General features: G+C 62.4%; 33 protein-coding genes and 6 pseudogenes. 26 read left to right on the top strand and 13 right to left on the bottom strand.

Going from position 1 to position 41832, the window contains the following annotated elements; genetic code table 11:
- From ACPUER_RS25870 to tnpC, 5 genes and pseudogenes are all read left to right on the top strand, one after another.
- A partial coding sequence (locus ACPUER_RS25870) for a transposase domain-containing protein (protein ID WP_425132492.1) occupies positions 1-109 on the top strand: 109 nt, incomplete at its 5' end.
- Between the two features lie 49 nt (positions 110-158).
- Positions 159-1136 (top strand): annotated as a pseudogene (locus ACPUER_RS25865) (IS30 family transposase); the annotation flags it as partial.
- A 56-nt stretch (positions 1137-1192) separates the two neighbouring features.
- Complete coding sequence (locus tag ACPUER_RS25860) at positions 1193-2428, top strand: IS256 family transposase (protein ID WP_425132491.1); 1236 nt, start codon at positions 1193-1195, stop codon at positions 2426-2428.
- A 40-nt stretch (positions 2429-2468) separates the two neighbouring features.
- A pseudogene (locus tag ACPUER_RS25855) lies at positions 2469-2654 on the top strand (transposase domain-containing protein); the annotation flags it as partial.
- A gap of 27 nt (positions 2655-2681) precedes the next feature.
- Positions 2682-3392 (top strand): annotated as a pseudogene (tnpC, locus tag ACPUER_RS25850) (IS66 family transposase); the annotation flags it as partial.
- 121 nt (positions 3393-3513) lie between these two features.
- On the opposite strand, the gene ACPUER_RS25845 reads toward tnpC, so the two are convergent.
- Positions 3514-4140: a hypothetical protein gene (locus ACPUER_RS25845; RefSeq protein WP_425132490.1), complete on the bottom strand. Its 627-nt coding sequence runs from the start codon at positions 4138-4140 to the stop codon at positions 3514-3516.
- Between ACPUER_RS25845 and ACPUER_RS25840 the strand changes: the two genes are divergently transcribed.
- Together ACPUER_RS25840 and ACPUER_RS25835 are read left to right on the top strand one after the other, a co-directional pair.
- A complete protein-coding gene (locus ACPUER_RS25840; protein WP_425132489.1) occupies positions 4139-5359 on the top strand; it encodes an MFS transporter in 1221 nt (406 codons plus the stop codon). The two genes, ACPUER_RS25845 and ACPUER_RS25840, sit on opposite strands and share 2 nt — an antisense overlap.
- A gap of 82 nt (positions 5360-5441) precedes the next feature.
- The gene (locus tag ACPUER_RS25835) at positions 5442-6425 is read left to right on the top strand and encodes an aKG-HExxH-type peptide beta-hydroxylase (protein ID WP_425132488.1); all 984 of its coding nucleotides are present in this window, start codon (positions 5442-5444) and stop codon (positions 6423-6425) included.
- A gap of 928 nt (positions 6426-7353) precedes the next feature.
- Here the strand turns inward: ACPUER_RS25835 and ACPUER_RS25830 are convergent.
- The gene (locus ACPUER_RS25830; RefSeq protein ID WP_244096983.1) at positions 7354-8178 is read right to left on the bottom strand and encodes an AraC family transcriptional regulator; all 825 of its coding nucleotides are present in this window, start codon (positions 8176-8178) and stop codon (positions 7354-7356) included.
- 294 nt (positions 8179-8472) lie between these two features.
- Here ACPUER_RS25830 and ACPUER_RS25825 point away from each other — a divergent pair, with 294 nt between their 5' ends.
- From ACPUER_RS25825 to ACPUER_RS25790, 8 genes and pseudogenes are all read left to right on the top strand, one after another.
- Entirely contained in the window at positions 8473-9411 is a 939-nt protein-coding gene (locus ACPUER_RS25825) for a PhzF family phenazine biosynthesis protein (RefSeq protein WP_083534107.1), read from the top strand.
- A complete protein-coding gene (locus tag ACPUER_RS25820) occupies positions 9408-10322 on the top strand; it encodes an ornithine cyclodeaminase family protein (protein WP_072439539.1) in 915 nt (304 codons plus the stop codon). Before ACPUER_RS25825 ends, ACPUER_RS25820 begins: the two co-directional genes overlap by 4 nt.
- A 46-nt stretch (positions 10323-10368) precedes the next feature.
- Positions 10369-11682, top strand: a complete 1314-nt coding sequence (locus ACPUER_RS25815) for a dicarboxylate/amino acid:cation symporter (protein WP_425132487.1) — start codon at positions 10369-10371, stop codon at positions 11680-11682.
- Positions 11683-11841: 159 nt separating this feature from the next.
- Positions 11842-12216: pseudogene (locus tag ACPUER_RS25810) on the top strand (IS3 family transposase); the annotation flags it as partial.
- Positions 12217-12850: 634 nt separating this feature from the next.
- The gene (locus ACPUER_RS25805) at positions 12851-13804 is read left to right on the top strand and encodes a LysR family transcriptional regulator (RefSeq protein WP_310136269.1); all 954 of its coding nucleotides are present in this window, start codon (positions 12851-12853) and stop codon (positions 13802-13804) included.
- A gap of 63 nt (positions 13805-13867) precedes the next feature.
- Complete coding sequence (gene tcuA, locus ACPUER_RS25800; RefSeq protein WP_425132486.1) at positions 13868-15277, top strand: FAD-dependent tricarballylate dehydrogenase TcuA; 1410 nt, start codon at positions 13868-13870, stop codon at positions 15275-15277.
- On the top strand, positions 15264-16472 hold the full coding sequence (gene tcuB, locus ACPUER_RS25795; RefSeq protein ID WP_310136273.1) for a tricarballylate utilization 4Fe-4S protein TcuB: 1209 nt from the start codon (positions 15264-15266) through the stop codon (positions 16470-16472). Before tcuA ends, tcuB begins: the two co-directional genes overlap by 14 nt.
- A gap of 55 nt (positions 16473-16527) precedes the next feature.
- Positions 16528-17847: an MFS transporter gene (locus ACPUER_RS25790; protein WP_425132485.1), complete on the top strand. Its 1320-nt coding sequence runs from the start codon at positions 16528-16530 to the stop codon at positions 17845-17847.
- Positions 17848-17904: 57 nt separating this feature from the next.
- Here ACPUER_RS25790 and ACPUER_RS25785 read toward each other — a convergent pair.
- A pseudogene (locus ACPUER_RS25785) lies at positions 17905-17994 on the bottom strand (class II aldolase/adducin family protein); the annotation flags it as partial.
- A gap of 321 nt (positions 17995-18315) precedes the next feature.
- Positions 18316-19008 (bottom strand): formylglycine-generating enzyme family protein, encoded by a 693-nt coding sequence (locus tag ACPUER_RS25780; protein ID WP_076476802.1) that lies wholly within the window; start codon positions 19006-19008, stop codon positions 18316-18318.
- A gap of 279 nt (positions 19009-19287) precedes the next feature.
- On the opposite strand from ACPUER_RS25780, the gene ACPUER_RS25775 reads away from it, so the two are divergent.
- Positions 19288-20241, top strand: a complete 954-nt coding sequence (locus tag ACPUER_RS25775) for a DUF1176 domain-containing protein (RefSeq protein WP_425132484.1) — start codon at positions 19288-19290, stop codon at positions 20239-20241.
- 436 nt (positions 20242-20677) lie between these two features.
- On the opposite strand, the gene ACPUER_RS25770 is transcribed toward ACPUER_RS25775, so the two are convergent.
- Complete coding sequence (locus ACPUER_RS25770) at positions 20678-21601, bottom strand: recombination-associated protein RdgC (RefSeq protein ID WP_425132483.1); 924 nt, start codon at positions 21599-21601, stop codon at positions 20678-20680.
- 404 nt (positions 21602-22005) lie between these two features.
- Here ACPUER_RS25770 and ACPUER_RS25765 point away from each other — a divergent pair, with 404 nt between their 5' ends.
- The 4 genes from ACPUER_RS25765 to ACPUER_RS25750 all read left to right on the top strand — a co-directional run bounded on the left by ACPUER_RS25765 (position 22006) and on the right by ACPUER_RS25750 (position 24702).
- The gene (locus tag ACPUER_RS25765; RefSeq protein ID WP_425132482.1) at positions 22006-22887 is read left to right on the top strand and encodes an NmrA family NAD(P)-binding protein; all 882 of its coding nucleotides are present in this window, start codon (positions 22006-22008) and stop codon (positions 22885-22887) included.
- 30 nt (positions 22888-22917) lie between these two features.
- Complete coding sequence (locus ACPUER_RS25760; RefSeq protein WP_175963472.1) at positions 22918-23292, top strand: hypothetical protein; 375 nt, start codon at positions 22918-22920, stop codon at positions 23290-23292.
- A gap of 72 nt (positions 23293-23364) precedes the next feature.
- Complete coding sequence (locus tag ACPUER_RS25755; protein ID WP_425132481.1) at positions 23365-24078, top strand: SDR family oxidoreductase; 714 nt, start codon at positions 23365-23367, stop codon at positions 24076-24078.
- Positions 24079-24240: 162 nt separating this feature from the next.
- Positions 24241-24702: a MarR family winged helix-turn-helix transcriptional regulator gene (locus tag ACPUER_RS25750; RefSeq protein WP_175963474.1), complete on the top strand. Its 462-nt coding sequence runs from the start codon at positions 24241-24243 to the stop codon at positions 24700-24702.
- Between the two features lie 656 nt (positions 24703-25358).
- On the opposite strand, the gene ACPUER_RS25745 is transcribed toward ACPUER_RS25750, so the two are convergent.
- From ACPUER_RS25745 to ACPUER_RS25735, 3 genes and pseudogenes are all read right to left on the bottom strand, one after another.
- A complete protein-coding gene (locus ACPUER_RS25745; RefSeq protein WP_425132480.1) occupies positions 25359-26516 on the bottom strand; it encodes a DUF4382 domain-containing protein in 1158 nt (385 codons plus the stop codon).
- Between the two features lie 243 nt (positions 26517-26759).
- Positions 26760-27665 (bottom strand): helix-turn-helix transcriptional regulator, encoded by a 906-nt coding sequence (locus tag ACPUER_RS25740; protein ID WP_175963476.1) that lies wholly within the window; start codon positions 27663-27665, stop codon positions 26760-26762.
- Between the two features lie 89 nt (positions 27666-27754).
- Positions 27755-27967 (bottom strand): annotated as a pseudogene (locus tag ACPUER_RS25735) (aldo/keto reductase); the annotation flags it as partial.
- 354 nt (positions 27968-28321) lie between these two features.
- Here ACPUER_RS25735 and ACPUER_RS25730 point away from each other — a divergent pair.
- Positions 28322-28534, top strand: coding sequence for a DUF1059 domain-containing protein (locus tag ACPUER_RS25730; RefSeq protein WP_425132479.1), 213 nt, complete (start codon positions 28322-28324; stop codon positions 28532-28534).
- Between the two features lie 225 nt (positions 28535-28759).
- On the opposite strand, the gene ACPUER_RS25725 is transcribed toward ACPUER_RS25730, so the two are convergent.
- Positions 28760-29665, bottom strand: a complete 906-nt coding sequence (locus ACPUER_RS25725; RefSeq protein WP_310136290.1) for a LysR family transcriptional regulator — start codon at positions 29663-29665, stop codon at positions 28760-28762.
- A gap of 118 nt (positions 29666-29783) precedes the next feature.
- Between ACPUER_RS25725 and ACPUER_RS25720 the strand changes: the two genes are divergently transcribed.
- The gene (locus tag ACPUER_RS25720) at positions 29784-30374 is read left to right on the top strand and encodes a flavodoxin family protein (RefSeq protein WP_310136291.1); all 591 of its coding nucleotides are present in this window, start codon (positions 29784-29786) and stop codon (positions 30372-30374) included.
- A 72-nt stretch (positions 30375-30446) separates the two neighbouring features.
- Positions 30447-31502: an aldo/keto reductase gene (locus tag ACPUER_RS25715; RefSeq protein ID WP_425132478.1), complete on the top strand. Its 1056-nt coding sequence runs from the start codon at positions 30447-30449 to the stop codon at positions 31500-31502.
- 119 nt (positions 31503-31621) lie between these two features.
- Here ACPUER_RS25715 and ACPUER_RS25710 read toward each other — a convergent pair whose 3' ends face one another.
- On the bottom strand, positions 31622-33154 hold the full coding sequence (locus ACPUER_RS25710; RefSeq protein ID WP_425132477.1) for an FAD-dependent monooxygenase: 1533 nt from the start codon (positions 33152-33154) through the stop codon (positions 31622-31624).
- A 463-nt stretch (positions 33155-33617) separates the two neighbouring features.
- Between ACPUER_RS25710 and ACPUER_RS25705 the strand changes: the two genes are divergently transcribed.
- Both ACPUER_RS25705 and ACPUER_RS25700 read left to right on the top strand, forming a co-directional pair.
- Positions 33618-35030, top strand: coding sequence for an HD domain-containing phosphohydrolase (locus tag ACPUER_RS25705; protein ID WP_425132476.1), 1413 nt, complete (start codon positions 33618-33620; stop codon positions 35028-35030).
- 82 nt (positions 35031-35112) lie between these two features.
- A complete protein-coding gene (locus tag ACPUER_RS25700; protein ID WP_425132475.1) occupies positions 35113-36882 on the top strand; it encodes a histidine kinase in 1770 nt (589 codons plus the stop codon).
- Positions 36883-37102: 220 nt separating this feature from the next.
- Here the strand turns inward: ACPUER_RS25700 and ACPUER_RS25695 are convergent, their stop codons facing one another.
- Positions 37103-38311 carry an ATP-grasp domain-containing protein gene (locus tag ACPUER_RS25695; RefSeq protein ID WP_425132474.1) on the bottom strand — a complete coding sequence of 403 codons (1209 nt, stop codon included), beginning with the start codon at positions 38309-38311 and terminating at the stop codon, positions 37103-37105.
- 42 nt (positions 38312-38353) lie between these two features.
- The gene (locus tag ACPUER_RS25690) at positions 38354-39298 is read right to left on the bottom strand and encodes a hypothetical protein (protein ID WP_175963027.1); all 945 of its coding nucleotides are present in this window, start codon (positions 39296-39298) and stop codon (positions 38354-38356) included.
- Between the two features lie 167 nt (positions 39299-39465).
- Between ACPUER_RS25690 and ACPUER_RS25685 the strand changes: the two genes are divergently transcribed.
- Positions 39466-40341, top strand: a complete 876-nt coding sequence (locus ACPUER_RS25685) for a LysR family transcriptional regulator (protein ID WP_175963026.1) — start codon at positions 39466-39468, stop codon at positions 40339-40341.
- Positions 40342-40381: 40 nt separating this feature from the next.
- Here the strand turns inward: ACPUER_RS25685 and ACPUER_RS25680 are convergent, their stop codons facing one another.
- On the bottom strand, positions 40382-41650 hold the full coding sequence (locus tag ACPUER_RS25680; RefSeq protein WP_175963025.1) for an ATP-grasp domain-containing protein: 1269 nt from the start codon (positions 41648-41650) through the stop codon (positions 40382-40384).
- Between the last annotated feature and the right edge of the window lie 182 nt (positions 41651-41832).

The following is a 41832-nucleotide window of genomic DNA, read 5'->3' as shown; positions in this document are numbered from 1 at the left end:
GCCGTATCGCTATCTGGTCTGGCTGTTCACCAAGTTGCCGCTCGCTGCAACTGCCGACGACTATGCCGATCTCATGCCTTGGAGAATGCCTGCCGCCCTCAACCGCTGAGGGGCGTTGTTAAAAGACCGCATACGCGTAAGCAGTGGAGGTGTTGCAAATGAAGCAGCGGCGCAGGATCTACTACACTGAGACTCAAAAGGCACTGATGTGGGAGCGGTGGCGCAAAGGTGACACGCTCCATCAGATTGCCCAACTGTTCGATCGCCACCATTCCTCTATTCAGGGGATTCTTGCCAGAACTGGCGGAATACAGCCAGCGCCTCGACACCGCTCCCAGCTTGCCTTGACGCTTGCCGAGCGCGAGGAAATCTCGCGCGCAGTCGTCGCCGGCCAGTCGATCCGATCGATAGCGGCGCGATTAGGACGTGCACCATCTACGATCAGCCGCGAGGTGCAGCGAAATGGCGGAAGGCAGGACTATCGGGCGAGCCAGGCCGACGCGCTCGCCTGGGACCGCGCACGGCGCCCAAAGACATGTAAGCTGGTCAGGAATCGGACACTCGCCCAGGTTGTGGCAAGCAAGCTCCGATTGCAGTGGTCGCCGGAGCAGATTGCGGGTTGGCTCAAGCACGTGTATGCGGTCAACAAGGACTATCAGGTGTCGCACGAGACTATCTATCGGAGCCTCTATATCCAGGCCCGTGGTGCGCTGAAAAGAGAGCTGCTGGAACACCTGCGCCGTTCTCGGGCCATGCGTCGATCGCGTCAACACACACTGAAGACCGAGGATCGTACGAACATCCGCGATGCCATATCAATCAGTGAACGCCCGGGCACTGCCGAGGACCGAGCAATACCCGGGCACTGGGAAGGCGATCTGCTGTTCGGCAACGCCAACAGTCAGATTGCAACACTCGTCGAACGCCAGACCCGGTTCGTGATGTTGGTAAAGATCTCCAGCAAGGACTCTGAGGCTGTCGTCAATGCTCTGATAAGACACGCCGGCAAGCTACCACAGGAATTGTATAAATCGCTGACGTGGGATCGGGGCACGGAGATGGCTGGCCACAAGCGCTTCACTGTCGCGACGGACATCAAGGTCTACTTCTGCGATCCCCAGCATCCCTGGCAACGCGAGCCTATCCGAACCTTTGTGTGTGAGGCATAAACTGATGGCCAAGGAGCCACTTTATGCCACGCAAACGCAAGGAAGAAGTGACGATTGAGCCGGGCAAGGGCTTGAACCTGGACCCGGAACTGATCAAGCAACTGGTGCCCGGGACGCTGGACCGCGCAACGATCAACGAGCAGCTCGCTGCGCTCAAGAAGGCGATCTTCGAGCGCGCGCTGGGCTACGAGAAGGGCGAAGCCAAGCCGGTAGGGCGCACGAACCATCGCAATGGCACCAGCCGCAAGCGCATCGCGACCGACGACGACCTGCTCGACGTCGAGATTCCGCGCGACCGCGAAGGCACCTTCGATCCGGTGCTGATCGCCAAGGGCGAGCGACGCTTCACCGGCTTCGACGACAAGATCATCGCGATGTACGCACGCGGCATGAGCGTGCGGGAGATTCAGGGTTTCCTGCTGGAGATGTACGGCATCGAGGTGTCGCCGGACTTCATCAGCACGGTGACCGATGCCGTGATCGACGAAGTGCGCGAATGGCAGCAGCGGCCGCTCGAGCCGATGTACCCGGTCGTGTTCTTCGACGCCTTGCGAGTCAAGATCCGCGACGAAGGCGTTGTGCGCAACAAAGCGATCTACCTGGCACTGGGCGTGCGCCGCGACGGCACACGTGACGTGCTGGGCCTCTGGATCGAGCAGACCGAGGGGGCTAAGTTCTGGCTGCGGGTGGTGAACGACCTGAAGCTGCGCGGCGTGCAGAACATCCTGATCGCCGTGGTCGATGGCCTGAAGGGCTTCCCGGAAGCGATCAACACGGTGTTCCCGGAAACGACGGTCCAGACCTGCATCGTGCATCTGATCCGGAACTCGCTGGACTTCGCCAGCTGGAAAGACAGGAAATCGGTCGCAGCGGCGCTCAAGGAGGTCTACCGGGCACCGTCGGCCGAAGCAGCCGCCGTGGCGCTGGATGCGTTCGATACGAGCCCGTGGGGTACGAAATACCCCCCGATTGCCGCACTCTGGCGCCGGGCCTGGGATCAGGTGATTCCGTTCTATGCCTTCGCGCCCGACATCCGGAAAATTGTATATACGACCAACGCGATCGAGTCGCTGCACATGCAGCTTCGGAAGATCATCAAGGCGCGCGGCCACTTCCCGTCGGACGAGGCCGCGCTCAAACTGATCTGGCTGGCCCTGCGCAACGTCGTTGCCAAGTGGACCGGCTCCCGGCACGATTGGAAGAGCGCCATGACCCAGTTTGCGCTGCTTTACCCGGAACGATTCAACATTGGAGTCTGAATCTCAACCCGCCTCACACACGAAATTCCGGATACCTCCTGCCGACACGGTTGCCGGTGCGCAGGCCAGCGCCAATCTCTACTCGCTCGTCGAAACCTGCAAGGCGAACGGCATCGAACCGTATCGCTACCTCGTCTGGCTGTTCACGAAGCTGCCTCTCGCTGCAACCGCCGACGACTACGCGGCCCTCATGCTATGGAGCATGCCTGCCACTCCAAACCTCTGATGGGCGTCGTTAAAAGACCGCATACGCTTCACCTATACGCCCGGACGAGGTACCAAGCTCGCTGACAAACTGTTCGCCGGCATCCGCAAGGGCGCGGTCCTGATGACGGACGGCTACGAACCCTACAACGACATCGCGCAGCGTTACGAGCTCGAACACCTCGGATGCTGGGAGCACGTGAAACGCTACTTCGTCAAGGCGGAGGACAGCGTGCCGAAAGCCGCGCGCACATCGGATCTACTCGCGTCGCGCTTCATCAAGCTGATTGGCAGGCTGTTCGCCGCGGAAGCGCGCACCGAAACGTGGGAGGTCGAGCGCCGACAGCGTTTGCGACGGCGATACAGCGTCCGTGTACTCGATGCCATCCATGCGCTTGCACTCGAGCAATCGCCGGGCGTCATGCCGAAAAGCTTGCTCGGCAAGGGGCTGACCTATCTGCGTGAGCAATGGCCGAAGCTGATCCGCTACGTCGAGAACGGCAACTGGCCCATCAGCAACAATCCCTGCGAGAACTCGATTCGCCAGTTCTGCGTTGGACGCCGCTCGTGGTTGTTCGCCGACACCGTTCATGGCGTCGAGGCGAGCGCGAACCTTTACTCGTTGGTCGAGACGTGCCGCGCGAATCGCATTGATCCCTACCGCTACCTCACTTGGCTGTTCCAGCGTCTGCCGCTGGCAAAGAGCGTCGACGACTACGACGCGCTGTTGCCCTGGATGATGCCCGCCGATCTCCGCTGACCCACGTTCCTGCCACATCTCACGCGCCTCGCCATCTCACTCTGAGGGGCGTCGCTGATGGATCGCATACGATTGAATTCATCAAATTCCCGGCAATGCATCTAATATTTTTTTGCTTTACCTAAATTTGTTTACCTGCAAGCATTACTCCGCGGTTTGAGAAGAACTGCATGGATTCCGAACATTTCTTTCTGATATCCTTAATTTTCCATACATGGAGCTTCAGATGAAGATCGAAAACAAGATGATCATGAAAGGTGCACAAAGCAAAATCGTCCACGCGATTACAACTGCCCTGAAGTGACGGCAGCGTAGTGAATTGTCGACGGCGGATCCCGGGATCCGCCATATCGGACCGAGGCGACCGATGAGCCCCATCGAACAGAACGGCGACCTGCTTCAGATGTTCAATCCAGACGGCGTCCGGCTGGCCAACGAGACCGTTCGGCCGGTATTTCCCGATCTCGTCGATAAACTGGCTTCCGACATTTACGGATACGCGTATCGCTGACCCGGCCTTGATCTGAAGACACGGCACCTCGTCACGCTCGGGGTAATCAGCGCCATGGGCGGCTGCGAGAATCAGTTGCGTTTTCAACTTGGCGCCGCCCTGCACCTCGGCATACCGATCGAACAAATTCGCGAGGTATTCATTCAGGTGCAGGTTTTTGCCGGGAACGCACGGGCGTTCAACGCGGCAACCATTTTCAAATCCGTTGCCGACGAGTTTCAGAAGAGCGAATAGCATGATGCCCTCGACCCGATGGCAACTGATCGTGACTTATGTGTTCGCCGACGCGGCCGTGACGGTTTCGTCGCGCATCCTGCAGTTCTATGCCACGTGGCTTTTGCTGAAGGACATCGCAAGCCCGTCGGCGCTCACGCTGACGCTGATCGCGACGTGGGCGACGACCTTGCTGTTCCTTCCATTCGTGGGCGTTGTCGCCGAGCGAATCCGCAAGAGTACCGTGTTGCTGGGTGCATCGCTGCTCGCACTTGCATCGGTGATCCCGGTCGTCGGCGGCGCACGTACGCTTCACGCCACCCACGCGAATTGGCTTGTCGTCGTTATCGTCATCGCCAGCGTGACCTCGAGCATCGCCGTGGCGGCCCTGATGCCGCTGAGCACCCCGCTGATACCCGAGATTTCGCCCGATGCCGACGAGGTTCGCAGCGGCTTGCGCCTGAAGGCATCGGGTTTCATCCTGAACATCCTGTTCGGCCCGACGCTGGCGGGCTTCATGATCGGGGCGTTCGGAGGCGAGTCCGCGCTCTGGCTGAGTGCCGCGAGCAGTTGTCTCGGCGTCGTGGCCTCGCTCGTCTTCCACATGTCGTTCAGTGCGGTGCAGCCCGTGCGAACGCGTGCCGGGCCGGCACCGTCGTTCTTCCGGGACCTGCGCCACGGGATGCAACGGGTACTCGGCATTCGAGCCGAGCGGGCGATCGCGGCGGCGTCGCTGCTCGCCAACATGCTGTTCGTCCCGTTCGTATTCTTCCTGTTGCCAGCCAAGGTTCTCGCGGAGGGCGGCACGATGCTGAACGTGGCCTGCATCGAGCTATCATTGGGCGCGGGCGTATTGGGGGCTTCTGCCTTGCTGATCCAGCAAGCCCGGCGCATCGCTTCCGATCATGCAATTTCGAGCGTCGGCATCGGAATGATCGGCGCCTCCATTTTTGCGTTCGGTTGCACGCACCATCTCGTCACCTGGTGCGTGCTGGGTTTCGCATTGGGTGTCGGGTTGACGACGTTCAACGTTACCGTCAATTCGAAGCGGGCGATGGCGATTCCGGAAGGACACCGCACCGGCATGGAATCGAGCCTGATGTTTCTTGCACCGCTGCCGCTCCTTTCGGCATCTGGATATCGGGCGTGGCCCTCAAGACACTGTCGCCCGACGCCGTCATCATCTACGGCAGCGAACTTTTCGTGCTTGCACTCCTCTGCATCGTCTTTTCCAGGCCGTTGAGGCTCATGCTCAATTCCGGAGATAGTGGCTTGCCCCACTATCTCCAAACCAATCGAGAACTGTTCGACCTTCAATCACTGTCATGACCTATCCCTTTCTTCCGCTGGCGGGTGTGGCTTCGTCGCTGTCGACGGGGTTCAAATCCCAACTGAAGTCCGCGTACGAGGATCTGCTCGAACAGCTCACGGCCCACGCGCCGGCGCTGTTTCCCGACAGCGTCCACGCGCACTTCGCAGCCTTGCAGCCCGCCGGATTCAATGGATTTCACAGCTTCGCTTACCACTATGTGATCCGCTTGGCGGAACTGAACAAGTTGCCGGAAGCGTCGCGCCTGCTCATGGTCATGGCGCGCGACCGATACGAAACGCTGCCTCGATTCACGCCGGCGTCGCGCATCGATCGCGAGTTGCTGCGTGAGGTGCTGGACGAAATCTCGGGCGGCACCTCCTATACGGAGATTGTCTTGCGGCCTCTGCCCCGGGAAAAGGAGCAACTCGCGGAAGCGGCCATGACACACGGCGTTCGGGTGCTTGAAGCCGCTTATGCGGAACTCGCCGCGGAGATCGAGATCCTCGTCGGCTCGATCGTCTTTTTTGAATCCGCCGGTGCGACCAGCGAGCGTGCGTTATCGCTAACGGGTGACAAGCTTCAATCGATGATTCTCGTGAACGGGGAGATCGACCTGAGCTGGATCTTCCTGCTCGACAAGCTGGTTCACGAGGCGGCGCATACCTACCTATATGGCATCAATCTGCGCGAGGAACTCGTTCACAACAGCCCGGAAACAAAGTATGCGTCTCCGCTGCGTCGGGATGCCCGCGACATGCTTGCGATCTATCACGCGACGTTTGTCATACAACGCCTATTGGTTGCGTTTACGCGCATTCTTGAGCGTGCGGTGCTATCTGACGCCGATCGGGCCACGATCAAGGAGATGCTCGGGCTGTACCATGCCCGGCTCGATGCCGGCTTCTCGACGATCGAGCGTCATGGCGTTTTGTCCGACGTCGCGCGGGAATTGATTCATGAGGGGCAGGATTGTGCGAAATCGCTGGCGTCCTGCTGATTGAGGCTGCGTGCCAAAGCGCCCAAGCTGCTCGACCGCAAATCAGGGCTGTTGCGGGAAGGCAAAGACGCTACTGCAAAGTCACGGTGGATTTGCGCGCATCGGGACAGACGTGCAGTCGCCACCGCGTGCTCCGGTTGATGCGGTCGGTTAACGACCGAGGATTCAACGCTCCCCCGGTTTCGCCACTGCAAGACTAACCAGACGCAAAAACTCATCTTTCTCGGCCCTCGAATTCATCGGGAATCGCTCGAACGATTCGGTCCGGCGCAAATCGGCGTAGAGCCCGGTCGGATCTTCGTGAAAATGAAGGAATGCTTTACTGCTGCAATAAAATACTCCTCGCGACCTTTCAGTCAGTTTCGGTATCTCGCACAATCGACGCAACACACTTTCGGGTCGATCAAGCGCGTCGGGGCCAGCGTGTTGCATATCGCATCCTTTACCAGTATGCATCTGGCGCAATGATACCGATGTTCGCCATGCAGTGCGGAAACGGACATTCCGCTGGCCCAAAAGATCGCGGCCCTCTCGCTTCCCGGCCCATGCAATCACCGGTTTACAGTGTTCTTAGGCCGTTGAATCCCAGGAGTCGAACGACTGAATTCGGGCGTCGAATCGAACTTGGCGAAAGAGCAGATTGGGCGTGAGTGTGCGTTGCCGACGAGCAGTGTCGGACGGCGGCTTCCTGGCAAGCTACCTTGCATCCGCGACCGGCAGCTCCGGGTCGATTGCGGATTCAACCGGGGCCGTTATCCAAGATTGAAATGGCCCGAAGAAATAAGGCAGGTCAGGGAAATAGATGGCAAATTCTAGACTGACGATACGTCCTCCTCGCGCCCGAGTACTGAGGCTGGCACATTTCAGCCTTCAGAAGATCCGGGGATGCCGCGTCGCCATCGGCGCTTCGGGCATGTGCACTTCGAGGTTACGCCTTGAAGGATCGCGGTAGCGCCAATCCGTGCTTCCGGAACAGGCGGGCGAGATAGGACGGTGAATCGAGACCGACCGCTGCCGCCGCCATAACGACCGTCATGCCGGGTGATTGCAATAGCTGCGTGGCGTGATGCACACGCTGCCGCGATTGATAGTCGACGATGGATTCGCCAGTGACGTCGCGAAACAGGCGCGTCAACGTGCGCCGTGACAGACCGAACTCGTAGGCAATGCGATCGAGCCCCATCGATTGATCGAGTGTCGCGTCGAGAAATCCCCGAATGTCTTTCACGAGTTCACGGCGCGCGTCGATGGGTGTCAACGGCAGATGGCCCGCGATCAGTCCCGCTTCGACGCACGTGGCCGCCAACGTCTTGTTAGTCAGTTCCCGCCGATAGGCCGCGAGTTCGCCGACGTCGTGCTGACCGGTGTCGGTGGCGAGACGCACCGCGTTGAGCAGCGCCAACGGCGCGGACCGGATGGCAATCTTCGCGCACGACAGGCTTCTTTGCGCCTTGCGCTCGCAGAACGCGACGAAATCACTCGCCACATAGACGGCGACGTGTTCCTGCTCCTTCCGATAGCCGTGCGTATCGTGCAGGCGCTGCGGCGGCACCACGACAAACGACTTGGGCGCCAGGCGCAAGGGCGAGGCGTTCGATTCGACGTTCAGGATCAGTTGGCCGGTGCGCGGCAGCAAGAACATGTACTCGTCATGTTCGTGGGGCTGCGTGCGGTAATCGCCGATCGAAACCTGCCGAACATCGGCAATGCGATTTTCGGACAAGTGGGTATTGGCGGTCGGATAGTGCTTCACGAATTTACCCTTGGGCGCTCCATGCGGTGGGTAGCGACTGGCCATAGCGGGCCTTGTGGACCGCTGTATCAATGGGATGTCCCAGTATAGCGGTACAACCTTCCGTGCACGTAGCCGGGCACTCACGCAGCCAGCCAAGCCCGGTTCTCAGGGAAAACACGGGTGTGCGCGGACTCCCGCGCGGTGGGCCGGACGCCCGATTGGCCCGGTTGTGTGCTTGTCGTGGCCCAATAGGCGGCGAAACTTTGGTTCCCGTTCGGCATGCTGGCGTCACTTACACGCTGGAGCCAGTTCATGTCGGTCGAGAATGTCCCGTCCTTGTTGCCTCATTCCCCCAATGCCACATCCCGGTTACCCCCGCACGGTGGCATGCATTTCGTGCGCGTCTTTCCCGCAGGGCAGGGCGGCGGCAACCCCGCGCCCGTCGTACTGGATGCGGATTCGCTGTCGGCGGACGAGATGATGGCGATCGCCGCGCGCTACGGTCACGAAAGCGCATTCGTGTGCGCACCGCGTGATACGGGCAGCACGTATCGTCTGCGCTTCTTCGTCCCCCGGCACGAGATGGAGATGTGCGGTCATGCGACGCTCGGCGCATTGTGGCTTCTGCGGCGGCTTGGCCGCTGGACATCCCGCGTCGCGACGCTCGAGACGTTGAGCGGCATCGTCGACGCTCGCTTTGACGAAAGCACGCAATCCATCGAAGTGAGCCAGCCCAAAGGCATCGTGCAATCGATCGAAGACGCGCGGCTGCACGCCGCGATATGCGATGTGCTGCGCATCGATGCTGACGATCTGGATGCTCTCGGCATCGTCAACGCCACGACGAGCCGGACCAAGACGCTGATACCGATTCGCTCGGTGCAGCGACTTCATGCACTGACGCCGTCCTTCGAAAAGGTGCAGGCGCTATGTGACCAGCTCGAATCGACGGGCCTTTATCCGTTTGCGGTCGAGCGTACACAACCTCTCGAGGTGCACGCGCGCCAGTTTCCGCGCTCGTCCGGGTATCCGGAAGATGCGGCGACGGGTATCGCCGCGGCCGCGACCCTCTACGGTGCGTTGCACTACGGCCTGCTCGCGCACGGCGCGTCGGGCATGACCGTGCATCAAGGGTACGCGATGGGCAAGCCGTCCAGCATCCGGGTCGAAATGCGAGACCCCGACAACGCCGACGCGGGCTGCTGGATCAGCGGCGCAGTCGAAAGCATGATGCTGGAGCCGCAGCAATGAAGATCTTTACCAACGACCAGATCGCGGCAGTGCTCGACGTGCGCCTCGCATCGGACGCCATTCGCGATGCCTATCTTGACCTGCAGAACGGCACAGCGGCCGTTCAGCCTCGCGCACGCATCGGCTTGTCCGACGTGAAGTTCAGCGCAATGAGCGCAATGCTGGGCCTGGCCAAGGTCGCGGCGATAAAGATGTACACGACGATCGACGGCCAGTTCCGCTTTTACATCGCGCTGTTTTCGCTCGTCGATGGCGGGCTCCTCGCGATGCTCGAGGGCGATGCGATCACGGGCGTGCGCACGGCCGCGACCACCGCGCTTGCGGCCCGACATCTGGCGCGTCCGGGGAGCCGACGCCTCGGACTGTTCGGCAGTGGCGTGCAGGCGCGGGCTCATGCCGAGGCCTTGGCCGGACGAGCCGGATTGCGCGCAGTGATGATTCACAGCCGCGATGCCGTATCCGCGCATGCACTTGCCGACAGCCTCGGGCATCGGTTCGGTCTCAACGTATCGGTGGTCGATGCCGAAGCGTGCGCCGCGGCCGACATCGTTGTCGTCGCAACGCGTGCATCCGAACCGGTCATACGCGGCGAGTGGCTACGACCGGGGGCATTCGTCGCGAGTATCGGCGCGACGCGTCCCGATCAACGCGAACTCGACGACGCGTCGTTGCTCGCGGCCTCGCGCATCGTCGTGGACTGGATGCAGCAGACGCCGTTCGAAACGGGTGACCTGCTGCGCCCGTCGCGTGCCGTGATCGACAGCAGGACGATGGTGGACCTTTCGACCGTCATCGGCGCCGACGAGCAGCGCGCACGGGACGCCCCCGACATCGTGATCTACAAGGCAGTCGGCATCGCCCTGCAGGACGCGGCCGTCGCGCATATGGCTTACCTGCGGCTTGGCGCGTGACGCCTCTCGTCAATGTCGTTTGTCAAAGATACGCTTGGAGACACTCATGAAATTTCCTCTTGCTGCACGCATTGTTGTCGGGATGGTGCTCGGCATCGCAATCGGCGTTGCCTGTCACGCGATGCTGCCCAACGCGGATGCAGCCAACCAGGTCGGCGGCTATTTCTCGCTTCTCGCCGACGTGTTTCTGCGCCTGGTCAAGATGATCATCGCGCCGCTCGTGTTCTGCTCACTCGTCATCGGTGTGACGAAGATCGGCGATGTGCGCGCGGTGGGCCGCATCGGGATCAGGACGCTGGGCTGGTTTCTCTTCGCGTCGTTCATCTCGCTCGCGCTGGGCGCGCTGATCGCCAACTGGTTGAAGCCCGGCAGCGCGCTCAACCTGCCGTTGCCCGCGATCAACGCCTCGACCGGGTTGAGCACGAGCGGGCTGTCGCCCAAGGAATTCGTGGCGCATCTAGTGCCCAGCAGCATTGTGGGGGCGATGGCGAACAACGAAATCCTGCAGATCGTGGTGTTCGCCGCCTTCTTCAGCGTCGGGCTTACGACGCTGGGCGACAAGGCGCAACTCGTCGTTCGCATGCTCGACCAGGTCGCTCACGTCATGCTGAAAGTGACCGGCTATGTGATGGCGCTCGCGCCTTTCGCGGTGTTCGGTGCGATCGCGAACGTCGTGACGACGCGCGGCGTGTCGGTTCTCGTAACCTTTGGCCGGTTCATGGGCGAATTCTACGGAAGCCTGATCGTGCTATGGCTTCTGATGGTATTGGCCGGTGGCGTGTTGTTCGGGCGCAGGGTATTTTCGCTTGTGCGTTTCATGCGCGTGCCGATGCTGATCGGCTTCAGTACGGCCAGCAGCGAGTCCGTTTATCCGAAGATGCTGGAACAACTGGTCCGTTTCGGTGTCCCCGAACGTATCGCGAGCTTCGTTTTGCCGATCGGCTATTCGTTCAATCTCGACGGCACGATGATGTACTGCACATTTGCCACGCTGTTCATTGCGCAGGCGTATGGCGTTCATCTGTCGTTCGTGCAGCAGTTGTCGATGCTTGCCATCCTGATGCTGACCAGCAAAGGCATGGCCGGGGTGCCGCGCGCCTCCTTGGTCGTCATCGCCGCGACACTGGGCCAGTTCAATATCCCCGAGGCCGGGCTGCTCCTTATCATCGGCGTTGATCATTTCCTGGACATGGGGCGCACGGCGACCAATGTGCTGGGTAATGCGGTCGCCTCGGCCGCCGTCGCGAAATGGGAAAACGTGCTCGCGCCGTCGTCCGCGGATGTTTCGGTCGATGATGCCGGCGGACATCACAAGGACGGGACTCGCTCGGACGACGAAGGGGCTATTGCGGGAGTGTGAGGTGCTGCTCCAACCACTCTATAAGCGTAGGCTGCCGAAAAGGCTGCGTTGTGATCTGCTGTGACGCTCGCCTTCCGCAGTGGCTAGAGTGTTGATTTTCACCGAGTCTTAACCCACCGGGGATGCGGACAAAATCGTGGACTACTTTGGAGGTAGTCCATGTATTCATACCAAGAACGCGTTCGGGCGGTCGAGTTGTATCTGCAACTCGGGGGGGCGAAGCAAGGCGACCATTCGCCCGTTGGGTTATTTGACGAAGAATTCTCTGAAGGCGTGGTGTAACGAACTCGAGAAGAGCGGCGATCTGCAGCGGGGGTATGTTCGCGTAATGCCGATGTACTCCGAAGAATGAAAGTAGCACTCGGGCATTACGTCAACCACGGGCGCTGCTTCGCCTTCATCCTCAGGAGATTGGGCTATCCCTGTCGCCAGAAACTGTCGAAGTGGGTTCGCGAGCGCTATCCGGAGGCCAGGAAATGCGTGGTTGGCAAGGCCGGCCGACCAGCTGCTTCATTGGTGTCCGAGCAGGCTGCGGCGTGCCGGGAAGCCGGACAAGTGGCGGAAGCCCTGACGCATTTGATGATGGCTCCCGTCAATGCTAGTCCCGCCGACTAGAGTTGTTAGCGGAGGTGGCGTGGGAGGCCACTTCCGCTATAGTGCTCGGCCTATCTTGACGAAAATCGATCGATAGACCGCCACATCTTGGGAAGAATCAAGCCTATTAGCGAGTGCTCGTATTTCGTGTCAATTCAGCGGATTTTGCTCAACTTGTATGGCAAAATGAAGCGAGCAATCATGGCAGAATGTTCTGCAAGCCATTGATTTTATTCACATATGCCGCTCAACTTTATTGACAAACGATACACGATCAAGACGAAGCCTTTGCGATTTCAGGCGTGGTTGATAGCGCAGGATATTCGCAGGACGCCTATCTGGCCAACTCGGTCAGGCGAGCGGCGGGTGCGGCTTGGAAGCGGTCGTTGCGGTAGAGGGAGCCTGAACGGCTGTTGAGGGTGGCGGATTCAACCGGGCCGTTGGAAGGTCATTCGAGAGTCCGTTTTCACGCCGGTCGCAGACGCTATAGGGGACGCGTTGCGGCGCCTATGCCGAGGATGGTCCGACGACGTTCTGTCAAAATACCCGCTTACTCCTCCTGACTGATCGCGGAATGGAACTCAGACAACTACGCTATTTTCTCAGCGCCGTGGAACACGGAAGCATGGGCAAGGCAGCGCTGGAACTCGGCGTGGTGACCTCGGCATTGAGTCAGCAGATCAGCCGTCTCGAAGGTGAACTGTCCACACGTCTGCTGCAACGCACCTCGGGCGGCGTCGTTCCAACCGACGCAGGTTTGGCGTTCTGGCGTCAGGCGCAACTCGCGCTGCGTCATATCGACGATGCCGCGCTCGCTGCACGCTCAGCCCGTCTGTCGGGCCATGTCAGCGTCGGCATGGCGCCGAGCACGGCGAGCGTGCTAGGTGTCGCATTCATGCAGGCCATGCGCTCGCGCTATCCCGATGTGCGGCTGCACATGGTCGAAAGTCTCTCCGGCTATCTTGCATCCATGCTGAGCGCGCGTCAGATCGATCTCGCCGTGCTGTTCCGCGAGGAGTCCGCACAACGCTGGAGCGTGCTGCCGCTGCTGGACGAGCGGCTGTTCCTGATCGGCGCGGGCGATCTCGATGGCATGCCGACGAGCGCATCCGTCCGGCTGAAAAATCTCGGCAGGCTTCCGCTCGTTCTTCCCAGCGGCACGCATGGGCTGCGTTCGCTGCTGTTATCAGCGTTCAGGCGCGCCGAATACGAGCCGAACATCGTCGCCGAAGTCGACGGCCTTGCACTCCTGATGGACTTCGTCCGCACCGGCATCGGCGCGACCATACAGCCTGGCGCGGCGCTCGCAAGGCCCGAGAACGTGATACTGACGAGCGTGCCCGTCGCGGATAAATACGCCACACGGCACAACATGCTCGCCAGCATCTCCGACGACGAACTGTCTCCCGCCGGTCTCGCTGCGCGCGTGGTGCTCGCCGATGTCGCCCGTCAACTGGTGCAGGAGGGGCGCTGGCCCGGTGCGCGGCTGCGGGAGCCTCGGCCTTCACAAAAAGTGAAGACCCCTTGACGGCTGGCTGGTAGCGACGCGGGCACGAGACCTTTACGATTTGTCCAAAAGGAGACAAGTCTGATGGTCGATGTGCTCGTAATCGGAGGAGGCAATGCCGCGCTGTGTGCCGCATTGATGGCGCGCGAAGCGGGCGCCTCGGTCCTGCTTCTCGAATCCGCGCCGCGCGAATGGCGCGGCGGCAACTCGCAACACACGCGCAATCTGCGCTGCATGCACGATGCGCCGCAGGACGTTCTCGTCGATGCCTATCCGGAAGAGGAATTTTGGCAGGACCTGTTGAAAGTCACCGGCGGCATCACGAATGAGCATCTCGCGCGGCTGACGATCCGCGCGTCGTCGTCGTGCCGGCCGTGGATGCAGAAGCACGGCGTACGCTTCCAGCCGCCGCTGTCCGGCGCGCTGCACGTGGCCCGCACCAACGCGTTCTTCATGGGTGGCGGCAAGGCGCTCGTCAACGCGTATTACCGCAGCGCCGAAGCGCTCGGCGTCGATATCCGCTATGAAACACCCGTCGATTCGCTTGAACTTGACGGCAGCCTCTTCATCGCGGCGCGCAGCGGCAGCCAGCGCTTCGAGGCGCGCGCCTGCGTGCTGGCGGCAGGCGGCTTTGAATCAAATCGCGAATGGCTGCGCGAAGCGTGGGGGCAAAACGAGCGCGGCGAATGGCCCGCCGACAACTTCCTGATTCGCGGCACGCGCTTCAACAAGGGCGTGCTCATCAAGCATATGACCGACGCCGGTGCGGACATGATCGGCGACCCGTCGCAGTCACACTGCGTCGCCATCGATGCACGCGCGCCGCTGTATGACGGCGGCATCTGCACGCGCATCGACTGCGTGTCTCTGGGCGTCGTGGTGAATCGTGACGCCGAGCGCTTTTACGACGAAGGCGAGGATTTCTGGCCGAAGCGCTATGCAATCTGGGGACGGCTCGTTGCGCATCAACCGGGGCAGATCGGCTATTCGATCATCGACTCGAAAGCAATCGGCCGCTTCATGCCGCCGGTGTTTCCGGGCGAAAAGGCCGATACGCTGCCGGAACTCGCGCGCAAGCTCGGGCTGCCGGAAGCGCGCTTCATGGAAACGCTCGCGCGCTATAACGACTCATGCCGCGACGGTACCTTCGACCACACCGCGCTCGACGACTGCCACACCGAAGGTCTCGCGCCGCCCAAGACGCACTGGGCGCGCCGCATCGAGACGCCGCCGTTTTACGGTTATGCGTTGCGGCCAGGCATCACGTTCACGTATCTCGGACTAAAGACCAATGACCGTGCGCAGGTTCACTTTGGCGGCAAAGCCAGTGAGAACCTGTTCGTGGCCGGCGAAATGATGGCCGGCAACGTGCTCGGTAAGGGCTATACAGCGGGCGTCGGCATGTCGATCGGCACGGCCTTCGGGCGCATCGCCGGGACGCAGGCCGCGCGCGCCGTACTCAAAACGACGGAGGCAACCAGTGCAGCAGTCTGACCCGCTCGCGCCCGAACGCATGCGCACGGCGTTATCGGTCGATACGAAAAAAACGTCGCACGGCAGCACGGCGCGCGTGATCCCCATTGTGCCGATGAGCGCCGGCGAAACCGAAGTGGCACGACAGATGCAGATCTGCAACGCCTGCCGCTACTGCGAAGGCTTCTGCGCCGTGTTCCCGGCCATGACGCGCCGCCTGGAATTCGGCAAGTCGGACGTCAACTATCTGGCGAATCTCTGCCACAACTGCGGCGCGTGCTATCACGCGTGCCAATACGCGCCGCCGCACGAATTCGGCGTGAACGTGCCGAAAGCGATGGCCGAAGTCCGGCTCGAAACCTACACCGAATACGCGTTTCCCGCGTCGTTCGGCGCGCTGTACAAACGCAACGGCCTGACTTTGTCGGTGGCACTGGCGGCCGGACTCGCGCTGTTTCTGCTGCTCGGTACGGCATTACACGGCGGCTTGTCGGGCGATGTCGCGCCAGCGAACTTCTACGCGATCTTCCCGCACAACCTGCTCGCGGCGATGTTTGGCATCGTTTTCCTGTTCGCCATTCTCGCGCTCGGCGTGGGCGTCACGCGTTTCTGGCGCGACGTGTCGGCAGGAACGGCGAGCGCGCCAGCCGTCGCGGAAGCGGCCAAGAACGCGCTGACGCTCAAGTACCTGGACGGCGGCCACGGCGACGGCTGCAACGAAGAGAGCGATGCCTTCACACTGGCGCGGCGTCGTTTCCATCACCTGACGTTCTACGGCTTCATGCTGTGCTTTGCAGCAACCGCAGTTGCGACGCTCTATCACTATGCATTTGGTCTGGAAGCGCCGTATCCGTTTCTGAGCGTGCCGGTGCTGCTGGGAACCGCGGGCGGCATTGGGCTGATTGCGGGGGCGGCGGGACTGCTGTGGCTGAACCTGAAACGCGTTCCGGAGCGGGGCGATGCCCGTCAGCGTCCGATGGACCGCGGCTTCATCGCGCTCCTGCTTCTGACGAGCGCATCCGGTCTCACGCTGCTCGCGCTCCGCACGACCTCGGCGATGCCGTCGCTGCTCGCGATTCATCTTGGCATCGTGATGGCGCTGTTCGCCACGCTGCCTTACGGCAAGTTCGCGCACGGCATCTTCCGCTCGGCGGCGTTGCTCAAATCGTCGATAGAGAAGCGGCAACGCAACACACTGAGCCTCAGTTCGGATTAGCAGTCACTAGGGCGCCTTGGGCGCCCGTCACTATAGATAAGAAGCAGGAGACGCAATGAACCGCACAGAATCGATCGCCGCTACCTCCGGCGTTTCGCCCATGACGAGGGCCGCCGCCGTGTTGCGCGTGACCAGCGGCAATTTCATCGAACAGTTCGATTTCTTTCTGTTCGGCTTCTACGCGACATCGATCTCGAAGATCTTTTTCCCGTCCACCAGCGAGTTCGCCTCGCTGATGCTCGCCTTCGCGGTGTTCGGCGCGGGCTTTCTGATGCGTCCGCTCGGTGCGATCTTTCTCGGCGCGTATATCGACAAGGTCGGACGGCGCACCGGGCTGATCGTTACGCTGTCGATCATGGCGAGCGGCACCATTCTGATTGCCTGCGTGCCTGGGTACGCGACGATCGGCCTGCTCGCGCCGGCGCTCGTGCTGCTCGGGCGTCTGTTGCAGGGCTTCTCGGCGGGCGCGGAACTGGGCGGCGTGTCTGTCTATCTCGCGGAAATGGCGACGCCCGATAACAAGGGCTTTTACACGAGTTGGCAGTCGGCGAGCCAGCAGGTCGCCATCGTCCTGGCGGCGGCCATCGGTTACGGGCTGAACCAGTGGCTGTCCGCGCAGCAGATCGGTGCATGGGGCTGGCGCGTGCCGTTTTTCATCGGCTGCGCGATCGTGCCGTTCCAGTTCATGCTGCGCCGTTCGCTGCAGGAGACCGCAGCGTTCGAAGCGCGGCGGCATCATCCGCAGGCGCGCGAGATTTTTGCGATACTGCTCGGCAACTGGCGCACCGTCATCGGCGGCATGCTGCTGACGGCGATGACCACCACCACCTTCTATCTCATCACCGTCTATACGCCGACCTTCGGGAAGTCGGTGCTGAAGCTGTCCACCTCCGACAGCCTGATGGTCACGCTGCTTGTGGCTGCATCGAATTTCGTCTGGCTGCCGATCGGTGGCATAATTTCCGACCGCATCGGCCGCAAGCCGCTGCTGCTCGCCATTTCCATGCTGGCGATCTTCACGTCTTATCCGGCGCTGTCCTGGCTCTCCGATGCACCGAGCTTCGCGCGCATGCTGATCGTTCTGCTGTGGTTCTCGTTCTTCTTCGGCATGTATAACGGCGCGATGGTCGCCGCGCTCACCGAAGTGATGCCGGTCGAAGTGCGCGTCGCGGGCTTCTCGCTGGCGTTCAGTCTCGCGACGGCGCTGTTCGGCGGCTTTACGCCGGCGGTATCGACGTATCTGATTCAGGTCCTGCATGACAAGGCCGCACCAGGCTACTGGCTGAGCTTCGCTGCGCTCTGCAGCTTGTGCGCGACGCTCAGGCTGTACCGTCGCCGCGCGGGCAGCAACGCGTCGGCGGCATCGTCGGCCTGATAGCGATTGCATCGGCCCGTTTACGTAACCCCGGCGTTGCACCGGGCTTTCGCGTTTTCAGCGGCGACAAGAAGGGTCGATGCGGTCCAGCTTGCGCAGCAACGCAGGCCACTCCATCTTGCCGTAAGAGCGGCGCGTCTGTGGTTGATTGCTCATGTGCCCGGCGCGCAGATTATGGGCTGACGGCCTATTCGACTGACCAACGAGTGGGCTTGCCGGGAATTTTTCATCTGCATGTCGGCAAACGATCATCGGAACGTGCGGCTGGCATTGGCCGCATATATCGATCACCTGTTGACGGACTGATTTTACCGGCTCACATGCCAATGGCTGAGCGCCTGAATCCGCACTTAGATAACGGATGTTCCCTCGGTCGCGTCGCTACTTGATGTGCTTCAACAGCCCGCTGTCGGGCAAGCCCCAGATTCGTCCAACACTGCTGGTCGACAAAGCCGGATGTGCTCGCGATTACCCATCACGAGCGTCAAGCGATCGGGCAACCCGAAAGCCAAGATCATCGATTGCAAATGTCGGATGGCTACGACGTCGATTCGTAGCAAGGCAGCCTCGTTCGGCATCAGCCCAACCACCGCCACGAAACACGCGATACGAACCATAGACTTCTGGGTCGTATAGATCGGCGCACCACTCCCAAACGTTTCCTAGCGTGTCGAAAAGCCCCCAGTCATTTGCTTGCTTTTGACCCACCTCATGCGTGTGCCCCCCCGAGTTTTCTCTATACCAGGCTATATCGCCGAGTTTGCCGTATCTCGGACCATTTGTTCCGGCGCGGCAAGCGTACTCCCATTCAGCTTCGGTGGGCAGGCGATAGCCGTTACTTTCTGGGACAAGAGAAGCCCCCGTTCCATCGCCATGAAATTCATAACAGTCGAGAAGGCCGGCCGCCTTTGAAAGCATGTTGCAGAACTGGGCGGCATCAATCCAGGATACGTTGACTACTGGACATTGCGCGGCGACATATGACGATGGCCATTGTCCGGTTACCGCAGCATATTGCGCCTGAGTGACGGGATAGCGGCCGATCAAAAAGTGCGGTAGGTCGACAGACCATCTACGGCCAATTCTGTCGTCCCTCAATGCAATCGTTCCTGCGGGAACGCGTATCGTTTGTATATCGAGTGTTTCAGACAGATGTTCCATTTTTCTTCATGACAATAGAAGCTGCTTACAGCGGCAAAGGCCTCCAATGCAGTATCTCACAAGGGCTTACCTCGCGTTAACGGAAGCAGCATGAGTGGGTAGCGAGGTGCGCCAAAACGAAGGATGCGTTGGATCAAAAGCGCGCGCGTTCGATAGTCGGACGAAGCTGACGTCGCGCGAGCGACTGTTGTATGTTTGCGGATTCAACCCGTCGATGCAACGAATTGATGAAATCGCTCAGCCGGTGTATCGAAGTTTAGTGTCTTTCGCGGACGCTCATTGAGCCGTCTGGCTACGGCGTTGAGCTTGACCTGCGAGGCGAAGGGTTTCGCAGACGGTGGCGAATCCAGCGCAGACTTGCGCTTCATTCGCGCGGCCGGGCCAAGCAGCTCGCTCGAAGCACGGCTAAATGTCGTAACCAACGACAGCATCGATCTCGGTGACCTGCGTGTCGATGGAGAGCCACTGCGGCTGGACGAGTCGGCCTGGCGTGTCGACTACGCCAATAATGTGGCGACTTTGTCGGCAACGCGGCCGGCGGCCGTGGCAGCCTTCGTATCCCGGCTTCGCAATGGCACAAAGCTTCAAGTCGGTTCGGAAGCAAGCGCTTATATTCCTCTCGATTGCATGGTCGCCGCGCTGTTGCGCATCGATGATCGACAGGGACGAATCGGGGGTGTTACCGCACTGATCCGCAAGGGCCCTGCACCGGCCTCCCGAGTCACACTCGCACCGTCACTACCGGTCGTACCGACACGGAAGATCGTTTCGCAGTTGCCCGATCAAGAGGAAAAGAGCCTGATCACGCGCACGAAACATATCCGGGACGCCAGTAGTTGCGAGAACAATGCGTCAAAGTATCTCGAAGAAGCGGCGTATGCGCTCAACACACAGAAGGCGTTGGTTTTTCTCCCATGCATTCAGGGAGCCTACCAAGGATCATCGGACGTGTTTATCGCGCCGCGCATTGGTGGAGGAGCACCGGAGCCCATCAAGCTGAGAGATCCTGCGGGGGAAGTTTTAGACTCCTCACTGTTCGAACCGAGCTTTGACCCTGCTACTGGCGTCCTATCGACTTTTGCCAAGGGGCGCGGGCTGGCTGATTGCGGTTTTCGGGCCGAATGGATCTGGGATGGTCAGGCATTTCAGATTTCGGCTGCGTCGCAGCAGAATACCTGTGGTGGTGTTGGGCCCGGTGACTGGCCCACACTCTATCTGTCGCGAAAGAGGTAAAGAAACACCTATGTTCCCGCAGGCGCCTTCGATCTCGGTTGCGAGCGCGGCGCGTATGTTCGCGCCACGATCTGGCATCAGTGAGGCATCAGCGGCACGAACGGCCGCTGGCCCTCTGGCGTGCTTTCTCCATGAACATGGGCATATCAAAGACCGGGAGATCGTCATCGGACAGGAGCGACTGATGCAACCACCGTCTCCAGACGTCATCAAAGTGTGCTCGACATTGACGACGGCAAAGTTTCGCGATTGATGGCCGGAGGTGGCGCTAAGGTCGCGCGGTCGATGGATCTGGAAGTTTGACGAGAAGGGTCGCTCCGAGTCGCGAGCGCCCAGCCGCGACCCGCCGCCAGGGCGGCGACGGTCCTCCTCGAAATGTCGCGTCAGCGCGAAGCCTCGCCGTCGCGGCGCGATGATCCTCGACCGCCGACGGAGTTCAGGCTGCCGCCGCCTTATGAATCGAGTCGTGCTGATCGCCACCCAGGATATCGACGAGACTGGTCAGCATCCGCCCCAATTCACCCGTCATCAGCGTGACATCCGAGTCGAAGCGTTCATCGTCGTTCTGCGCGGTGGGATCCGTCGCCTCCTTGATCACGTCGAGCGGCGTGACACGCTTGATCGTCAGCGACGGTGTCAGCACGAAGGAGATCCGGTCATCCCAGGTCATCGCGAGGCGCATGCATTGTTTGCCGGCCTCGATGTGCCGGCGCATGTCGTTCGCTTCCAGCGCGTGGCCGACGTATCGCACCGTGGCGCCGCCTTCGCCGCTCGAGCGCAACTCGGCGTCCTGGTCCACGGTGAATCCGCCCGGCGCCTCGCCGGACAGCAGCCAATCCGTCATCGCGGCGACCGGCGAAAGCGCCACATGAACGCCGGCGAGCGGCAACTGATCGATCGATTTGACGAGCAGGCCGCGAACGTCGTCGGCAAGAGCCTGTGCAGCCGCATCGATGACGAGCCAGCCGTTCACCGTATCGATCCACACGCGGGTATCGCGGCGAATGGTGAACGCGCGCGGCAGCAGTTCGTCGGTAACCTGCTCCTTGAGTTCGCGCAGCTGTTTTCGCCCCACCTTGAAGCCCTGCTGCTCCTCGACTTCAAGCGCCCGGGCCTTGGTTACCTGATTGACGACCGACGCCGGGAGCAGCTTCTTTTCGGCACGAAACAGCAGCAGCATCTGCCGGTTGATCGAATACACAAGCGCGCCGTCGTCACGCGGCGACGCCCATCCGAAGGTCTGCATCTCGACGCTGCTGCCCGGTTGAAACGCGTGGGGCGCCAGCCATTTTTCCATCTGATCGGGGGTAACGGCCCAAGGCGCCGGAAGACGATGAAGCTGAAGATTTTTGAACCACATAGGAGTACGGGCAAAGCGCACCATTCTATATGACGGTGATGCTTCCAGGCCATGAAGCGCCATTCATCCAGGCCGCCACGTGGATATTCGTGCGTCCGCTCCGCCCCTGTGAACCGCCGTTCGACCGTGAACGATGTGCGTTGCGTCGTCGGCCATAACGGACGTCCGGCTGTCGCCGTGCGCGAGGCTCACGTGCTTTGCCCGCAACTTCGGGGCATGGCGGTAGCCAGACAGCCCGTCGATCCGTCCCCCCAATGCCTTCGGCCCGATAAAGCATAGCGTTCCCAGGGGGCGCGACATCGCGTCCAGCGCAGACAAGAAAAGAATGCCTTGACAATTGAAGCATATGCTCCTATCTTGGCTGCAAGAGAGCATATGCTCTTATTTCCAAATGGAGCCAAGCCATGAACCAGGCCGAAATACTTGTGAGCGGTGCAACCGGACGGACCGGAGGTATCGCTATCGACGAATTGCTCAAGATGGGCAGGCGCGTGCGCGCATATGTGCGCACGGACGACGATCGGGCAGCCGCCCTGAGGCAGCGCGGAGTCGATATCGCCGTTGGAGACTTCACCGACATCAATGACATCCGTGCAGCGATGGAAGGAATCCGATCGGCCTATTTTCTCCATCCGATCGCGCCAGGAATCATCGGGGCTGCAGCTTATTTCGCGCAGGCCGCAAAGGAGGCGGACGTCAAGGCGATCGTCAACATGTCGCAGATTTCCGCGCGCCGGGAGTCGAAAAGCCACGCGGCCCAGGATCACTGGGTTTCCGAGCGGGTCTTCGATTGGTCGGGCGTTCCGACTACACATCTGCGCCCCACGTTCTTTGCCGATTGGCTCGTCTATCCGCATTTTGCGAAGGAGATCTGGGCCCGGAAAAAGATCGAATTTCCCTTTGGCAATGGCCGTCACGCACCCATCGCCACTGATGATCAGGGGCGGGTTATCGCCCATGTCCTGGCCAATCCCGAAGGCCACGAGGGCAAGATCTATACGCTCCATGGTCCCGTCGAGATGAACCATGCCGAGATCGCCGCGGCGATGAGTGAGGCTCTCGGAGCCCGGATCGAATACGAGCCAAGTTCCATCGAGGAGTTTCGGATCAAGATGGAAAATCTCTACAAATTTCCACCGTTCCTCACGCAGCATCTGGTCGAGGTTGCTCAGAACTACCGTGACGGCGTCTTCGCGGGTACCAACGATGTCATCGAGAAAATTACCGGAAAGCCGCCACTCTCGGTCCAGCAGTTCGTCACTCGGAATCGAGCCGTATTCGCGTGAGCACAACCCCAAACGAGTCGAGGTTTGAAAATGGCACACACTCAAGACGAGCGTCACCCGTTTCTGGACGATCTAACAACTGATGCAGAGTTGGTCAGCTCGGTGTTGCGTGGCCCCGTATCAGGGCGCGACGAAATCCGGCTGGCAGTCAACACCGTCGGAACGTTCTACGCCTCGCAGACGCCCACATTTGTTCAGGCTGTCGGTTCGCGGCTCTTTCTCGAGTACGAGGCCGTTCTGACGAGCGGCGAGAACCTGAGTGCGGTCGTCGTCGTCGACCACAACTCCGACGGATCAGTGCCGCGCGTTAGCGTACGGATGAGCCCGCTTGACGCTGTGCTGACTCTCGCTGCCCATCTGCGGGTGGCACTTTCAAAGCAGCTTCCGGAAAACCTTTTTCTTTGAACCAGGCGCCCGCAGGCCAGCGGAGGAAGATGCATCTCCCCGGAGCGCGCGGCTTTAAAAAAGGAGCTTGTCATGGAAATCAAGAACGCCACCGTCTTTATCACCGGCGCCAATCGCGGCCTGGGCCTGGCTTTTGCACGAGAGGCACGTCGTCGCGGGGCGACGAAAGTGTACGCGGGCATGCGCAACACGAATGGCTTTGAAGAGCCGGGCATTGTGCCGGTCAAGATCGATGTTACGGATACGGCGTCGATCGCTGCAGCTGCGAAACAGGCGGCGGATACGACTCTGCTGATCAACAATGCGGGCATAGCTGCGCTGATCGACGGGCCCATGGCGGCCGACGTCGAAGCGCAATCCACTCGCATGTTCGATACCAACTACTACGGCGTAGTGCGCGTCACGCAGGCCTTCGAGCAGATATTGGCGGCCAAGCGGCATGCGGCGATCATCAACGTGCTTTCCGACATCGTGTGGCTTCCGCGGCCGTATCTGACGCCGTATGCGGCGTCAAAGGCAGCAGCATGGAGTTATACGAACCAGCTTCGCTTTCATCTGCATGAGCGTGGCATCCAGGTTCTCGGCCTGCACGTCGGATTCGTGGATACCGACCTGACCAATGGCATTGACGTGCCTAAAGCCAGCCCCGAGGATGTTGTGCGGCGGACCTATGATGCTCTCGCCGCCGGCAAGAGCGAGGTTATGGCCGACGAGGGTACAGCGGTGCTAAAGAGTACGCTAGCGGCTGAGGTGCCGGGCTACATTACTCCGCCGGAAGGGCTTTAAACGCCGCAGATGACGAGAGTCGGCTACGGGGGCGAGACTTGAGGCGCGCAGATTGCCGGGGCGCCAACGTTTTCAGTGTCGACTTTCATCGAAAGATACCGCCGTACCTTCGCGCGTGCGCGTAGCATTCCGGCAATCAAAAGAAATGAGGAGTGGAACCAGATGTTGCCGTTCGACCAGCCGCTTGGAATCGATCAATGCAACTGCTTCGCAGTGAGGAAGGCGAGCAGGCAGATATCCCGCCTCTACGATAGCCATCTCGAGCCGGCGGGCCTGCGCATTACGCAATTCCTCACCCTGGCCGCACTGGACGAGGTGGGAAGTGCCGCGGTCAACGCTCTTGCCGAACGGCTCGATATCGAACGGACGGCGATGGGGAAGATGGTTGGCTTCCTTGAGCGCGACGGCTTCGTCGCGATCAAGCCCTCGCCCACGGACGGTCGAAGCCGCGTTGTCGAGCTCACCGAAGAAGGACGGCGCCTGCACAAAAAAGCGGCCCCGCTATGGCGGGAAGCGCAGCGGGAGTTCGAGCAGTTGAACGGCGTAGAGAATGTCGCGGCGCTACGGGAGGGGCTTAGAGGAGTGGTCGTCGGCGATGTGACGGTACGCCCCCCCGGGGACTGACGGTCCACAAGAATTGCCGCAAACGCACGAGACCGCCGCTGCCCGGGACGATAGGAAGTGACGAGGCGTCGACAAACACGAATGCGGCATGGGCGGATTGAATCCGCACTTGCTTGCAGCCGCTGATTTCGTACTGGGTCGAGAGTCCGGAGTGGGGCGGCGGTCGCCTCTCGCAGACGTCGGCAGCCGGCGGCGGTACCGGCCGATCCCCAAAAGGGTGAGCTTAGGTCTTGGCGTAGGTTGTGCGCCGAGCCTTGTCGGAGAGGCCGCAGGTACTGCCGCATTACTCGCGAGTGGCTTGCAGTGTATCGGGTAACAGGATAGTCATCGGTCAGACGTAAAGCTGCTTTGGCTTCCCGAGTTTATCTGCGGCTCTGATCCGGTCCATCGGCGCACAGCGGATAAAAGAAAGGCCCGCGATGTGCGGGCCTCGTATCAGCAATTGCCTTTCTTCGCTTGTCCGGGCGGACAGAAACCGTTCCCCGGACCACCTTGCGGCGCGACCACTACCGGCGGACCGGGAACGTAAGCCACGCAGCCGCTGAGTGCACCGATCATGCTCGCCGCAGCAAGCAACGCGATAACCCCTTTTTTCACTTCGTTCTCCCGTTGAGGGGAAAGGGCCGTTCGGCCCTTTCCGTTATGCCGTTGAACCGTCAGAAATTGAAATTGACGTTCGTCTGGCTAGTCGTTGCATTGACGTTCGTCGATTGCGTTGCGCCCGACGCTGCGTCCGCTTCGATCGTATATTGGCCCGCCGACGCCGGCGCCGCAGCCAGCGTGACCGGCAGCGAACCGGAGTACGTGCCGACGATCGGCGCGGCCGTCGGCACCGACAGCGCGTACGCGCCCGTGTCCAGGTTTGCGTTGATCGACGTGATCTCGTATGCGTTTGCATCGATCGTCTGCAGTGCGCGCACCAGCGCGTTCGCGCTCGCCGTCACCGTGCCGCTGACCGTGCTCATCGTCGAAGCAGGCAGCGTGATCGGCAGGTTCGACGTCGACACGGCCGTGCTCGCGTTCACGACAACCGGCACCGAGCGGACGACACCCGATGCGACGTTGTTCTGCACGATCACGACGTCGTAATTGCCCTGCGTCGAGCTCTGGATCAGCGGCGACAGCACGAACTTGCCGCTGCTATCGGCCACCGTGCCGCGCACGACCTTGCCACGCTGCTCGGCATAGACCGTTGCGCCCGCTTCGGCCTGTGCGACGTAGCCGGAAATCGCGCCGCTCACGACCGTCGGCGTTGCCGTCACGACCGGCTTGAGCGCATAGGTGCCGTTGCCGCGCTGCACGATCGATTTGCACGCATTGAAATCGAGCACGAGGTCGACGAGCGTGTTCGGCTGGACCGTGAACGGCGAGATGATCTTGTAGCCGCTTTGCGTCGCGCTCGGCGTCGCGAGCGCCTGCTCGCTGCCGCCCGTCGGCACGACCGAGTTCGCGAGCGTGTTGCCCTGGTTCTGCGCGAGCACGAGGCGTACCTGCTGGTACTGGCCGGCCGGCAGCGCGGTCTGGCCGAGATCGGCGAGTGCGCCGTTGGTCAGCGACAGCAGGTCGATCTTCTGCGGCGTCGGCAGCGTGATCGTCGACCAGCCTCCGTCGTTGTCGCCCGCGTTCGAACTGGCGTTCACGCGCACCTGCGACACGGTGACGAACACATGATCGAAGCCGCACGACGGTGCATCGGTCATCGCGACATGCAGCGTGCCGTTCTGCACGCTGCCGCCGTCGTCTCCGCCGCCGCAGCCGGCAAGAACGAACGGCACGATTGCAGCGCAAAGGGCACTTTTAAAGAGCTTATTCATTGTCACCCCCCATGGGTGTTATTGTGGGTAACCGAAGAATAGCGTCGCTTCAGCCTACTATTTTGGGCATCTTTGCAACGAACGGTAACTTTTGGTTCTATCGGTAAATCGTCCGCGAGATTGATGTCGCGTCAGGGGAGTGAAGCGGAACAGGGCGGCGATTATCGAGGGAGCGTGCGCAATGCAGGCGGCACGGGACAAAGCGATTGCGACGCGGAAGTAGTTAGTATCGCGGTGCTTAAATCAACGATTGTCCGCACGCCACTGACGAGGTGTGACACCGGTCAGGCGCATGAATGTCCTCGTGAAATGGCTCTGGTCCGCAAAGCCACACAAATCCGAGATCATGTTCAGAGGCATGGGGGACGTGCGCATGTACTTTTTTGCCAGCTCTACGCGTTGATTGATCAGCCAGCGATGCGGAGGCAGTCCCGTGGTCTGATGAAAGGCCTTGACGAAATGACTGCGAGACAGACCGCAGGCTTTCGCCACATCGACAAGCGAAATTTTTCCGTTGAGGTGTTCGAACAGGAGTCCTTTTGCCTGACGCTCCTGCCACGGCGTGAGTTTGCCGGTCTGCCTTTCCCGCCGCTCGCCGATACCGCCGTACTGACGTGCGATATGCGTCTGGAAAGCGAGCGCGACATGATCGATGAAGAGTTGCGACGCATGCTCGGGCTGCGCCAACGCGGGCAGCAATGATTGTCCGAGGTGATGGACGATCGGGTCGGTTGCGCTCAAGTGCGGCGGCAAATAAAGCTGCGGTCGTCGCCGGCCGCCGATTTCATCGGCCGTTTCCTCCAGCGTTCGGCGAGGCAGATGGAAGTGGAGACAGTCGAACGCCCCTTTCAGATCCGCCACCCACCTGCGGTCGAGGTCGTGAATCGTCACGGTCCCTGCGTTGTAGGGGACGAAGCGAGCAGCACGTCCGTCAAGCCACAATTCCTGTTCGCCGAAAGCGCGCAATTGCAACACGACGAGATCGGCATCTTCGAGGTCATAGGGCGCGGTCCGGCCCATATTTCTTCGTGCCGTCTTCAGCCGACTGATACCGATCTGCGCGGACGGCAATGTTTGGGTGACGACGGTCTGCCTCACGTCGGCCGGAATGAACTCGGAAGAGGCGTTGTCCGACGGTGCAGTAGCCATAAAATCGGTGAGAAGGTCAAGGATGAGACCCTGCAGTCTACCCAATCGAAATTACGGTTGACTGGCCAGACGGCCGCCGCGATTGCGCATCAGAGGCCGAGTTTCCGTTCGCTCATCCACTTCACGATCGCCGGATCGCGATGGGAGAAGAAACTGCTCGTGCCGGCCTCCAGCGTGGCGATGGCCTGCATGTATTCCTCGGACAATTCGAAGTCGAAGACGGCCAGGTTTTCCAGCATCCGCTCCTTTCGCACGGACTTCGCCGGAGCGACGATGCCACGCTGTACCAGCCAGCGCTGCACGCCACCCGGCCATCTACGGCCATCGACCCGCACTTTCGGACTGCCATTCAAACGTCGCTTCCGCCCGGACCGTGGACTTTCGTGTGCGGATTTCGTCAGTCATGTAGTCGGCCGTTGATTACATCCCTGCTTCATTCCCGGCCGCAGACGGCACCTGCGGCACGGCGTGCGGGCGACGCCCGCGGAACGTCGTGAATTTCGATGCGTTGCCGCGAATTCATTGCACGCGACCTATACTTTCAAAGTCATTTCGTCCGCGACAAGGAGGCGCAATCGTGCCTATATGCTTCGCGCGGCATCCCGCGCGGTCATCCACGCAAGACCCATGACTACTGTCGTATGAGGAAGGACATCATGACGCGCAAATACATCGATTGCCGGGAATTCCCGAGCGAAATGAATTGTTCCGTTTCGCTATCCGCGGATTCCGAAAACGAGTTGCTCGAGGCGGCCGTACAGCATGCGGTCGCGGTTCACAAGCATGCCGATTCGCCGGAGCTGCGTTCACAGCTGAAAGCGCTATTTCATGACGGCACACCACCCATTGAAACACCGCGTCAAGCGTAATGCCGGCGCGACGGATCGAAGAGCAGCGACCACCTCACGACGGCCATCTGCCAACCACGTATTGGCGTTGACCGTAGCTGCGCATCTTGCCGAAATCTTCTTCTGAATGTGGTCCATGGGGCGGCTATCGGAGTTCGGCTGTCGTGCGAATACCTCGCTGCCGGGCCGAACCCGTACTTCCGCGTTCGGCCATTTTCTGCCCCGTTGAGCCGCTACACCTGACGGTTAATCGAAATACGGCTCCAATACCCCCTCGATCCAATCCATGAAAGCCCGGACGCGTGGCGACAGGTTGCGCCGATGGGCCACGACGAGCGATGCGGCGAGGGGCTCGGGACGCAAGTCGGGCAGAACCTCCACCAGCGCGCCGCTTTCGATGTGATGCGCGAGCGCCGAATATCCCGCCTGGATCAACCCGATGCCCGCAAGCCCGGCGGCATGATAGGTCTGCACACTGTTGACCTGCATCGCGCTCGGCAACGGAAGCGACGCATAGCCGTCGCCGTCCGGGTATTCCCATCCGGCATGCCGGGCGCCGAGTGTCAGCGTGTAGTGAACCATCCGATGCCCCTGGCTGCGCAGATCGTCGAGCGTATGCGGTATGCCGTACCGTGCCAGATAGTTCGGGCTCGCCGCATTGGTCATGCGCAGCTTGCCCAGCGGTCGGGCAATCAGCGTCTCGTCGACGATCGGACCCAGACGGATCACGCAATCGAACCCTTCCTGGACGAGATCGACACGCCGATCGGTGCTGGAAAGTTCCAGTTCCAACTCCGGATGTGCCGCCATCAGTTGCGGCAGGGCGGGAACCACGACGCTTCGTGCCAACTCGGTGGGCATGTCGACGCGCAACCTGCCCCGCAGCGGTGTGCCATGACCCGAGAACATCGATTGCAACTCCTGTACTTCGGCCAGCAGGTCCCGTGCGCGCAGATAAAAGGCGCGTCCGTCTTCAGTAAGCTGCACGCTCCGCGTGGTCCGATGCAACAGCGCCACGCCGACATCCCGCTCGAGTCCGCGGATCACCATCGACACACGCCCCTTCTGAATTCCAAGGCTTTCGGCCGCACGCGTGAAGCTCGTCATTTCGGCGACACGGGCAAAGATCAAAAGCGCGTCGAGGTTTTGCATTGTTCACCCAGGGAGTAACGGAACGTTCAATTTGTCATCATTTATAACTCAGTTACGACTCAGTAGAGTGGCTTCCCATGTCGTCCACGGAGGACAACTTGAACGAAAGGGAGCAGCCATGACACAACATACCTCTGCGATCAAAACGGTCGTGGTCTACCACTCCGGCTATGGGCATACCGAGCGTATGGCAACAGCCGTCGCCGAAGGTGCCGGCGCCGTACTCGTCGCAATCGACACCGACGGAAACCTTGCCGAGGATGCGTGGGATGCGCTGGCCGGCGCGGATGCGATCCTGTTCGGCTCGCCGACCTACATGGGCGGCCCCAGCTGGCAGTTCAAGAAATTCGCGGACGCGTCCTCGAAAGCCTGGTTCGAAGGCGGGTGGCAAAACAAGATTTTCGGCGGCTTTACCAACAGCGCGAGTATCAACGGCGACAAGCTCAATACGCTCGAATACTTCTTTCTGCTCGCCGGGCAGCACGGCGGCATCTGGGTCAGCATGGATATCAAGCCGGCGAACGTGAAAGCTTCGATGCGTGACGACCTGAATCGCATGGGCTCCTATATCGCGCCGATGGCGCAGACGCCTGCCGATGCGTCGCCTGACGAGATGTCGCCAGGGGATCTCGAGACGGCGCGCCGCTACGGCGCACGCGTCGCGATGATCGCCGGACAGTTTCGGTCCGGACACGCTCAACGCAACTGAAATCCTGGCGCGCGCGACGCGACGAAACGGACGCCGCCACCTGTCATCCAGCCACTCTTGAAAGGAATGGCCATGAAATACAAGCAACTCGGCCGCACCGGCCTGTATGTCTCGGAGCTGTGCCTCGGCACGATGACGCTGGGTGGCAATGCCGACGCGGGCATGTGGAAGGCGATCGGCGCAGTCGGTCAGGACGACGCGAACCGGTTGATTGCCCGCGCGCTTGCCGCGGGAATCAATTTCATCGACACCGCCGACATTTATTCCTTTGGCCAGTCCGAACGACTCGTCGGACAGGCACTGAAAGACATCGGAGTACCACGCAACGAAATCGTGCTGGCGACGAAGACAGCCGGCGTGATGGGCCCGAAACCCAACGATCAGGGGGCGTCGCGCGGTCACATCATGGATTCGGTGCAGAGAAGCCTGGAACGGCTCCAGGTCGACCATATAGATCTTTACCAGATACACGCCAGCGATTCTGTCACGCCAATCGAAGAAACGCTGCGGGCCCTGGACGACCTTACGCGGCAGGGGCTGGTTCGTTATGTCGGCGTGTCGAATTGGCGCGCAGGCAAGATCGGTAAAGCGCTCGGACTGAGTGCGGCGCTTCATGCCACGCGCTTCGAAACGCTGCAGGCCTACTATTCGATCGCCGGACGCGACGTGGAGCGCGAACTGGTGCCGCTCGTGATCGACGAGCAGATGGGGCTGCTTGTCTGGTCGCCCCTCGCGGGCGGCTTGCTTTCCGGGAAGTTTGGTCCCGGGGCACCAGCCGAAGAAGGTTCGCGGCGCAGCCATTTCGATTTTCCGCCGGTCGATCTTGATCGGGCCTGGCTGTGCGTTGCGGAGATGCGCGCCATCGCCGACGCGCGCGGTATCTCGGTCGCCCGGATAGCGCTCGCCTGGCTGCTCGCCAGGCCGCATGTCACGAGCGTCATTATCGGCGCCAAACGGGTCGAACAGCTCGAAGACAATCTCGGCGCGGTCGATGTCGTTCTCACCGAGGACGAGCTTGCGCGTCTTGAAGCCGTGAGTGCGCTGCCTAGTTGTTATCCAGGCTGGATGATCGATCGTCAGGACGCGAGCAGGCGTCCGTTGCCGTTCAGGCCCGTTGCGTCGAATTAGAACCGGTTACCGCACACCCATAGGGCGGTTGTCCGAATGCGCCCACTGAAAGAGAGATAAGCATGCCAAAAGGTTATCTGACGTTGCTATCGACGAGGCGAATCACCTGCACGCCAGGTTTAGCCAAACCATCGCGAGATGGCGTGGGCGACTTCTTCATGGTCGGGAGCGGCTTCGCATGCCCACGCGACGATCCCGTCGGGACGCACCAATATAGCGCGCACACCTAACCGATCCTTGGCGTCGGCTGCGACATAGGCGAGGCGCTCGCGCCAACGGTTCGCAAGCGCCTGAAGCGATGCGCCTGAATCGAAGTCCAGCAGGAGTCCCCGCCCGTCGCGCAACAGGCGGCCTGCCTTGGTTCCGTCGACCAGTTCGAAATCGGGTACGCTGCGGCCCACCAGCGGATGAGGGCTGCCAAGATCGTAGCGAAGCGAAACACCCCAGACGCGCTCGGCGAAATACGTTGCGCCATCCCGGGTCTCGATGAGATCGCGAACGATCGCTTCCAGCGCGCGCGTGCCGGGGGTAGGTCGCATAAGAGCGACTTGCGCACGCGACCAATCGAGAACGCGTGCCCCTATCGGATGCCGCTCTTGTTGATAGCTGTCGAGCAGACCGGCCGGCGCATCGCCACGGATGGTGGCTGCCAGCTTCCAGCCGAGGTTCATCGCGTCTCCGAGTCCAAGATTGAGCCCTTGACCGCCCAAAGGAGAGTGGATGTGCGCCGCATCGCCCGCGAGCAGCACTCGTCCGTTCCGATAGGTCGTTGCCTGGAAGGCACGATCCGTCCACGTGGAAGCCTGCCTGAGCCTGGTCAGCGTGATTTCAGTGCCGGACACGCGGCGCAGCACCGCCTGCACATGCTCCAGCGTGACGGGGTGAAGGCGGTGAAACGCGCCGCCGTCGAATTCCACCATCGCAATCGTGCCGGGTCGCGCATAGGTGTACATGCCCGTCGATGTGTAGTGTCGGCCGGCGGGAAGTGCGTCCGGCTCAGCCATGTCGACTTCGACGGAGTAGCCGGTGAACTCCGGACCAGTACCGACGAAATCAAAGCAGCCGGCTTTGCGGATCGCACTGCGGCCGCCGTCGCAGCCGACGAGCCAGCGCCCGCGAAAAGTGTTCCCACCCGCATGAACGGTCACCGCTCCATCCGACTCGTGGAATGCGTCGGCGCTCAGGCCTCGCCGGATCTCGCATCCCGTCGCGCCGGCTCGACGAGCCAGGACCGTTTCGAGTGTCTCCACTGCCACTGCCATGCTGGTGTCGGCCGAGCCTGACAGGCGATACGGCCACTTCGAGGGATCGATGTCGTCGTGATGGAACGGAATGCCGGCGAAATGACCGGCGGGCCGGCGCGGCTGCTGCCTCCAGTGCGCGATCGTCGCAGTCTTGTCCGCGATAGGGTCGGCACGCCCGGCCTCGATTACCTCGTCCAGCAGCCCGCGCCTGTCAAGCGTTTCGAGGGTGGGGGCCGAAAGGCCGCGCATGCCGAACGGCAGGCGCTTCAACGGAGAGTGCGGTGTTTCGGCGCGCTCGAGCACGAGGACCGACAGCTTGAACAGGCGAAGCTCGCAGGCGAGAAACAGACCGACGGGGCCAGCCCCGGCGATCACGACGTCGTAAATATCCTGATGGTGCTCGTGCATGAATTGCTCCTGTGTCGATGTTCGACCGGAGCGTTTCTCAGGTTGAGCGCCACACGGACGAACGTTTGGACGCCTGGTCGGCGTCGGATGTTCGTCGTGGGGATCTCATGCACGGGGCAAAGACCAGAGCTTTCGCTAACGAAAGGACTTGGGCTTACCAAACCAAGTCTGCCTTTTCCGACACCGCGTTATAACACCGCAGCGAAGACGCGTAAATGGCGGCGATGGTTCGCCCACCGCAGTGCGATGGTGTGCCGGCGTGTTACGTCGACCATGCGCGAAACGCAGGGTTGGCAAGAACCGGAATGGGTCTCGACGGCAGTTGTGCAACCGACTCATGTTTTTGACGTTCTTCATTCGCGTTCACGAAAGGACGTATTAGCGTTTCCCCCGATATAGGAAAGCGCCGTACAAGCCGATGTTGCAGAGAGATATTGTGTGAATAATTGATCCGAGGCCAATTATGACGACATCCGCAACAAACGGGCCGAACGACGCACTGCCTGAAACGCCCGAAGCGGCAACGGCATCCGACGACGCGTGCCGTGCACCGTCGATCCTGCTGGTCGACGACGAGCCGAACGTGCTGTCGGCGCTCAAGCGCGTGTTCCGACCCGCGGGCTACGACATCCTGACCGCCGACAGCGGCGAGGCCGCGCTCGAGATACTGGCGTCGACCGAGGTCGACCTGATCGTGTCCGACATGCGGATGCCGCGCATGAGCGGTGCGGAATTTCTGGCCCGCGCGCGGGCACTGTACCCGGACACGATGCGTATCCTGCTGACCGGCTATGCGGATATCGCATCGGTCGTGCAGGCCGTCAACGAAGGCGGCGTGTATCGCTACCTGAACAAGCCGTGGGACGATCACGATCTGCTGATGACCCTCGAACAGGCGCTGGAGCAGCGGCGCTTGCGCCGCGAAGCGGCCCGGCTGACCGCGCTGACGGAAGCGCAGAACGAGGCGCTGCGCCGTTTCAACACGGAACTCGAAACGCAGGTGCGCGCACGCACCGAGGAACTCGGCCAGACCGTGATGTTCCTCGAAGCGGCGCAACGCGACCTGAAAAGCAGTTTCACGGCAATGGTCCAGGTCTGCGCGAGCATGATCGAGCTGCGTTGCGGGACCGCCGGCGGACACGCGATGCGCGTGGGCGAGATCGCGCGCCGGCTCGCGCTGGCGTCGGGGATGAGCGAGCTGCACGCGCAGGACGTCTATTTCGCGGGGCTGCTGCACGGCATCGGCAAGTTGTCGCTGCCCGACGAATTGCTGCACAAGCCGCTCGCGCGGATGACGACGGACGAACACCGGCTGTTCCAGCAGCATCCGCTGCGCGCGCAGATGGTGCTGACGCCGGTCGCGCAATTGCACAAGGTCGCGTCGATCGTGCTGCACCAGTCCGAGCGCTTCAACGGACGCGGCACGCCGGACGGGCTGACCGGCGACGCGATTCCGCTCGGCTCGCGGATCGTTGCGATCGCACGCGATTTCGAAGGGCTGCGCAATGGCGAAATCGGTGTGCCGCATTCGGTCGAACAGGCGCTCGATGCGTTGCGCTCGCAGGCCAGCGTGCGATACGACCCGCAGATCGTCGAACGTTGCATCGAGCTGATGCGTGACCCGGCGAGTCTCGGTATCGCGGCGTCCGTCGCGGAGATCAAGTCCGCGCAGCTGCGCGAAGGGATGCAGCTCGCCGACGATCTGCGCACGCATCGCGGCGTGCTGTTGATGACGAAGGGCAGCGTGATGTCGGCGCACCAGATCGAGCTCGTGCGCCGTTTCGAGACGCGGGAAGGGACGCCGTTCGACATCCTCGTTCTGGCCGGCGCGGCGGCGTCGACGCAGGCGCACAACGCAGGCGCGCCGCCCGGCTGACGCAGGATACATGGCCTGATGGACGCTGCGCGCGCTCGATCGCGCGGCGGCAACGCCTTCACACCGATTCGGTCGCTCGATCATGCACGGCACCTATGACCTCCCGCTCGTCCTGCTATCGCTTGCGATCGCGACGCTGGCCTCGTATACGACGCTCGACCTGGCCGCGTTCATTTCGCTGCTCGACAACCCGAAGCTCAAGCGTGCGTGGCTGGGCGGCGGCGCGGCCGCGATGGGAACCGGGATCTGGTCGATGCATTTCGTCGGCATGCTCGCGTTTTCGCTGCCGATCCCGCTCGGCTATGCGCTGCCGGATACCGGCGCGTCGCTGGCGATTGCCGTGCTCGTGTCGTATTTCGCGCTGAACGTCGTCACGCGCGCACGGCTGGGCTGGCGGCGGCAGTTCGCGGGCGGTGCGCTGATGGGCGGCGGGATTGCCAGCATGCATTACACGGGGATGGCCGCGATGCACATGCAGCCCGGCATTCGCTACGATCCCGCGCTGTTCGCCGCATCGATCGGCATCGCGGTGATCGCGTCGACTGCCGCGCTATGGATCGCGCAGGCGCTGCGCGTGCGGCAGGCGCGTCATGCGACCGCGCAACGCGTCGGCGCGGCCTGCATCATGGGCATTGCCATCACGGGCATGCACTATACGGGGATGGCGGCGGCCCATTTCGCGCCGGACGCGCGATGCGGCGCGGCGAACGGGATCGACGCGCCGTGGCTCGCGACGACCGTCGCGCTGTTTACGATGGCGTCGCTGATCGTCACGCTGCTGCTCAGCCGCTTCGATGCGCGCACAACCTTTCTGCGCGGGATGGCCGACACGCTCGAGCGGCTCGTGCGAATGCGTACCGCGGAACTCGAACGTGCGTTGCACCGCTACGAGCAGACGACGGAGATGCTGCAGCGCACGCGCGAGAACATGGCGACCGAGATCGACGAGCGCAAGGCCGCGCAGGCACGGCTCGAACAGGAGAAGGAAGAGCAGCGGCGCCTTCTGCATGTGCTCGAGGAAACCCACGTGCAGTTGCTGCAGTCGGAAAAGCTCGCGTCGATCGGCCAGCTCGCGGCGGGCGTCGCGCACGAGATCAACAATCCGATCGGCTTCGTCAGTGCGAACCTCAATACGTTGAAGACATGGGTGCGAAGCCTGCTCGATGTGGTCGCGGCGCATGAAGCGGCGCTGCCGCAGCTCGACCCGGCCGCGCGCGACGCGCTGACGGCGATGGGCCGCGCCGCGGATCTGGACTACGTCCGCGACGAGATCGTGACGCTGATCGACGAATCGATCGATGGCGCGGTGCGGGTGCGGCGCATCGTGCAGGACCTGCGCGATTTCTCGCGCCCGGTCAGCGACGAGTGGAGCGTGGTCGATCTCCATGCGGGCCTCGAGAGCACGCTCAACGTCGTCCATAACGAACTGAAGTACAAGGCCGACATCGTGCGCGATTACGGCGACCTGCCGCAGGTCGAATGCCTGCCGTCGCAGTTGAACCAGGTGTTCATGAACCTGCTGGTCAACGCGGCGCAGGCGATTCCCGAGCGCGGCGTGATCACGATCCGCACGTCGAGCGATGGCGAGCAGGTGTCGATCGCGATCAGCGATACCGGAACGGGCATGACGCCCGACGTCGTCCGGCGGATCTTCGATCCGTTCTTCACGACGAAGCCGGTCGGGCAGGGAACCGGGCTTGGCTTGTCGGTATCGCACGGCATCGTCGAGCGCCATCGCGGCACAATCGACGTGACGAGCGAACCCGGGCGCGGCACGACGTTCTGTGTGCGGCTGCCGGTCCGGCGGGCCCGCGACAACGCGGACGCGGCGGAGCTGGAACAGCGGGCATGAGGTGCGCGAACCGGGTTCGGCAAAAAGATGAGCGCGACTCAGACCGTCGCACCCGCCGATCCAGCAACGTATCGCTCGACGCGCTGAGCGTCGTGCCCGGCAGCTCGTTCAGGTGCTCGACCACACGACTGATGAACCGGCTGCACGCCGCCGGCAGGGAACGCCGTCGCCGCGACGGGAGGGCACGCGCCGTTCCCGTCACGACACGCTGTCCGACGCGCTATCCGGCCGGCGTCGGCTGCGCGACGTCGCGGCTATCGGTCGACGAACCCGGCTTCTCCGCCGCATCATCCGCGACAGGCAACGCGACACGCACATAAAGAAACGCACGCCGTTCGCGATCGGGCAGCACTTGCGGCCCGTAGCTGATCGCGACCTTGCCGTCGTCGATCTCGCCGGCCTGCGCGAAACGCCACGCGCCCGGATCGCTGTCGAGCAGGAATTCGGCGCGCGCATACGCGTGCGGCTCGAACAGTTCGGGAATCGTCACCGTCCGTCCGTCGAGCTTGTCGAGCAACGCGTCGACCACGTCGAAGCCATAACCGTCGCGCACGATGTCGCAAATGAAGCTGCCCGCGATGCGCGGATTCAGTTCGATCACGTGCGGCACGCCGTCGTGCACGATGCAGTCGAGATGCACGGGCCCCCACGTGAGCCCGGCGGCCGCGGTCGCGCGCGTGCCGACGTCGATCAGCGCGCGCAGCGTGTCGGCATCGAGATCGAGTTCGGACGTATAGCCGCGTTCGAGAAAGCCGGCGCCATGCCGCTTCAGCTTGCGCAGCGCGCCGATGTAGCGGCCGTCGAAATACTCGACGCAGTATTCGCTGCCGCTCAGGAATTCCTCGACGACGACGCGCTCGGTCGCGAGCGACTGCGCATCGACTCGCGCGGCGGCGAGCGCGTCGAGCTGCGCGCGCACTTCGGCGATAGTCTCGCAGCGCCGGACGCCGTCACTCGCCGATCCCTCCGACGGCTTGACGACGACCGGAAAACGCAATGGGTCGACCGCGGCGGCGAGCGCAGCCGGCGCGCCCAGCGTGCCGGTGACGAATTGCGCGGCGGGGATGCCGTGCGCGGCGAGCAATGCCTTCTGGTTCGACTTCGACACCGCGTGCGCGACGTGCCGCGCATCGGGGCCGGGCAGGCCGAGCGCGTCGGCGACCCACGCGGCGGTGCGCGCATAGGTGTCGTGAGCGGTCGTCACGCGCAGCGTGTCGATCTCGTCCGGAAAACGCGCGCGCAGCCAGCCGGCGAGCTGGCCGGCGTCGGGTTCGAGGTTGATCGTCTCGACACCGTCGGGAAACGCGCCGGCGAGACGATGGCCGGGCGCGGTGACGACGGTCACGGCCACCTGGCGCGCGAGCGCGGCGCGCACGAGCGCGAGGCTGCTGCCGGTGGCGCGTGCGCCGATCACGATGAGTCGCTTCATGCTGGATCCTTGATCGAGGACGGGAGAGCGGGGCGGTGCCGGCTAGCGTGCGCGCCTGCGCAGGCGCTGCGCTTCGAGGCGCGGCAGCAGGTGCTGGACGACGCGCGGCAGCGTGTAGATAGGCAATTGAGCACACGTGAACACGAGCGCCATGGTCGGCGTGGCCGCGAGCCCGAGCGCGGCCCACATCAGGCCGACGTTGCGATTGGCGACGATCAGCGCGACATTGAGCCGCGTGCGGACGTCGCCGGGCGTGAGACCGTACGCGACGATCTGGAAGCCGGCGTTGACGGCGAACGCGAGTGCGATCGAGGTCAACGCGCGGTGCGGCGCGTCGATGATCGACTGCTGCATGCCGGCCATCGTGCCGAGCGCGAATACCAGCAGCGCGACGACGACGATCGCGTCGATGGGTGTCGCATAGCGATCGAGCCGGGCACCGGCAAACCGCCGCACGAGCAGCGCGACGCCTTCGGCGCTGCCGATCAGCAGCGCAAGCCGCAATGCGAGCGTCACGGGCGAGATCGACACGGCCGCATCGTGGCTGAACCAGGCTGTCAGCAGCGGCGCGGTAAGCGGAACGAACGCCATCGATGCAAGGGTCGCGACGAGCGCGACGCTCGCGTCGAGCGACAGCATCCGTGCGATCGTCGACGTGCCGCTCGACGGCGGCGCGCAGTACGCGATCACCAGCGCGACGACCCAATCGTACGGCATGCCCGCGAGCCGCGTCGCGATGCCGAGCGCGACCGGGCACACGATCATCGTCACTGCAGGCAGCAGCAGCGACACGGCCGGCCGCCGCGCGACCGCGCGCACGGCGCTGGGCTCGACGCGCAGCAGCGTACCGAGTACGAACAGGAACACAGTGACGGGCATCAGCGGCCGCGCCATGTCCGCGAGCGGCGGCACCAGCAGCCCGAGGCCGACGCCGCACGCGAGCACGGTCGGGCCGCGCCGCACCAGCGCGGCGATCAGCGCGCGCACGGGCGAGCCGCGCGCCGACGGCGAGCGGAGGTGAAGCCGGAACAGACAGCGGATGGCATGCGGATTCCTCGTAAGCGGGCCGGCTGGGTCGGGATATCCGTCAGGCTAATCCCGATGATGTGCGAAGTAAAATGATATAAACTGGATCAGTAACAAGAGAAAGTGATATGAACATACCTCTGCTCGAAACCTTCCGGGCCGTCGTGCAGGAAGGCAGCGCGTTGCGCGCAGCCGAACGGCTCGGCTGCACGCAGTCGAACGTGACCGCGCGGCTGCGCCAGCTCGAAGAGTCGCTCGACGCGCCGCTGTTCGACCGGCACGGCAAGCGGCTGGTGCTGAACGACGCGGGGCGCCGGCTGATCCCGTATTGCGACCGGATCCTGCGGCTCGTCGACGAAGCGACGCAGGTGGTGCGCGAGACGCCGGTCGCGCGCAGCTTCCGGCTCGGTTCGATGGAAAGCACGGCGGCCACGCGGCTGCCTGCTCTTGCCGCCGCATTGAAGGCGCACGATCCGGCGCTGGGCCTCGCGGTGCAGATCGGCAGCGAGCCGGAACTGGCCGACGCGCTGCTGCGCGGCCGGATCGACGCCGCGCTCACCGCACGCGCGGTCGTCCGGCCGGGGCTGCGTTACGAGCCTGCGTTTGCCGAGGACATGGTGCTGGCGAGCGCGGTCACGGTCACGCGCCGGCAATTGCTGGCCGACAACACGGTGCGGCTGCTGGCGTTTCACGACGGCTGCCCGTATCGGGCGGTCGCCGAGCACTGGCTGAAGGCGCGCGGCTTCGCGATCGAATCGGTGTCGTCGTTCGGCACGTTCGGCGCGATCCTTGGATGCGTGGCGGCCGGCATGGGCGTTGCGATCCTGCCGAAACGGATCACGACCGAGCACGTGGCGCGCAAGGAACTGCGCACGCACGCGTTCGACGATCTCGACAGCGTGACGACCTACCTCGTCACGCCCGAGGAAGTGCCCGCGCTGCCCGAACTCGATGCATTGCGCGCGGTGCTGGGCCGGCAGGCGGGTGCGCTGCTCGCACGCTAGTGCCGGAGAGCCGGAGCGCGAGCGCGCGGTGCCAATAACGCTATGCCGGCGCGACTGCGCGTTCGTCCGCGAAGAAATCGGCCTCGATTTCGCGGATGCGCCGGCAATCGTCGAGCAGCCGCTCGAACGTCGGGCTGTAGAGGCCGACCGTGCCGAGCGCCGTCTGCAGGTCGGTGGTCACGCGCAGCGTGTCGCCCACCTTGATCCACTGCTTGAGCCCGACGAACGACGGCAGCGCCTGGATCGCTTGCCATGTGAAGTCCTGCGCGAGCACGCCGTTGCGCGACGACAGCAGCAGCACGTGCCCGCAGTAGCCGCGAAAATCCGTCGGCGCGGCCGCTTCGCCGAACAGCCGCTCCGGATGCAGCACGGCTTCGACGGCGGCCGACACGTGATTTTCGCCGCTGACCGCGCTCGTCAAGCGTGGATCGAGACTGCCGTGCAGCCGCGCGTTCAGCTCGACGATCGTCGGGCCGTCGGCCGTGTCGAACAGTTCGAGATGGGTCGGCCCGAAGCGTACTTCGAGCGCGTCGAGCACGTCGGCTGCGTAGTCGAGCAGCGGCGCGTAGCGCGGGTCGGCATGGTTCAGCACCAGCATCTTGTCGAGCCGCGGCGCGTGCGTGCGGTCGCGATGCACTTCCCACAGGCTGACCACGCGATGGCGGCCCTCGAACGACACCGAATCGACGATGTATTCCTGCCCCTCGGAATAGCTCTGGATCACGATGTCGTCGTTCGGCTGGTTATACAGCGAACGGGTGGCCAGCACGTCGCGCGCGGCGGCCTCGACCTGCGCGAGCGTCCGGCAGATCTTCACGCCTGCCACGCCTGCGCTGCGAGCCGGCTTCACCACGAGCGGCAGCGTGCCGTGCGCGCGCGCCCACGCGAGCGCTTCGTCGACCGACGTGCTGTGAAAATGCGCCGGTGCGCGCAGGCCGGCCTGGCGGATGCGTTCGTTCATCACGAATTTGTCGCGCCGCGCGGCCGACGTCGCGAGCGGATTGCGATACGGCACGTCGAGCCGTTCGGCCAGCGTGTCGGCGAGTTCGAGCGCCGCGTCGAGGCCGTGCAGCACCGCGCCGATCCGCAGGTCGCTCAGTTGCGCGAGCGTCGCGTCGATGTCGCCGCGATGCTGGACCTGGCGGACGTAGTCGGACGGGACGAACTGGTTCCGGTAGATTTCCGGCAAATCGGGGTCGCTGACCACGTGCGCGCAACGGATGCCGTACGCGCGAAACGCGGGCGCCAGATAGGCGGCCGTCGACGCACCGTCGACGATCAGGACGGTATCGATGAAGCGATGCTGCATGGATTCCTCGCTCGGCTATGGGATCGGTTGAAGGGAGTCGGGCGGCACGTGCTCAGGCCCGCGCGACGGCATCCGGTGCGCCGCCGGGCCAGCGCGCGGCCAGCACGATGCAGACGGCGACGAGCGCGGCCGCGACGGCAAACGCGCGCGACGTGCCGGCCACGATCGCTGCGCGCTGGCCC

The organism is Burkholderia sp. DN3021, from assembly GCF_049805555.1.
In the GTDB taxonomy this organism is placed as follows: Bacteria; Pseudomonadota; Gammaproteobacteria; order Burkholderiales; family Burkholderiaceae; genus Burkholderia; species Burkholderia pyrrocinia_C.
The sequence above is the reverse complement of the archived record's forward strand: the minus strand, read 5'-3'. Positions and strand labels throughout refer to the sequence as shown.

Bases quoted from the DNA above. Each gene is read 5' to 3' on its own strand.
- ACPUER_RS25860 (WP_425132491.1), top strand. From the start codon at position 1,193: ATGCCACGCAAACGCAAGGAAGAAGTGACGATTGAGCCGGGCAAGGGC.
- ACPUER_RS25840 (WP_425132489.1), top strand. From the start codon at position 4,139: ATGATGCCCTCGACCCGATGGCAACTGATCGTGACTTATGTGTTCGCC.
- ACPUER_RS25845 (WP_425132490.1), bottom strand. From the start codon at position 4,140: ATGCTATTCGCTCTTCTGAAACTCGTCGGCAACGGATTTGAAAATGGT.
- ACPUER_RS25835 (WP_425132488.1), top strand. From the start codon at position 5,442: ATGACCTATCCCTTTCTTCCGCTGGCGGGTGTGGCTTCGTCGCTGTCG.
- ACPUER_RS25825 (WP_083534107.1), top strand. From the start codon at position 8,473: ATGTCGGTCGAGAATGTCCCGTCCTTGTTGCCTCATTCCCCCAATGCC.
- ACPUER_RS25820 (WP_072439539.1), top strand. From the start codon at position 9,408: ATGAAGATCTTTACCAACGACCAGATCGCGGCAGTGCTCGACGTGCGC.
- ACPUER_RS25815 (WP_425132487.1), top strand. From the start codon at position 10,369: ATGAAATTTCCTCTTGCTGCACGCATTGTTGTCGGGATGGTGCTCGGC.
- ACPUER_RS25805 (WP_310136269.1), top strand. From the start codon at position 12,851: ATGGAACTCAGACAACTACGCTATTTTCTCAGCGCCGTGGAACACGGA.
- tcuA (WP_425132486.1), top strand. From the start codon at position 13,868: ATGGTCGATGTGCTCGTAATCGGAGGAGGCAATGCCGCGCTGTGTGCC.
- ACPUER_RS25790 (WP_425132485.1), top strand. From the start codon at position 16,528: ATGAACCGCACAGAATCGATCGCCGCTACCTCCGGCGTTTCGCCCATG.
- ACPUER_RS25780 (WP_076476802.1), bottom strand. From the start codon at position 19,008: ATGGAACATCTGTCTGAAACACTCGATATACAAACGATACGCGTTCCC.
- ACPUER_RS25770 (WP_425132483.1), bottom strand. From the start codon at position 21,601: ATGTGGTTCAAAAATCTTCAGCTTCATCGTCTTCCGGCGCCTTGGGCC.
- ACPUER_RS25765 (WP_425132482.1), top strand. From the start codon at position 22,006: ATGAACCAGGCCGAAATACTTGTGAGCGGTGCAACCGGACGGACCGGA.
- ACPUER_RS25760 (WP_175963472.1), top strand. From the start codon at position 22,918: ATGGCACACACTCAAGACGAGCGTCACCCGTTTCTGGACGATCTAACA.
- ACPUER_RS25755 (WP_425132481.1), top strand. From the start codon at position 23,365: ATGGAAATCAAGAACGCCACCGTCTTTATCACCGGCGCCAATCGCGGC.
- ACPUER_RS25750 (WP_175963474.1), top strand. From the start codon at position 24,241: ATGTTGCCGTTCGACCAGCCGCTTGGAATCGATCAATGCAACTGCTTC.
- ACPUER_RS25745 (WP_425132480.1), bottom strand. From the start codon at position 26,516: ATGAATAAGCTCTTTAAAAGTGCCCTTTGCGCTGCAATCGTGCCGTTC.
- ACPUER_RS25740 (WP_175963476.1), bottom strand. From the start codon at position 27,665: ATGGCTACTGCACCGTCGGACAACGCCTCTTCCGAGTTCATTCCGGCC.
- ACPUER_RS25730 (WP_425132479.1), top strand. From the start codon at position 28,322: ATGACGCGCAAATACATCGATTGCCGGGAATTCCCGAGCGAAATGAAT.
- ACPUER_RS25725 (WP_310136290.1), bottom strand. From the start codon at position 29,665: ATGCAAAACCTCGACGCGCTTTTGATCTTTGCCCGTGTCGCCGAAATG.
- ACPUER_RS25720 (WP_310136291.1), top strand. From the start codon at position 29,784: ATGACACAACATACCTCTGCGATCAAAACGGTCGTGGTCTACCACTCC.
- ACPUER_RS25715 (WP_425132478.1), top strand. From the start codon at position 30,447: ATGAAATACAAGCAACTCGGCCGCACCGGCCTGTATGTCTCGGAGCTG.
- ACPUER_RS25710 (WP_425132477.1), bottom strand. From the start codon at position 33,154: ATGCACGAGCACCATCAGGATATTTACGACGTCGTGATCGCCGGGGCT.
- ACPUER_RS25705 (WP_425132476.1), top strand. From the start codon at position 33,618: ATGACGACATCCGCAACAAACGGGCCGAACGACGCACTGCCTGAAACG.
- ACPUER_RS25700 (WP_425132475.1), top strand. From the start codon at position 35,113: ATGCACGGCACCTATGACCTCCCGCTCGTCCTGCTATCGCTTGCGATC.
- ACPUER_RS25695 (WP_425132474.1), bottom strand. From the start codon at position 38,311: ATGAAGCGACTCATCGTGATCGGCGCACGCGCCACCGGCAGCAGCCTC.
- ACPUER_RS25685 (WP_175963026.1), top strand. From the start codon at position 39,466: ATGAACATACCTCTGCTCGAAACCTTCCGGGCCGTCGTGCAGGAAGGC.
- ACPUER_RS25680 (WP_175963025.1), bottom strand. From the start codon at position 41,650: ATGCAGCATCGCTTCATCGATACCGTCCTGATCGTCGACGGTGCGTCG.